This window comes from Nocardiopsis sinuspersici (assembly GCF_001998325.1).
GTDB lineage: Bacteria > Actinomycetota > Actinomycetes > Streptosporangiales > Streptosporangiaceae > Nocardiopsis > Nocardiopsis sinuspersici.
The window spans coordinates 2,685,288-2,739,021 of the sequence record NZ_MCOK01000001.1 but is presented as its reverse complement, the minus strand read 5'-3'; the positions used below and the strand labels follow the sequence as shown (position 1 = coordinate 2,739,021).

The window sequence follows — 53,734 nt, the reverse complement described above, 5'->3', positions numbered from 1 at the left end:
GATCATCCTGCCGATGCTCTTCGAGCGCTTCCCCGACCTGCGGCTGGCCGTCCCCGACGAGGAGCTCCAGATCCAGGCCGCGCTCTCGGTCACCAGCCTCAAGGAGTTCCCGGTCGTGCTGCGGCCCCGGCCGTAGCGGTCACGGCGGCCGCGGCGGTTCCGGCCGTGGCCGCCGCCCGGACCGGTCGGCACGGGCTCCGCGGTCGCCGAGGGGTCCGGGCCAGGCGATCCCGAAGGTGCTTCGTGCCTGTCTTCCGTGATCACGGGGGACGGAGCGGAAGGCTCTCCGAGGCACGGCCGAGGAGGCGTTCAACGGCTCGCCGGGGAATGTCGGCGCGTGCGATGATACGGCGGTCCCAGGCCGCCCTTCCCGTGCTCTCCGCGGCTGGCCGGCCTCGTGGCGGGGCGGGTGCGCCCCTCCGTCTCCCTCTTCGGTACCGGTGCGGTCGCACGAATCGACCTACCCCCAACCGAGACCCGCTGAGAGAAAGGCTGGTGTACAGGATGCCCACCCCCGCCGCCGAAGAAGTGGCGCGCCCCGGAAGGAGCGGTCCGACGGCCCTGCTCAGGGCGCGAAGGGAATGGGTCTTCTTCGCCACCCTGTGGAAGTCCCACCCGGGGCTGACCGCGGTGTGGTGGGCGCTGATCCTGTTCCAGGGGATCCTCCCCGCCGTTTTCGTCGTGGCGGTCGGAGCGCTCGTCGGCGCCGTCGCCGGCGGAGACCCGCTGCCGGCACCGCTGCTCCTGCTCGGCGTGGTCTTCGTCCTCATGCAGGTCATGACGCCCCTGCACAACCAGGTCGGCTCCCTTCTCGGCGAGCACGTCTCCGACCGTCTGCACGACCGCCTGCTGGTCGCCGCGGGCACCCCCGAGGGCGTCGCGCACCTGGAGGACCGCGCGCACATGGACGAGCTCACCGTCGCCCGGGACTTCGACCTGGGGATGACCGGCCCGCCCCTGCACCTGTCCATGGGCATCATCGCGGGCGGTCTGGTGGAGGCGGTCTCGGGTCTGGCGCAGGCGGTGGTCCTGGCCGCCTACGCGTGGTGGGCGCCTCTCCTGGTGGGAGGCGCCTGGCTCTCCACCCACTGGCTGCTCCGGGAGAGCTCCCAGTGGGACCGCAACACGGGTGAGGTCCTGGACGCCCAGCGCCGCGCCGAGTACTCCTACAGGCTGGCGGTGGACTCCCCCGCCGCCAAGGAGATCCGGCTCTTCGGCCTCGCGAGCTGGCTGACGGACCGCTTCGCCTCGGAACGCCGGACCCTGGTCGAGCTGCGGTGGCACGCCACCCGGCTACGGCAGAAGCCGATGCGCTGGACGGTGGTGGTGCTGACGGTGTCGGGAGGGCTGTTCTTCTGGTCCCTGGGACGGGACGCCGCCTCGGGCGCCATCGGCCTGGGCCAGGTGAGCACCTTCGCCTACGCGGCCGTGGGCGCGAGCGCCCTGGCCTTCGGCGGCCTGAACTGGGCCCTGTCCCTGGCCGCCGACGGGGTCGCGTCGGTGCTGCGCGTGGAGCAGGCGATGTCCTCCAGCGCCGAGGCCCGCGCCGTGGTCTCCGGACGGACCCCGGCGGAGGGGATGCCCGCGGCGCAGATCAGGTTCCGCGACGTGACCTTCACCTACCCGGGCATGTCCGCGCCGGTCCTGGACGGTCTCGACCTCACCGTTGCGGCCGGGAGCTCGCTGGCCGTGGTCGGGGTCAACGGCGCCGGGAAGTCGACCCTGGTCAAGCTCCTGTGCCGCCTCTACGACCCGGTCTCCGGAACGATCGAGGTCGACGGCACGGACCTGAGGGACCTGGACCTGGAATCGTGGCGCCGCCGGACCAGCGCGATCTTCCAGGACTTCATCCGCTACGAACTCTCTCTCAAGGACAACGTGGCCTCCCCGGGAGCCACCCCCGAAGAGGTCCGCCGAGCCCTGACGACCGCGGGCGCCGCCGACCTGCGCGACCTCGACCGGATCCTCTCCCCGGGGTACTCGAATGGCACCGACCTGTCCGGCGGGCAGTGGCAGCGCGTCGCCCTGGCCCGGGTCCTGTGCGCGGTGGACCAGGGCGCGGGCGTGGTCGTCCTGGACGAGCCCACGGCCCAGTTGGACGTGCGCGGGGAGGCCGAGGTCTTCGACCGCGTGCTGGAGGCCACCCGGGGCTGCACGACCGTGCTCATCTCCCACCGCTTCTCCACGGTCCGCCGCGCCGACCGGATCTGCGTCGTGGACCGGGGCAGGGTCGTGGAACTCGGCGGCCACGACGAGCTCATGGCCCTCGGGGGCACCTACGCGCGGCTCTTCGACCTCCAGGCAGCGCGGTTCAACGAAGAACAGGACGGAGCCGACAGTGCCCGCTGAAGACCACCCCCTGCCCTCGTCCTGGCGGGGCCTGGGCCGCACGCTGCGCCTGGGCTGGACGGCCTCCCCCGGGCTCATCGCCGTCGCGTTCGCCACGACGGTCGGCGCCGCCCTGCCCGACGTCCTGATCGCCGCCGCCCTGGCACTGCTCGCGGACGCGGTGCTCTCCGGAAACCAGGCCGGCGTGATCGCCGCCGCCGTGCTCCTGGGGGCGCTGGCGGTCATGAGCTGGCTGCTGCGCGTGCTGAGCGAGCGGGCCAACCGCCGCTTCGCCGACCGCACCGCGGTGTTCATGGAGGCGCACGTGGTCCGGCTCCAGAGCGGCATCCCCTCCCTGGAGCACCACGAACGCCCCTCCTACGTCAACCGCGTCCAGCTCGTCCGCGACCACGCCGACACCTTGAGCGAGGTCTACCAGTACCTGTTCCAGGCGGTGGGCGCCGTTCTGCGCCTGGTCCTGACCATCGCCCTGGTGATGACCGTCCACCCCCTGCTGGGCCTGCTGGGGCTGTTCGCCGTGCCCATCGCCCTGGTCTCCCACTGGCGCGGAGGGGCCGAACACGCGCTGGAGGAGAGGCTCGGACACCACGAGCGCCTGGCGCGGCACTTCTTCCTGCTGGGCACCAAGGCCTCACCCGGACGGGAGCTGCGCGTCGCCCGCACCCGAGAACGGGTCCGCCAGGGACGCCACCAGGCCTGGGCCGCGCGCCACCATGCCATGTCCCGGGCCCGCTGGACGACCACCGCGTGGCAGTCGATCGCACTCACCGTCTTCAGCGGTGCGTTCGTCGGCGCCGTCGCCGGGGTGGCGCTGAACGGCGGCTCGGCGGCCGAGGTCGTCCTCCTGCTCACCGTCGGCAGCCGCCTGGCCCAGTACATCGGTGAGACGCTCAGCCAGGTCCACTTCCTGCGGATGATCTGGTTGGAGGGCGGGCGCCGCCTGCTGTGGCTGGAGGAGCTGTCCTCCATGGCGGCCGGACGGAACCCGACCCCTCCGCCGGAGCGGATGCGCTCGGGCATCACCCTGGACGGGGTCTCGTTCACCTACCCGGGGACGGACCGGCGGGTCCTGGACGAGGTCTCGCTCCACCTTCCGGCGGGGTCGGTGGTGGCCGTCGTCGGCGAGAACGGGGCGGGCAAGTCCACGCTGGTCAAGCTCCTGGCGAAGATGTACGAGCCCGACTCCGGGAGGATCCTGGTCGACGGCGTCGCCCTGGCCGACATGCCGGCCGACGTGTGGCGTGAACGGCTCTCGGGCGCCTTCCAGGACTTCGCGCGCTTCGAGTACCCGCTGCGCCTGTCCATCGGCCTCGGCGACCTGCCCCGGGCCCAGGACGAGGAGGCCGTGGACCGGGCGGTCGAGCGCGCCGACGCCCGCGCCCTGGTCGACCGGCTCGACCGGGGGCTGGACACCCAGCTCGGCAACACCTGGGCCCAGGGGGCCGAACTGTCCGAGGGGCAGTGGCAGAAGGTCGCGCTCGCCCGCGGCTACATGCGCGACCACCCGCTGCTCCTGCTCCTGGACGAGCCCGCCTCCGCCCTGGACGCCGAGACCGAGCACCTGCTGTTCGAGCAGTACGCGGAGCGTGCCCGGGCCCTCAGGAACCGGGACCGCGTCACGCTCCTGGTCTCCCACCGCTTCTCCACCGTGCGCATGGCCGACCACATCATCGTCATGGACGGGGCCCGGGTGTGCGAGCAGGGCGGTCACGAGGAACTCATCGCGCTCGGCGGGCGCTACGCCGAGCTGTACGGGATCCAGGCCCGCGCCTACCGCGTCGAGAGGTGACCACCGCGCCCCGGACGTTCCCGGAGCTCCGCGGCGGCCGCCGCGGCCTGACCGGGGAGCCGCCCGTCCAGAGCCGTCGCAGTGTGCCCCCGGCCGGGCCGCCCGCACCACGACGGAACGTGAAAGAGCTCCGTACCGACCGCCACACCAAGAACTCCTTACCTCGTGCAACCCCCGTGTTGACGGTTCCCGGTCGTAGGCTCGCCTGGTCGCGGTTTCTCACGAGGGGAGAAAACGGACATGACGCCGATCCGGCCGACCGTCGCCGCAGCCCTGGCCCTCCTCGTCGCCACCGGCTACGGACTCGCACAGGAGACGGCGCCGACCAGCGTCGGCAAGCGGTCCGAGCGGGCGCTCGCGCCCACCGACCACGCCGGTCCGCCGCCCTGGGACCCCGGCTCCGGCGATGAGCTCCGCCCCGCGTTCCCGGGGCCCGGCGCTCCGGTGCCGGAGCCCTCCGGCGGGCTCCTCGCGGGGTCCGCCCACCGGAGAGCGGGGGAGGGGAGCGCGCCCGAGGAGACCGTGGCGGCGTACGTGGCGGCCCTCGCCCGTACCGGGGAGCCCGAGCGGATGCGCGAGGGGCTGGAGCTGACCGCCGAGGACTCCACCGCGCACACCTACCTCACCCACCGGGCGGCGGTCGCCCGGGCCCGTGCCGACGGGGAGGCCCGCGCACGGAAGACCGAGGTGGAGCGCACCGGGGACGGCTACGAACTGTGCCCCGCCCCCGGTCTGGACTCCGCGCCGGCCTGCGTCACCTACAGCGGCTTCACCGCGCGGGACGGGCTGCTCACCGGCCTGCTCGTGAACGGCCGCGACCCCGGGCACGGCCTGCTGGACCCCGAGGGGGTGGAGGCCGAGTCCGAGGGGGTGCGCGCCACCCTGCTGACCGCCTACCAGTCCGTCACCGACAAGTCCCTGGTGGTGACGGCCGAGTTCACCACCGACGACAGCGTCAGCCTGGACCTTCCCCACGCCACCTACACGCATGGGCGCGACCGCGGGGAGCGGGCCGAGGAGGCGGTGGGACGCTACGCACTCGACGCCGGTGAGAGCACCCACGCCGCATTCTCCTTCCCCGGAGCCACCCCCGGCGGCACGCTCGAGGTGGGCGGCTGCCTGCAGGAGTGCTCGGCCCTGGTCGACATCGCCCTGCCCGTCGGGTAGCCGCCCGTCGAGCAGCCGTACGGCCCCGCCGGGAGGGCGGGGCCGCGCGCCCGCGGGCCGCTCACTCCGGAACGGGGTCCTTCCGCTCCCCACCCGGGGGCCTCGTGTGCGAGGACTCCCCGTCCGGAGCCTCCTCGCCCGGCGGGTGCTCTCCCGAGGGCTCCCCGTCCGAGGGCCCCTCCTCCGGGGCCCCGGACGCGGCGGGATCCCTCGAGGACCCCCACATGTTGAAGAACGCGTTCAGCAGCAGGGCCGACACCGCCGCCGCCACGATCCCCGAGTGCAGGATCATCGCGGCCCAGGACGGGAAGCCGTCGTAGAAGGCCGGGGCGGCCACCGGAACCAGCCCGAAGGCCATCGACACGGCCACCACGACGTGGTTGTGGTTGCCCTCGTACTCCACCCGGGACAGGCTGCGGATGCCCGCGGCCGCCACCGATCCGAACAGCACCAGTCCGGCGCCGCCCAGGACCGGCGAGGGGACCACCGCCACCAGGCGGCCCAGGACCGGGAACAGGCCCATGGCGACCAGCATCAGGGCGCCGACCGCCACCACGTAGCGGCTCCGGACCCTGCTGAGGGCGATCAGGCCGACGTTCTGGCTGAAGGTGCTGCCGGGGAAGGAGTTCAGCAGCGGTCCCATGACCGAGCTGAGCGCGTCGGCGCGCAGGGCGTCGCCTAGCCGCCTGCCGTCCATCCGGGTGCCGACCACCTCGCCCACCGCGAGCGTGTCCGCCACGCCCTCGGTGAGGATGACCAGCATCACCAGGCACATCGTGACGACGGCCGCGATCTGGAACTCCGGGGGGCCAAAGCGCAGCGGCTGCCCCAGGGAGAACATCGCCCCCTCGGAGACGGAGGAGAAGTCCACCCGGCCCAACGCCGCGGCCAGCAGGGTGCCCAGCACCAGGCCCAGCAGGATCGACATCCTGTTCCACACGCCCGGCAGGACCTTGGACAGCACCAGGATCACGGCGAGGGTGGCCGCGGCCAGCCCGAGCCCGGTCGGTGCGGGCACGCCGGACTCGGCGTTCTCGGTGATCCAGCCCACCGCCACCGGGATGAGGCTGAGGCCGATCACCGCGATCACGCTCCCGGTCACCACCGGGGGAAAGAAGCGGATGAGCGAGGCGAAGAACGGCGCGATCAGCAGGCCGAACAGGCCCGCCGCGAGGGAGGCGCCGAACACCGCGGGCAGGCCGCCCTCGCCCGCGATGCCCACCATGGCGGTGACGGGGACGAACGAGGTGCCGACGACCAGGGGCAGGCGGGCACCGAACCGCCACACGCCCAGGGTCTGCACCAGCGTCGCCAGGCCGCTGACCAGCAGGGCCGCGCTGATGAGCACGCCCATCTCCGTCGCGGACAGGCCGACCGCGCCACCCACGATCAGGGGAGGGGTGACCACGCCCGCGTACATCGCGAGGATGTGCTGGAGGCCGTAGAGGACCATCAGCCGCACGGGCGGGCGCTCGTCCTCGGGTCTGGGCGGGGCGTCCAGAGCGCCGGACGCGGGTCCGGGTGCTCCGGAGTTCCGGGAGGGCTTCATGCGGATCCTTGGGTTCGACTGCGCGGCATTCCGGAGCCGGTACGGGCCGTCGCGCCGTAGCGGACCGCACTGTTCCTCCGCCATCGTCGGTGCTGGTGCGGTCCGCGGACAACCGCGGCCGTGTTACATCCGCCCACCGGATGTGTTGCCGCCAGGTCACAGCGCCGGGCGGTCGGCCGTTCACGGCCCGCACGTGGTCCGACGGGCGGTATCGAGGCGAGGGCGAAGAGCCCTGCCGCGTGGGATCGCCACCGGACGACGGTGAAACGGTTGCCGAACCGGTAGCGAAGGAGTGTTCCGTACCTTGCGTCGACGCTCCGGTGACCTTCTGTCGCGATGTCCTCTTGTGGCCATGCCCGGGGATGTATTCGACCTTTTATCCGTCCGTTCGTGTGCTAGGAATGTGAAGCCGTTCTTTTTTCTCGCGAGTCGGCGATTATTCCCCCGTGTTCCCCCGAAGAAAGCGCCCTGGTATGTCCCTCGCCAGATTCCGTTGGGCCGTCGTCGCTTTGGCCCTGTCCCTGTCCGCATGCTCCTTCGGAGCCGTGCCGGACACCGCGGGAGAGGCGGCGTCGCCACAGGAGGCCGCACAGGAGGAGCGACCCTCGCCCGAGGCATCCTCCCCCGAGGCGGGTCCCGCCGAGGACGCCCTGTCCTACATGGAAGCCGTGGGTGCCGGAATCAGCCGGGAAACGATGGAGGAGGGGCTGGTGTACGCCCATCCCGACCACCCGGCCCACGGTTATCTCCAGCAGCAAGCGGACGTCCTCCACGCCAACATCGTCAGCGGTTACCTGTCGGAGCCCGACTCGGTGGAGCTACGCGGTGAGGGTATCCAGATCTGTCGAAGCGAGGGCTGTACCACTTTCAGTGATTTCACCTACGTGGACGGGCTCCTCAGCGATTTCCAGGTGAACGGCAATCCCGTCAGCGAGAACTTCTATCCCGGATCGGCGAGCGACTCCCGGGACGGTGTGAGCGTGTCGGTCGCCAGTAGCTACTACTCCTTCCAGTCGAACGCCTTCATGGTGATCCTCGACGTGGAGACCGCCCCGGATACCGGGGCGAGCGTCACCGGTTCCCTGCACACCGGGGACAACGGAACCATCGCCGACCTCGACCCGTTCTCCGGGATCGTCGGCCAGGACTACTTCGCCCCGGGGGCGGCGGGCCAGGTCGTGTTCCAGTACCAGGACGCTCGGCCGCCCGGGGAGATCGAGGTGTTCCTGTCGTGCGCCGAGGGGTGCTCGGGCGAGGTCGGCTTCACCCTGCCGCTCGGCTGACCCCGCTCACGGGACGGGCGCCTCCCAGGCGTACTCGGCCCCGCGGCCGGGCACGTCTACCGGCGGTGGTCGCCGCGTACGACCCGCGCGGGCAGGTCCGGGGTCAGGGTGCCGTACCCGGTCGCCGCCCACACGCTGTGCTCGGGCGACACGGCGTAGTAGGGCAGCGGGCGGCCCCCGGTGGAGTCCGGGACCGCCGGCGGGGTTCGGTGCTGTCGGACGGCCTTGCGGCACTCGCGGCAGGCCATGACCCGGACCGAGTCGAACGAGGCGGGGGAGCGCCACCGGACCGGTGCCTTGCCGCCGTCGTGGCGCGGGTCGAAGAAGCAGTGCACCGGACTGATCTCGCCGTCCAGCGCCGCCTCGCACATGTCCAGCAGGACGTGCACGCCCACCAGGTCGGACTTGTCGGCGGCCGAGTCGAGCACCTTGGCCGCGGCGGTGTAGGCCTCCAGCGCCTGACGGACCTTGTCGGAGGAGTCCTGGCGCGCGGACACCCGCTGCCCGCACCCGGTGAGGCGTTCTTCTAGCCGGGTGCGGTACCCGTCACGTTGGGCCTGGCTGACGGTGGCGGACACCTCCTCGGACAGCGGTACCACGCGGATCGGGCGCCGCGACCACCAGCGCACCCCGAACCAGAGCGCCGCGGCGGCGGCACCGACGCCCAGAGCGAGCCATTCCCAGGGAGGAGCGGGACCGTCCCGCATGTCCCGGTAGGCGTCGACGGCCTTTCCGTCCTCCACCAGGTCCACGACCCGGTTCAGCCGCTCGGCCAGGGAGGCCTCCGCCAGTTCGGGGTCACCGTTGACCGCCGCCGCGGCCAACTGGGCCGTGTCCATCCCGTCGACCACGGTGCCGTCCATATCGGACTGGGCTCCGTGGATCGTCACTCCGTCCCGGCCCACGGCGAAGAAGTACCCGCGCGAACCCGCCGAATGCGCCAGCCTCTCCGGGTAGTTCTTCAGTCTGGTCCGCTGGGAGAGCAGCACGACGTAGACCGGTACCTCCGACTCCTCCAGCCGCTCTTGCAACGCCTCCTCGGCCGCCATGCCCAGAGCCGGCTGGTGCATGAGACCGACGTAGAGGGGGTCCTTCAGCGCGGCGGGCCCGCGGACCGTGGCGACCTCGTCATAGCTCCAGGTGGTGTCGGCGTGCGCGGAGGACAGTGGAGAGAGGGCGAAGAGCACGGTGAGGACGGACACGAAGGACAGTACGAGCGCTCGCACCGCTCACACCTCCAGTTCTCTGCGTATACGGGTGAAGACGTGTTCCGGCGCGGCGATCGCCTCGGCCCAGGGATCCTTGGCGTAGCGGTAGTGGTGGCGCCCTCCGTCGGCCAGGAGGGGCAGGGAAGGCGTGAGAGGGCCGAAACGCGGGTCGAATCGCTTCTTCGAGCAACGGCCGCAGACCTGCCATCGCGACAGGCGCTGCCGGTGGGCGTACTCACGGAGGCTGTGGCCGGCCGGGCCGTGCAGCGGATTGATCTGGCAGGGTGTCCGCAGCGGTAGGTCGGGGTGGGTGATCGCCTGGGCGCCGTCGCGGGCGACGACGACCGCGCAGACCATGGCCTGCGGAGGCAGTTCGGGGGACTGGGCGATCAGCCCGGCGGCGTCGTAGGACTGCACGGCCCGTTCGCGCCCGGGGTGGTCCTCGGACGCGGCTTCCACGAGCAGGCGCAGGCGGCGCAGTTCACGGCCGAGTGTCGGCCGCAGCCACCAGCGCCATGCCCGGTTGGGCGCCCTCCTCGGCCGGTACGGATCACCGGCGCGCTCGCGTAGCCGCACCCATGACCGGAGCAGCCACCTCGACCGCCATCCCAGGGGCCGCCATGTCGAGGGCCTGCTGAACACCACCCTTACGACCACGAGCGCCAGGCCGATGAGCGCGCCGGGGAGCAGCGCCGCGGACCAGAACCGCTCGGCGTCACCGCGCGGGTGCCGGACCGGGTCGCGGTCGCTGGGCGGGACGTCCGGGGTGAGTTCGCTGGAGGCCACGGAGCCGCGTGGAGCCTGTGCCACCAGGTCCAGGACCTGTTCCGTGCGTGCGCTGTGGGCCGGGTGGAGGCCGTCCGTGTCCACGTCCGGGAGGTGGACGGTGCTGTCGAAGGCGGCGAGGGCCACCCTGCGGTCGCCGGTCATCGCCACGTACACACCGTCGCGCCCGGATACCTCGTGCAGGGCCTGCAGGAACAGCGTGGGCCGGCCCGCGGTCTCGTCGTGGGGGACCGACGGATAGACCACCACGCGGACGTCCAGGTCCGCCAGGGGTTCGGAGAGCAGGCGCTCCTCCACCCTTTCCAGGGATTCGTCCGTCCACAGGTCGCGCAGGTCGTGGTGGACGTACAGGGGGCCGTCCTCCAGCTCCCCGGCGATCCGCTCCACCCGGGACAGGTCGGTGACCTCCGCGACGGAGTCGACCGCCCACGCGGGAGGGGACGGCGCGCACAGGGCGAGGGCGGCCAGGGCCGTGGACAGAAGGGCGCGCCGTACGCGCGCGGTGCTCACAGGCTGTCCTTCCGTCGCGCCGGTCGCCCGTGCCAGTACCAGCGCAGGGCAGCGACGGCCGCCGCGTAGACCAACAGAGCGCCCGTGGCCCCGCCGGCCCACGGCACCCATCCGTACTCGCGCCAGGTCAGGGCGGCCCGGGGCGGCTCCTCCTGCGAGGCCTGGTCGGCATCAGCGACCACCACGTCCGCCCGGGAGTAGAGCTCTCTCAGGGCCTGCTCCGCCAGCGCGTCCACGTCGGGATCGTCGGATATCCGCAGTACACGTTCGAGTTTGTCCTCGGGAGGCTCGTGCCAGCCGCCGGTGAGGCTGGCGTACCCCGCGGCGCTCTTCGGAAGCCCTGAGGCCCGAAGGTCCGCGTGGCCGATGTGGAGGTCGTCCACGGGCAGCACCAGGACGGGGTCGTAGGTGCGCTCGTGGACGGCCCAGGCCAGGTGGTGCGCGGCGGAGCGCTCGCCCCGGCCCGCGATGACCACCACGTCGAGGGTGACGTGGTACTCGTCGAGCAGGGCGCGTAGTTCGTCGGCGGTCGCCCGCCGGTCTAGGACGCCGGCGAGCTCCTCCTCCACGAACACGCCGTCGTGCTCTGCCAGCATGCGGGTGTAGAACTCCGCCGTCTGGGAGGAGAACGAGCCGTGCTCCGGCGAGGCGTGTGCCATGGCGGGGGCCGACAGCAGGAGGGCCAGGAGGCCGGCCAGGACCAACGGCCGAGTGAACGATGGGGGATGTTGCATTGGTGCCTTTCTGGGGCCTTTGTCGTCCTGGGAAGACGAACGCCCGTTCACCCCTACCTGACGCGGCGCACCCGCGTCCCGTTCCACACCGGCTCCGGCGACTTGTCTACCTGGCGCGGTGCACCCGGCCCTCGTCCCACACCGGCTCCGACGCCTCGTACACGCCACCGTCGGATCCGAAGATCGCGAACCGGTCGAACCCGCGCGCGAACCATCGGTCGTGCGTCACCGCCAGGATCGTGCCCTCATAGGCCTCCAGCGCCGATTCCAGCGCCTCCGCCGACACCACGTCCAGGTTGTCCGTGGGCTCGTCCAGCAGCAGCATCGTCGCCCCCGACAGCTCCAGCAGCAGGATCTGGAACCGTGCCTGCTGCCCGCCCGAGAGGGTGTCGAAGGTCTGCTCGGCGGACGGGGCCAGCTCGTAGCGGTCCAGCGCACGCCCCGCCTCGTCGCGGGGCACGCCCCCGCGGGTGCCCTCGCCCCGGTGCAGGATCTCCAGGAGCGTGCGGCCCGTGAACTCGGGGTGCTCGTGGGTCTGCGCGAACCAGCCGGGGAGCACCCGCGCGCCCAGCCTGGCCGTGCCGGTGTGCCCCACCGCGGGCACCTTCACCCGCTCCTCCTCCGGCAGCACCGAGGACTCCGGATCGCTGCCGCCCCCGGCCAGCAGCCGCAGGAAGTGCGACTTGCCCGAGCCGTTGGAGCCCAGCACCGCCACCCGCTCGCCGTACCAGACCTCCAGGTCGAAGGGCCGCATCAGCCCGGTCAGCTCCAGCCCCTCGCACACCAGGGCGCGCTTGCCCGTCCGCCCTCCCCGCAGCCGCATCCGCAGGTTCTGCTCCCGGGGCAGCTTCTCCGGCGGACCCGCGTCCTCGAACCTGCGCAGCCGGGTCCGCGCGGACTGGTAGCGCGAGGCCATGTCCGAGTTGTAGGCGGCCTTCTGCTTGTAGGTCGCCACCAGCGCCCGGAGCTTGGCGTGCTCCTCGTCCCAGCGCCGCCGCAGCTCGTCCAGCCGCGTGAACCGCTCCCGGCGGGCGTCGTGGTAGGTGTCGAACGCGCCGCCGTGCACCCAGGCCGTGTTGCCCGCCGCGCCCAGCTCGACCGTGACGATCCGGTCCGGGACCCGGCTGAGCAGCTCGCGGTCGTGGGAGACGAACAGGACCGTCTTCGGGGTGGCCAGCAGCGCCTCCTCCAGCCAGCGCTTGCCCGGCACGTCCAGGTAGTCGTCCGGCTCGTCCAACAGCAGCACCGGCGCCGGGCCCCGCAGGAGGGCCTCGATGACCAGGCGTTTTTGCTCCCCGCCGGACAGTGTGCGCACCTCACGCCACCGGCACCGCTCGTAGGGGGTGCCCAGGGCCTCCGTGCAGCACTGGTCCCACACGACCTCGGCGTCGTATCCTCCCGCGTCGCCGTAGCGGGCGATGGCCTCGGCGTAGCGCATCTGCGTCTTCTCGCCGTCGTCGACCATCATCGCGGCCTCGGCCGCCTCCAGGTCGGCGTGCGCCTCGCGCACCGCCGTGGGGGAGACCGACACCAGCAGTTCGTGGACGGTGGTCTCGTCACGCACGTGCCCGATGAACTGCGGCATCACGCCGAGGTCGCCCTCCAGGGTGACCGCGCCGCCCTGGGGGCGCTGCTCCCCGCGCACGATCCGCAGCAGGGTGCTCTTGCCCGCGCCGTTGGCGCCCACCAGCGCGGCCTTGGACCCCTCGCCCACGCGGAAGGACACCGAGTCCAGCAGGACCCGGCCGTCGGGCAGGGTGTGGCCGACCTGGTTGACGTCGATGTAGCCCAAGACCGCTCTCCCCGTGGAATCCGCCGCACGCGCCGACCCCCGGCCGGCGCCCCGGCAGGCTTCCACGGCGCGACGAGCAGCCGCAACAGGTTTTCCGGGGGTGCGGACGCCTGAGCGGGAACCGGTGATGCGAAGAGTCGGCCCGGGAGGCCGCGCGTGCGGGCGCGGACTGGCACGGCCCGGATCAGAGGGGCACGCGCTGCCCTCGGGGGAGCAGCCGGACGCGCTCCAGCCACCCGCGGGCGCGCATGTGGTCGTAGAAGTGCCGCAGCGGCGACTTGAAGACGCCGTAGTCGTCGTAGTGGATCGGCACGGCGACCTCGGGGTCCGCCAACTCGGCCATCCGGGCGCCCTGTCCGCCGTTCATGGTCACCATGATCCCGCCGGGCAGCTTCGTGCCGCCCAGGTGCAGCAGGGCCATGTCGATGTGCGGGTAGCGCCGCGGTATCAGCTCGATGTCCTCGTACACCAGGGTGTCGCCGGTGACGTAGACACGGAACTCGTCCTGTTCCCCGACCGTGCCGAACTCCAGGATGCTTCCCATGACGGGTGGCAGCAGCCGGTGCACGACCCGCGGGCCGTGCCGCCCGGGGACCGAGGTGACGCGCACCCGGGTACGGCCGCGCGTGATGGTCTCCTCCTGCCAGGTCCGCAGGCCCACCGTGGCGCCGAACCCCCACCGGTCCAGGCGGCGGGCCGCGTGGCCCGTGGTCACGATCGGTGTGTCCTTCGCCAGGCCGTGCCGCGCCACGCGGTCGAAGTGGTCGCCGTGCAGGTGCGACAGCACGATCCCGTCGACCCGGCCGACGTCGGAGACGTCCAGCGCGGGCCCGACCCGGCGCCTGGAGGCCAGGCCGTACCCCAGATAGGCCCACTGCCCCTCGTGCAGGAAGTTGGGATCGGTCATCACCGTGAGGCCGTCCCAGCCGATGAGCACCGTGGCGTTGCCGACGAACTGGACCCAGCGGCCGTGCTCCGTACCGTCCATGCACCCGCCACTACCCGTCCGGACCCCGCGCTACCGTCCTGATCCCCGCGCCACCGTCCGGCCCTCCACGGACGGGAGGACTTCCTCGCCGGAGTACGCCCGCCCGGCGTGTACGTTCGCTATCAATTAGTTACACAGGGTAGTTGTAGGGAGGTCTGATGCGGGCGGGCCGCGGCACGCGGAGCCCACGGGAGCGGACCGAACCACCGGGCGGGGAAGCGGATGCAGATCGGGTACAAGCTGGCGACCGAGGCCTTCGGGCCCGAGGAGCTCATCCGGCAGGCGGTGCTGGCCGAGCGCGCCGGATTCGACTTCGTGGAGATCAGCGACCACTTCCACCCCTGGCTGGACGACCAGGGCCACTCGCCCTTCACCTGGACCGTCCTCGGCGCCGTCGCGGCCAGGACCGAGCGGATCGGGCTGGCGACCGGGGTGACCTGCCCGACCGTGCGCTACCACCCGGCGATCATCGCCCAGGCCGCCGCGACCCTGGCCCTGGTCTCCAAGGGGCGCTTCGTCCTCGGGGTCGGCTCGGGGGAGCGGCTCAACGAGCACGTCGTGGGCCAGGAGTTCCCCGACTCGGTCCACGTGCGCCACGACATGCTGCGCGAGGCCCTGGTGATCATCCGGCTCCTGTGGAACGGCGGCTACCAGTCCTACGAGGGCGACCACCTGCGCCTGGAGGACGCCCGGGTGTTCGACCTGCCCGAGGAGGCGCCGCTGATCGCCGTCGCCGCCAGCGGCGGGGCCTCGGCCCGGATCGCCGCCGAACTCGGCGACGGGCTCTTCGCCACCGAGCCCAAGGCGCGGATCGTGAGCGACTACCGCGAGGCCGGAGGCGACGGACCCGGCTACGCCGAGGTGCCCGTGGCCTGGGCACCCGACGAGCGCACCGCCGCGCAGGCCGCGCTGAAGACCTCCCGGTGGGCCCTGACCGGCTGGAAGGTCATGAGCGAGCTGCCCAACCCGGTCAACTTCGCGGCCGCCACCACCACGGTCCGGGAGGAGGACGTCCTGGGCCACTTCGCCTGCGGCCCGGACCCGGAGCGCTACGTCGAGGCCGCCCGGAAGTACGCCGACGCGGGCTTCGACCGCCTGGTCATGCAGAACGCCGGCCCGGACCCCGACGGGTTCGTCGACTTCTACCAGCGGGAACTGGACGCACGCCTGCGCGCGCTGGCCTCCTGACCGCTCGGGGCGCGTACGGATCGGGAACTGTCACCGGAGACGCCTACGGTCGGGGCCATGGACCCCCAGAAGACACTGTCCGTGGAGTTGCCGCCCGGACACGTGGTGCACTCCGAGGAAGGCGTTCCCCTCCTGTGGCTGAGTGAGGACGCCGCGCCGTTCGGGCTGTGGTCCCGGCTGCTTGCCGAACATCCCCGCTCGGGGCTGTGGCCGCTGCTGCTGGACGGACTCCACGGCGAACCGGACCGACCCTGGGAGTCGCAGGAGCTCTACCCCGAACAGATCTCCTCGCCCGCCCACCACGACCCGGATGCGTTGCTCGCCCGGTGGTGGCAGGAGCACGCCGGAGGACAGGCGGATGATCCGGTTCCCGCCCCGATGCGGGTGACCGCGCCCTACGGGACATCCTGGCCGGGACGCGCGCCTGCCGCGCCGACGGAGGACGACCCCGGGGAGAGGGCCGCCGAGTGTGCCGAGATCATGGTCGAGAACGGGGTGGGATCGCGTCTGGGCCTGGTGCGCGCCACTTCGGGCGCCGAGGCGATGGCCGCGTCCGGATGGGCGGGGCCCCTCAACTACGACAACGACACCGCCGTGTTCGCGGCCGTCGTGGCCGACTGGGAGCACCGTTTCGGTGCGCGCGTGCTGGGCATGGGATTCGCGACCCTGACCCTGTCCGTCGGCGCCCCGCCCGCCGACCCCGCGTCGGCCCTGCGTGTGGCGGCCGAGCACTTCGCGTTCTGCCCGGACAACGTCTGGCAGAACTCCGCCCGGTCCGACCTCGAGTCCTACGCGGCCTCGCTCGTCGACCGTCCGATCTGGCACTTCTGGTGGGACTGAGCGGATCGCGCCGCTCACACCCGGGGCGGCTCGGGCACCTCGGTGCCGCCCATCCACCGGGCCAGCCCGTCCCGGTCCACCAGGGTCATGTGCCCCCCGCCCTCGCGGGCCGCGGCCTCGGTGAACCCGTTGGAGGCCACGAACATCCCCCGGTAGCCCCGGTAGCCGGTGTTCAGGACGCCGATGAGGGCACGGACCTCGTTCGGCGGCACGGGGTGGTTCCACCGCTTGCACTGCACCGCCACCGCCTGCCCGTCCGGAGCCCGGCCCAGCACGTCCACCCCTCCGTCCTCGGCCCCGCCGACCACGGTCACCGCGGTGTAGCCGTGCACCCGCATCAGCCGGGCGACGTGCTCCTCGAACTCCGTGCCGGGCATGCGGTCGACCTCGGACAGGTCGACCAGCGCGAGCGCCCGCTCCTCCCGGGCCAGGTGCGTTCGCCTCCGGACCCACCACACCAGGGTGGCCGCCACCAGCGCCGCCGCGACCCACGGCAGAGGCCGCGCCGGGCTCAGCGCCAACCAGGTGCCGACCATCAGCGCCACGACCAGGATCAGGACCAGGGCGTGCCGGTGGCGCCACACGAACCGCCACTCCCTGGGCTTCGCGTCCGTCCCGCTGTCGGAAGAGGTGTTCGTCATGGAGGGACACCTGCCCCATATGCGCGGATCGTCACATGGGCCTCACGGCCACGGCTGTGGGGATCACCACCGCGCCGCGCCGTTTCCCCGGGCGCTGGCGCCCCGGCTCCCCGCCGCCGCTGAGGGCGTCTACGGTGGACCACCATGGCCCCCCAGACGCGTTCCGTCCGACCCCGCCCGGGCGCCTGATGCCCTCCGAGACCGACAGGAGGTGGTTCGGGAAGGTGGGCACGATCCTCGTCGCGCTCGTCGTCGCCCTCCTCCCGGTGTTCGCCCTGACCCGCTCCTTCCCCCTCGTCCCGGCGAACCACATGTTCGTGTTCTACAACGGCGTCGCCGTCCAGTTGCTCAGCATCCGCACGGAGAACGTGGAGGGAGACGACCACGTCACCTGGACGGTCAGCGTGATGGACTCGACGGGCGCGGACCTCGAACTGGTTCCCTCCACCACCTGCCGTCACGTGTTCCCACCGCGTGACGTCGGAGTCCCGGGGTCCCCGGTCGACCACGCTGAGGACTTCGAGGCGCCGGCTCCCGAGTCCTTCTCCTGGTCGGACTCGTGTCCCTCACCGGGCTCCGGGAGGTGGTGGCTCTACGCGCTCTCGTTCGAGGACCGGACCGGGGAGCTTCGCTACCCGACCGTCACCTTCGCCGGCAAGGCGCACTGAACCCGTCACCGGGCCCTGCCCGGCCGGGCCTTCGCGCACAGGCGCAGCGGGACGCCGACCGCCGGCCGCCGCACGGTCCCGTTCCCACGCGAGAAGCCCCGACGGGAACCCGTGGCGGCTCCGAGGACTACCATGACCGCGCGGTGTCGACCCCTGGTGGCGGCAACCGTCCGGGGGCCGGTGTCCCGCCGCCCCGGATGACACACGGGAAGTAGTAGCCATGACCCTCATCAAGAACATCGCCGACCTCGTCGGCAGATGGTTCGCCCTCCTGGTCCTCGCCGGAGGGATCGCGGGCCTCCTCGCCCCCGAACAGGCCTCCCTCGTCACCCCCCATATCTCCCTGCTCCTGGGCGTCATCATGTTCGGCATGGGGCTGACGATGCGCCCGGTGGACTTCGCCGTCGTCGCACGACACCCCAAGGCCGTCATCCTCGGCGTCCTGGCCCAGTACACGGTCATGCCGCTCCTGGGATGGGCGATCGCCCAGGCACTCGGCCTGCCGCCGCTGCTGGTCGTGGGCATGGTCCTGGTGGGCGCCTCCCCCGGCGGCACCGCCTCCAACGTCATCGTCTACCTCGCCCGCGGCGACGTGGCCCTGTCGGTGGCGATGACCTCGGTCTCCACCCTGCTCGCACCCCTGGCGACCCCGCTCCTGGTCCTGGGCCTGGCCGGTTCGACCCTGCCCGTCCCGGCCGGGGACCTGTTCGTCTCGATCCTCAAGGTCGTCCTGTTCCCGGTCGTCGCGGGCCTGCTGCTGCGCATGGCGGCCCACCGGTTCGTGGAGAGGATCCTGCCGGCGATGCCGCTGGTGTCGGTCACCGGCATCGTCGTCGTGGTCGCCGGCGTGGTCGGCGCCAACGCCGACACCGTGCTCTCCACCGGCCTCACGGTGGCCCTGGCCGTGGTGCTGCACAACTGCCTGGGACTGGGACTCGGCTACCTGATCGGTAGGGGCGTCAAGCTGCCCGAGACCGCCCGGCGCGCGGTCAGCGTCGAGGTGGGCATGCAGAACTCCGGCCTCGCCGCGGCCCTGGCCACCGCCCACTTCGCGCCGCTCGCCGCACTGCCCGGCGCCCTGTTCTCCGTCTGGCACAACATGTCCGGCGCGCTCATCGCCACCTACTGGGCCCGCCGTGTTCCCGAGGGCGACCCCGTCGAGCCCGCCCCGGAGGACTCGCCACGCTCCTGACCCGTCCCGCCGCCCGGGCCCATCGACCGGACTCGTTCGCCCGGGCGGCGGGACCCCACGATCCGAACCGGTTACCCAGGCGAAACCGGGTTCACACGCGCCGTCCCTGGCCTGAACCGGACATCATCCTTTTCGTGATCAATGCACAACACACGGTGACACATGCCAGGCTGGTACCCATGCCAGAGCAACGCCGTCCGTTCTCCCGCTTCCGCTCCGGACTCCTCGCACTCACCCTCACCGCGGTCCTGGGCGACCCCCACGTCCTCCTCGCACCCCGCGCCCCCGTCCCGCACACCGCGTCCGCCACCACCTCCGCCGAGGAGAGGGAGGCCGCCCCGCGCCGGGGATCCCGCCGCGGCCGCGACCGTGCTCCCTGCCCGCGCACCCCCAGGCGGCCGCGGAGCATCATCCCCCACCCCCGCTGTCACTTCGACTGACATGTCCCACCACGTCACCCCACGCGCGGAACCCGGGTCTCCTCCGCCAGGACCTCGCGAAGGGTGGCGGCGAAGACGTCCGGCTCGCCCTCCACACCGAATTCGCCACCGAGGAAGCCGGCGTGGTGGCTGGGGAAGGTGACGACCTCCGTTGCGAGCCGCCGGGCCAGGGCCACGGCCGCCCGGTTGCACATCTCACCCTCGGACTCGGCTCCGGCGCCGACGACGATGCGCGTCGGCGCCGCACGCAGCCGGTCGAAGTCGTACTGGAAGTGGGAGCACGAGATGAGGTGCGGCCCGATCATCGGATCGTCGCGGGAACCGTCGTCCTCGGTCGGCAGTCCGAAGTCGGCGGGGTCCGGAGCGGGCCGGTCGGTGAAGTCGGCCGGAAGCGGCCCCCTGTGGCTGATGAGCACCATGAACTTCGCCATCGCGAGGCCCAGGCCGTCGCGCTCGTACGTTCGATGGATGTCCACGCTCGCGGCCAGCAACCGTTCCCGGTCCGGCAGTACCTGGACGGCGGGTGGTTCGTGCGCCACGAGAGTACGTACCTGCTCCGGATGCCGGGCCACCAGGGCCAGCCCGTTGACGGCGCCGCCGCTGCTGGCGAAGACGTCCACCGGCCCGGCTCCGAGGGCCGAGATCAGCCGGTGCAGGTCGTCCGCGTGTTCCTCGGGCGTGCCTCCCGACCCACCGTCGGCGCGTTCGCTGCGCCCGACCCCGCGGGGGTCGTAGGTCACGACCGTGCGGTCGGTGAAGTGCCGGGCGAGGGTGGCGAACCCGCTGGCGTCCATCGGGGACGCGATCATCAGCAGGACGGGAGCGGTGGCCGGCACGGTGCTTCGGACGTCGTAGCGCAGAACGGCGCCCGGCACGTCCAGGGTATGGGTCTTCGCCTCTGCCATCAGGGTCCCCTCCGAGAGCGTTCTCGTGTCCTGCCCATAGTGACCAGCCGGTGTGACAGAACCCATCGGCCCGCACTCGGAGAACGGCCGGATCCGGGGCGTATCCACCGGCCGGGGCGGCCGCGTTCGGGGCCGGGCAGGTGCGCGGACCTGCCCGGCCGACCCGTCGTACGTCCCTACCCCCTGGGGAACTCGTAGCCGAACTGCTCCAGGCGGCCTCGCGCCCGATCGAGCTCCTCGCCGGTGAACAGCGGAGAGAACTCCGGCCGCAGCACCAGCGCCTCCACCGTCAGGTCCAACCGGCCCAGGTCCCACAGGTTGGAGAACCCGTCCGAGACGGCCGGGCCGCTGAGCAGCCTGTGCGCGGCGCCCACCGGGTCCTGCTCCGCGAGCATCCCCTGGAAGGACGGGGCGGTGAAGCCGGACTCGTCCCTCGCGCGCTCGTAGGCCCTCACCATCGCTCGGCCGAAGTCCGCGGTCCGGGGTCCGGGAGTGGGTGCCTCCTCCGTTTCGGACCTCTCGTCGGCCTCCCCGGCGGCGTCCTGTCCGAGCCGGTTCACGAAGCCCAGCAGCGAGTCGACCGAGGTGAACACCTCATAGCCCAGCTCCTGCAGCCGGGGCAGGTTCGCCTGGTCCGGGTCCAGCTCCAGGACCACCGGTTTATGGACGCGCATCCGCCGCAGCCGATTCCGATTTTCGCGGCGAGCGGTAGACCTGGCTTCGGTTCCGGTGGCAGAGCGGGCTGGGGAACGGCCATGGAGACTCCGATGGCACCATCGCGCTCACCTTGCCGAGGTACTGGTGCTGTCAAAGCACCAGCGCTCGCAGTGGATGTGTGCATTCGTTACCCCCGACCATCCCCCTGCGGCTTCCGGCTCTCCTACCGGTACCGGTATCGAGACTTGGGATTCTCCGTATCCCTCTTATCGGCGGTGTGCTCTCGATACGCTCCGTGAGTACGGTGACACCGAGCGGCAGGGGGTTCTGATGCGGGAGATCGAGACGAAGTACCGGGTGGCGGATCTGGACACGCTTCTGGTCGCGCTCCAAGCCGCCGGTGTGGAGCTGGGCGACCCGGTCTTCCAGGACGACCAGGCCTACGCCCCCGCGGGTTGGCGGCCGGAGACGGGCAAGGTCGGCCACACCTTCGCCCGTCTGCGCAGCCTGGACGGCGGTATGCACGTGTTCACGACCAAGACCCCGCTGGCCAACCCCATGGAGTGCGCCGAGTACGAGACGACCGTCGCGGACCGGGAGCAGATGCACGGCGCCGTCCTGGCCATGGGATTCGAGCCGAACGTGCGTATCGTCAAGCACCGGCGCACGGGGAGGGCCGGACGGGTCGAGGTGTGCGTCGACCTGGTCGAGGGCGTGGGCGCGTTCCTCGAACTGGAACTGGTCGTCAGTGACGACCGCGACGGCCTGACCGCCCAGGCCGAACTGGACGCGTGGGCCCGTGGGCTCGGCGTGGAACTGGAGCGCACCACCGACACCTACGACATCCTGGTACGCGCCGCGGCGGTCTGAGGGCTCACCACCGGTGAGGGGCGGCCCCGTCCCGCCGAGCCGGGCACGGACGCCTTCGGCGGGGCAGGCGATGGTGTTCGGCGGCATAGGCTCGGGGGCGGCCCACACCGTCTTCCCGGCCCCGTCCGGTTCGGCGAGCTGCATGTGACCGTGGACGAATTCCCCCGCACCTCCCTTCGCGCCGGTGCGCCGGGGCCGGTGCGCGGGCAGCCGCCGTGCAGGTGGCGAGTCGCAGCACGCTCCTGTTTCGCCTGTTCAGTCCCGCCTGGCGGCGGCTATGGCGCTGCGCACTTCGTCGCCGACGATCTGGCGCACGGCGGTGCCGGGAAGGCACGGATACTCCGCCCAATGCGTGACCTGCTCCTCTGTGCCGCCGCCGTAGGGCTTGCGCAGCACGTCGTCCGCGTCGATGAAGACGTTCCTGATCTCCGCGCCCGTGCTCTCGTCCGGATGGATACGCCGGAAGTGCATCGGGAGAACCAACCAGACATCCTCCCCGTCCGGGTAGCGGCAGGTCACGGCACCCAGTACGGCGGCGCCTTCGTGCGGAAGGCGCTCCTCGACGCCGACCCAGTCCACCTCGACCGTTTTCATTGTGCGCGGCCTCTCCCTTTCGGTATCCGAGGAACGGCGAACGCTCCACACTACTCAGAGCCGGGTCGGCGCACCGGCTTTCACGGCGAAGAGGGATCCCACCCATGAGCGAGATCGAGTACGGGGCCAAGGTCCTGGACGCCGACGCCGGCCAGGTGGCCCGGCTGATCCTGGACAAAAGCGGTGCGGAGGTCGGCGAGGTGCTCCAGCGCCGCTACGTCTACGACATCGAACCCGGGGACGCCTCCCGGTGGGTGCGCCCACGCGACACCGGAAACCAGGTGCAAGGTGAGTTCCCGGCGCAGCCGACGTCGACCCCGCAGACAGACAGCACCGTGCCCTTCCCCGGGATCCCGGGGAAAGACGCGGTGCTGTTCGCTTGTCAGGAGCAGAGCGGGTCCGGAGGAGCCGTTCCGGTGACTCCCTGGCATACCAGGTAAGACGGCGTGAAGCAGGATCGCCTCTTCTGTTTCCCCGGTCGTCCCTACAACACCGAGCGAGACTCGGCTATAAGGGTTGTGCGTTGGTTCTCTGACCGGAATCGGCCACGGAAATACATAACGTGACCCTCTGTGCGCCGTGGGCTCCGTGTTCTTCCATGAACTGGCAAGTAAACCTGCGAGCCACAAAGGACTCCCATGACCCCCACCCATCGGTCAGGTCCGGACAGGCGCGGCATCCTGCGCGGAGCCGTCATCGCCTCGGGTACCGCCGCCCTCGGCGGAGCCCTCAGCGCGGTCGGCGCCACGAACGCCTCCGCCCGGACGACCGACACAAACGTCTCCACTCAGGCGGCCAAGCCGTACCTGTACTGGCGGGGCGCCTGGGGCGCCCGCCCGCCGAGCAGCCCCATCCAGGTTCTGGCCACCCCACCGCGCTACATCGTGGTCCACCACACCGCGACGCCCAACAGCACCGACTACTCGCTCGACCACGCCCTGCGCCTGTCCAGGTCGATCCAGAACCACCACATGGACACCAACGGGTGGAGCGACACCGGACAGCAGCTGACCATCAGCCGCGGCGGCCACGTCATGGAGGGCCGCGACCGCACTCCGGAATCCATCGCGGCGGGTCACCATGTCGTGGGCGCCCACGTGGCCAACAACAACAGCACCTGTATCGGTATCGAGAACGAGGGCCTGTACACGAGCGTGGGCCCGACCGGGGCCCTGACCGACTCGCTGGTGACGACCCTGGCGTGGCTGTGCTCGGCCTACGGGCTCAACCCGCACGGAGCGATCCTGGGCCACCGGGACTTCAACGCCACCGCCTGCCCCGGCAACGTGCTGTACTCGATGCTCCCCGAGTTGCGCGACAGGGTCGCCCGAACGATGCGGGCCCGGGGCATCGCCCCCGCCGCCCGCCAGGAGCCGGGCGAGGACGGCCCCACCTACCCGCCCGTGCCCGAGGACGAGCCGGACCACGAGTTCTACCACGGCCCCGCCAGGGGACCGGACGACTTCACCCGCTGAGAGGTCGCGCGGGTGGGCGCCGGCAGCGTCCCGGAAGCGGTGACGCGGGCGCGGGCCCCGGCGGTCACGGAGCCACCGTGCCTCGTGACCGCCGAGGGGCCTGTGCCCGTACTCCCGTCATGGTTCGTGTTCAGGCCCGGAACCGTACGCGGCCGCTCTGGAACACCCGGTCCGGCCACGGCGGCGTGGGGCCGTGGTCTCCGGGGCAAGGACCTGTCGGAGCGGATGGCCCACCTTGCGGACCCGGCGCCGCCACGGTTGGAGCATGTGCTTCCGGTGCGGTGCCGCGGCATCCTCACCACGCCGTTTCCCCCGCCGTGACGGGCCCGCCGTCCGCACCGTCAGGGCGGATCCCGCCCGCACCGCGCTCCTTCCTGCGGCGGAGGGGCGGCCGGTGACCCCGCTGAGGCTCGCCCGGGCTGAAGCGGACCCTGCCGGAACGGTCCGCGCCCGTGGCCGAGCGGTCCGCGGCGCGGTTCACCGCGGGCGGGTTCAGCGCTCCAGGAGCTCCTCGGTGCTGGTGCCGGGAAGGGCGACCGTCACCTGGGTACCCCACGGATCGCGGAGCACCACCGACCTGCCGGTGTCGGCGTGGTCCAGCCCGTGCGCCCGCAGGCGCGCGACGAGTGCGTCGAGGTCCCGCCGGTCCGGCACGGTGACCGCCACGTCGCCGAGCCCCAGGCTCGCGGCGCGCGGACCCGCGCCCGCACTCTGCCAGGTGTTCATCGCGACGTGGTGGTGGTAGCCGCCCGCCGCGGCGAACAGCGCACCCGGGTAGGTGTCGACCGTGGTCTCGAACCCGATCGCATCGACGTAGAAGGCCCTGGCGGTCTCGATGTCGCCGACCTGCAGGTGGACGTGTCCGACCTTGCCCGCCCGGCTCGGTCCCTGGGCGATGACGGACTCGTCGAGGTGTGTGCGCAGGTAGGTGTCGGGGTCGAGGTACAGCGTGCTCATCCGCAAACGCCCGTGGTCATACCTCCAGGCCGACCGGTCCCGGTCGGTGTAGAGCTCGATGCCGTTGCCCTCGGGGTCGGTGAAGTAGAAGGCCTCACTGACCAGGTGGTCGGAGGAGCCCACGAACCGGCTGCGCGGCTCACGCGCCGCGCGGTAGACGGTCGCGGCGAGCGAGGCCGGGTCCTCGAACAGGAACGCGGTGTGGAACAGCCCGGCCTGGCGCGGGTCGACGGCGGGCAGTCCCGGGGTGGAGACCAGCCGGACCATCGGGGTCCCGCCGCGGCCGAGCACACGGTGCACCCGGCGGCCGTGCGACCGCTCCTCGATGGGTTCCATAACGAGCGCGTTCGCGTAGTAGGAGGTCATCGACTCCAGGTCGCCCACGTGCAGGGTCACGGCGTCCATGCCCGTGTCCTCGTTCAGGTGGCGCTCGTCCACGGACGGGGCGTGCGGTGCCGACTTCGCGGAATCGGACATGGTGGTCTCCCAGGGTCGGTCCGAGGCTTCCGGTGCCTCGGAAGGTGAGCAGCCTCTGTCCGCACCAACAGTATGTTCAGGAAGTTTCTTCCTATTCAGTTAAATGAGACGGGTAGACGCGGACCGGCGGTGGCCCATCGGAGGGGAAGCCAAGCCTCAGTGCTCTCCGGCGTCGAGTGCGCGGCGCACCGCCGCCTCCGCGCCCCGGATCCAGGGCTCCCCGTGGCCGGGCGGCACCGTGGTGGCGCCGGTGTCGGCCACCGCGTTCGGGAGGCCGGGGGACTGGTGGGTGTCCTTGGTGGCCGCGGAGGCCACGATCCGCGGTTCCGCCCGGCCGGTGCGGAGGTCGAGGGCGACCAGTGCGTCACCGCTGATAACGGTGTCGCGGTCGGGCATGGCGGCCCCACCGCGCCGAACCCATGGGCGGACTCGACCCGGCCGCGCACCGGACGGCCCCGGCACCCGCCCGGCGGTACGCCTGAGCCGGTGGGACGTGCTGGATACTGGTGCCCATGGCGATCATCTACAGGGCCACCCTCACACCGAGCAAACCGGAACTGATCGGCGCCTGGCTGGACGGCCGGCCGTGGGCGGGCCAGGGACCCGACGAGGTGCTCGGCACGTACAGGTTCGACGACCCGGAGGGAGAGGTCGGAGTGGAGGTGTTCCTGCTCCGCCGCGGGGACCGCCTGCTCCACGTACCGCTGACCTATCGGGGCGCGCCCGTGCCCGGCCACGAGGACCACCTGGTCGGAACCCTGGAGCACTCCGTCCTGGGAACGCGCTGGGTCTACGACGGGACCGAGGACGAGGTGTCCCTCGCGTGCTTCCGGCGGGCGCTGACCGGTGAGCAGGAGCAGGCGGACCTGGAGATCTGGGAGGACGGACGCCTCCTGGAGCAGAGGCCGCAGCAGGTCCTGCTCTCCAGGGAGTCCGGCTCCGGTGGTGGCGAGACCGGGCCGGCCCGGGGCGGGCAGGTGCTGCTTCCGCACGTCCTGGACGGTGAGCCCGAGGGAGGGTCGCGGCTTGTCGCCCGGTGGGGCGGCGAACAGGCGGTGGTCGCGGCGCTGAGCTGAGGCCGCCCGCCACCCGCACACCCCACCTGTCGGTTCAGGGGATCAGGTCAGCGGCGGCTCCCTGCCCGTTGCCGCGGGGCCGCCTACGCACACCGCCGGGCACGGGTCCTCCCCGTGCCCGGGCGAATCCTCCGACGTGCCGCGTGTGCCTTCCGGAGTACCGGGAGCCCGCCCCGGACGGGTCGCGGGGCCCGTGCAGCCGGGTGGCCTCGGCCAGAGGCCCGTCCAGGTCCACGAGGGGCCAGCCCTCGGTCGGCCCTCGACCCCTGCGGTGGCCAGGACGTGTGCGGGTTCGGGCCTTGGCCGCGGTGATGTCCAGGGGCCCCACCCGGGTAGCGATGGGCCCGTGGCCGACGAGAGGCCCGCGTCGCGGGTCAGCACGGACAGTCGGGTACGTCGGACCTGACAGGATGCATGCGCACCACCTGCCGACGCCGGACCCTGGGAGAACCGTTGCCGTCCTTCCTGCTGATCGCGCAGCAGACCACGATCCTCATCGCCCTGCCCGTCGTGGTCCTGGCCGTCCTTGCCGCGTCGGTGCTGCGGGCCCGCCGGACGGCCTCGTCGTATCGGCCGTACTTCCTCCGGTACGCCGGATGGACCCTGCTCGTCCTCGGCGCGCTCCTGACCGTGCTGTACACGCTCAGGCCCGTGGCCGGGGCGGACGTACCGGACCGGTACATCGACCTGACCCCCGTCAGCGACCTCGCCACCCAGTTCGAGAACGCCCGCACCTCGGGGGCCGCACGGTTCCAGCTCGTGGGCAACCTGCTCCTGCTGTCCTGGCTCAGCCTCGGAACCATCCTGACGAGACCCATGACGAGCGTCCCGAAGATCACCGCCCTGGCCGCCGGAGCATCACTCCTCATCGAGTGCCTGCAGTACGCGCTGAACAACGGCCGCATCACCTCTCTCTCCGACTTCGTTCTCAACACCGCCGGAGCCGCCGTCGTGGCCTGGGCGGGCACCCGCCTGCGCCCTCGGCTGGAGCGATGGTCAACCAACCACACCGGCCGACGGCACGCGAGAACCGGGCCGTAGCCGGCACCTCAAGGATGAACGGCCTCCCGTCTCGGCATGGGCGGAGCCGTCGCCCCTCTTCCACCGCGGCCTGCCCCGGATCCCGAAGGGACGACACCACCTCGCCCGGGGCTGTGAACGAAACGGTGCGGCTCCACGGGGTAGGAGTGCACCATGAGCGAGGAGAAGCAGGCCGCTGAGCCGATGGCCGAGGCCGAAGCCGGGGGCGTGGACACGGCCGACCTCGAGAACGCCGCCGAACTGGCCTTGACGGCTTTTTGCTGGTGGCGCGCCGACATCCCGCAGGAGGTATGCGAGACCTACTGGCGCGACGTGCACGGGATCATGTTCGCCCGCGCTCCGGGCCTGTGGCAGTGCCGACAGTTGCGCCTCGCGGCCAACCGTCCCGATCTCTGGCCGAAGGTCCAGGGCGTCTCGTTCGACGCGCCGGACGCGGCTCAGCCTCAGGGCATGGGACACGGGCTCTTCCTGTCCGAGGCCGACCTGGCCGCGTTCGCCGGCGGTCCGCTGGCGAGGGAGACCATTCCAGGCGACGCGCACAACTTCATCGGCCGCATCGGTGCCCAGCTGTCGCCTCCCGGCGGCGGCCGCACGCTCGTCGACCGCGTTGACGACCCCGCCATGCAGGGTCCTCCCCCCGTGCCGACCTTCGTGCTCTGCTTTGTTCCGGGCTCCGGAGCCGCGTCGGCCGAGGCGTTCCACCGCTACCTGACCGAGCACGTCGCACACCCGTGGAGCGGGCATCCGGACGTCATGCGTCTGCGCGTCGAGCCGCTTCCTCCCTACGAGCGGTCGGCGATGGGCTCGCCTGGTGTGGCGTACCAGTGGCCGGGCGAGGAGACCTACCTCGGCTGGATGGAGCTGGCCGTACGTAGCGAGGGCGTGGTCGGCGACCTCCTTGAGGGCGTGGCCGCCGGCGGACTCGCCGAGCAGGTCGGGGCCGTCCACGCCTATCCGGTCCGCGAGGTCTACACGATCGTCTCCGCGGGACGACCGACCGAGGTCGGTCTGCGCGGCTATCCGGCGGTGCGGACGATCATCGCCGCGGGTGTGGAGGACCAGCGCGATGAGGCCGTCCTGGAACTCCTCTTCGGCGATGCCGTGTACGGGCTGGACCGGCTCGGTCGGCGATCCTGAACCGCGTCGCCCGGTGGCGGTGCCTCGGGACCGATGCACGACCATGGCGGGGCGCCGATGAGATCCCCGTCGGAGCCGTGCCGATCACCCCGGAAGGGCGGGTGACCGAGGGCGGGGTCGGCCCGGGAGCGAGGCCTGCCACGGCCGGACCGGTGGCGACGTCGAAAGCCCGGACGACCACGTGTGGCCGATCCGTCTTCCCGTGCGCCTTCGGGCGGAACCCGCCGTTACACGAGTGTCGGCGGGGTGTGGTTACCTCCTTCCATGGGTGTTGAGATCGAGCGGTTCCTGCGGTTGGTGAGAGCGCTGCCGGAGTGCGAGCACAAGGAGTCGGAGCGGTACACGACGTTCCGTGTGCGCGGCAGGGCCTTCGGGTACCTGTGGCCGGACACCGCCACCGTGGGGCTGAAGCAGACCCTGTGGGAACAGGCCGCCCTCGTGGCCGAGCGGCCCGAGGTGTTCGAGGTGCAGTTCACCGCGGGCGGGTTCGGCTGGGTGGTCGTCCACCTCGAGGGGATCGACCTGGACGAGCTCAGCGAGCTCACCCTGGAGGCCTGGCGCCTGACGGCGCCCGAGGACCTGCTGGCCGCCCCGCCGACCCCGGTGTCCCTGGTCCGGGCCTGACTCGTCCGGGGAACTCGTGCGTCTCCCCGGTGTACCCGGCGGCGGCGCTTCGCAGAGGTGGCGAGAGGTCAGTCCCGGATCAGGTGGCCGTCGAATCCGGAGGCGACGAGCGACTCGTAGGCGGTGACGACCCGCCGGGGCACGTCCTGCCCGACGGCGAATCCGCGCGCGGGGTACTCCATCACCCGCTGGAGGTCGCCGACGAGCATGTCGACGACGAGTTCTGCGTCGCCGATGCCCTTGACGTAGTCGCCGAGCCCCAGCGGTTGCGAGGCGCACGTCACCTCGACCTCGGGCCACAGCTTCCGGGCGGTGGCGAAGGAGCGCCGCTCCATGTAGGGCTTGGAGACCAGCAGCACGGTGGCGGGGGCGATACCGGCGTCGGCCAGGGTCTGGCGGGAGAGGGCGATGTTCTCGCCGGTGTTCGAGGCCTCCGGCTCCAGCAGGATCGCGGAGTCGGGGACGCCGAGTTCCAGGGCGCGCTCGCGAAAGTGCACCGCCTCTCCACGCGGGAACACCGGCACGGTCGGGGGACTGTTGCCGCCGGTGAACACCAGCGTCGGGGAGAGGCCGGCGTGGTACAGCTCGGCGGAGCGGTCCGCGACGCCGAGGTCGTGGCTGCCGAGGCCGATCGCCACGTCACACGGCCGTAGCCGATGGCGCATGTGGTGGAAATCCCAGACCAGTTCGGCCTGCCGCCACTGCTCCCGGGTGATGGTGCGCTGACCGTCCGCCATGTGCTCCCTCCCTGGACGCCGGGCCGGGCGCCCCCGTGGTCCTGGTGCTGTCGATACCCACGGCGGGGATCGCCCCCCGGCCACCGTTCACCGCCTTCGATGGTGGCCCACGGTCGGGATCAGATCCGCCGACACGGCCGAGGCTGCCGTCTCGCGATCCCGGTCCGGCCGCGTCGGAGAACCAGACCTTGACCCGAAGATTGCAGGTCGCAGATTGATGGGCAAGTACGTGCTTGCCTATGGTGTGGCCGTGGCCGACGAGATATTCAAAGCCCTGGCCGACCCCACCCGACGGAGGATCCTCGACGAACTCGCCGAGCGGCCGGAGCAGACCCTGTTCGAGATCTGCTCGCGGCTGAGCATGAAGCACCAGTTCGGTATGACGCGCCAGGCGGTCTCCCAGCACCTCGCCGTGCTGGAGGCCGCCGGGCTGGTCGAGACCCGACGTGAGGGGCGTTACAAGTTCCACGGCCTTAACACGGCACCGTTGAAGCACATCGCCGAGCGGTGGACCAGGCCCGACGACCAAGAGAGCACACCATGAGGATTCACCTGACCAGCGTCTTCGTCGACGACCAGGACAAGGCTCTGAGCTTCTACACGGACGTGCTGGGCTTCGTGAAGAAGACCGAGGTCCCCCTGGGCGAGGACCGGTGGCTGACCGTGGTCTCGCCGGAGGAGCCCGAGGGGACCGAACTGTTGCTGGAGCCCTCCGGCCACCCCGCGGTGAAGCCGTACAAGGAGGCGCTGGTCGACGACGGGATCCCGGCCACCTCCTTCGCCGTGGACGACGTGCGCGCGGAGTTCGACCGGCTGCGCGAGCGCGGGGTGCGCTTCACCCAGGAGCCGCTGGAGATGGGCCCGGTCACCACCGCGGTGCTGGACGACACCTGCGGCAACCTGATCCAGATCGCGCAGTCGGCGTAGGACGACGCCGGGGACGCGGGTGGAGCGGACCGGCTCCGCTCCACCGTGCGTTCCGGGGAGGCCGTCCTCGCCCGGCCCTCGCCGAACGCCGACGTGTCCGCCGCTATCCGACCGCCTGCGGTCTCGTGGCGGCCGAGGCCGCCACAGCCGTGTCCAGCGGGTCGGAGGCCGGGCGCCCGAGGATGTCGGCCAGGTCGGGGCCGGTGCCGTCCAGGAAGCCGTGCCGGATGCCCGTCGCGATCGAGACGAGCATGGGCGGCTGGAACGGCAGCATCCCCGGCGTCTCGTCGAGGAGCCTGCGCCGGTACTCGCCCAGGCCGATGGTGCGGTGCGGGACTCCGAGCCGGTCGGCCACGTGCGCCGCCGTGATCGGCGTGCCGGTCAGGTCGTAGGTGCGCCCGCCGTGCCGTGCCGGATCCGCCGCGACGACCGCCGCGGCCTCGGCGAGGTCCGCACGGGTGACCGCGGCCAGGGCGCCGTCGCCGAACGCGGACTCCATCCCGTCGTCGGTCCACATCAGCAGACCGCCGAAGAGCTCGGCGTAGAGGCCGTTGCGCAGGATCGTCCACGGCAGCCCGCAGGCGCGCACGAACCGTTCGGTCGCGCGGTGCGCCAGTGCGAAACCGAGGTGGTCGCCGGCGCCGATCAGGCTCGTGTAGACCACATGCCGGACGCCGTCCCGGACGGCGGCGTCCAGGACGGCCGCTTGCCGCCCGATGACCTGGTCGTCCTCGGCGTAGCCGGTGGAGACCAGCACCAGGGTCGAGACGCCGGCGAGGTCGATGGCGGAGCGGTCGTCGAAGTCGAGCCGGCGCATCCCGTCCTTCGGGGTGCGGCTGCCGCCCGTCGCGGCCGCGCCGCGGGCCCGCAGCGCCGCGAGTGTGGCCGAGCCGAGGTTCCCGCTCGCTCCGGTCACCAGGATCATGTCAGTCATAGTCTTCCTTCGTGGTTCTCTTTGGTAACTACGTCTGATCCTGATCCGCTCGTGTACCGGCCACAAGGAGGCAGTTTGATGTCACCCACGCACACCGGGGTAACCGCCGCACCCGCCGCCCTCGATCCCTGCGGGCGTGAGGAGCACCCGGACTGCGCGATCCGCGACGTCCTGGACCGCGTCGGGGACAAGTGGTCGGTGCTCGTGGTCGTCGAACTCGCCGGCGGGCCGCGCCGCTTCCGGGAGTTGCAGCGCGCGATCGACGGCATCTCCCAGCGCATGCTCACCCTCACCGTGCGCAGGCTGGAACGCGACGGACTCGTCCTGCGCACCGTGTACCCGACCGTTCCGGCCCAGGTCGACTACCGCCTGACCGAGACCGGGGCCAGCCTGACCCACCTGGTCAGGGCACTCGCCGACTGGTCCCTCACCCACCGCGACGCCATCGCCGAGGCGCGGCACCGGTACGACCGGGCCCATCCCGACCACGGCATCCGGTAACGGGGCCGCCGAGGTCCCACACCGTTCGCGGTACCTCCGCTCCCCGGCGCGGTGTCCGGGGAGCGCACAAGAACGCTCCGGCCCGCGACGGCAGGTGGGGACGGGCCCCGGGGAGGGCGCCGGCGGGGGCGTGCAAAGGCGGGACCCTCCCGAAACCCCTCCTCAAGGATCTGCGCGTGTACACGAGGCCCGCGCGAGTACGCGTCCGCTCCGGCCGTGTTCGCGCGGAACCGGGTTCACGTCCCGGGGGTCCCGGCACGGCTCACGCGCCGCCTCCACCGATCCGCCGCGCGTCCCGTACGTCCTCGAACAGCGAGAGGTCCAGCTCGCCCGGTCCGTGCAGCACGCTGATGTCACCGGTCGTCTCCAGAACGACGGCGCGGACCGAGTCCAGGTTCCTGACGTTGGCGCTGCGGAGCTTCGACTTGACGTCGTCCTCGGTGACCCGCGACCTCCTCATGTTGTCCCTGAGCATCGTGCCGTCGGCCATGAGCAGCAGGGGCTTGTTGTCGACCGCCTGCTTGAACGGGGAGAAGCGGCGCAGCAGGGCGATGGCGACCTGCAACAGGTAGAGCGCGGCCAGGGCCGTCATGCCTTCGAGCAGCGACGACCGGGACACCGCGACCGTCGCCACGAGTGATCCGACGGCGACCGTCATGACGAAGTCGAAGCTCGACATCTTGGAGAAGCTGCGCAGCCCCGCGATACGCGTGTAGGTGATGACGGTGGCGAAGACTCCGACCGTGGAGACGAGTATCAGCAGCAGCCCGTCGAACGGGACCCCGAAGAGACTTTCCAGCATGCCGGGCCCACTACCCGCCCCGGACCAGGGGAACCGCTCGCACCGTCCGCCCGACAGGGCCTCGCCCACCGTTCACGGCGCCCCGGCCCGTCCCGGAATCCGAACGGTTCGGACCGCCTCCAACGGCTTGTTCGTCGATTACCGGATTGCGACCACACGCCCGTCGGCCGGAATCGGTGACACCACCAGTGTTGCTCCGGGTGGATTCACGAAGTGCCAGTTGGAATGCGGTCCGCGGAACCCGGGCCCGTTCGGGTCTCTCGCACCCCGTTGACACAGGCGATTCCAGAACCCACTCTCGTCCATAGGACACACTGAGTACACAGTAGTGGACCGGGAGTATTCCGCGCGGCCCACCGGCCGCGGGCGGAATTCCGTGAGAGGTCGACGCAGACGCCGACCGCCTGTCCGATTTCCATCCGTGTTCGCCGCGGTACCTCCTGACCGGGTTTATCCGCGTGAGCGGACATTCGGCGCCGAAGGCGGATCCTTTTCCCCTACCCGGGAATTCACCCGTGCCGCGGGGCACCGGAACTCCGCCCTCGCGCGCGACCGGAGCCGGGACGCCGTCCCCTCCGTCGTCCCTCCGTCGCGGAGCGGACCGCCCGTCGCGGTGCGCTCCCGATCCGACCTGCCCCGACCCGTATCCGACATGAAGGAGACCACCGTGTACCTGCGAGGACTCGCACTCTTCTCGGCCGCCGCGGCACTGGCGGCGGGGATCGTGCTGACCCCCGAAAGCCCCGACCCCGCCACCGCCGCGCCCGTCGCCGCCGAGCAGGCCGAGGCCCGGTCCGCCGCCGAGACCACGACCGTGCGATACGGCCCCTTCGCCATTCCCGCGGCGACCTCGGAGGACCACGGCCACGAGGGCGGCTTCCTCCTGGACGTGGAAAAGCCGTGCGAGGACTGCCATATCACCGGGTTCAAACCCGATCTGGTCTATACCGACGGATCGAACGCCAATATCGACACCGGGCCCATGCTGCACCACGCCGTGCTGTTCAATTCCCGGGAGCGCGACACCGTGTGCAGAGGCCCCCAGCGTGTGTTCGCCACCGGAAACGAACGCGTGGAAAGCGTTCTGCCGTCCGGATACGGGGCGGGAATCGGTTCCGACGACCAGTGGATGCTGAACTACGACCTGATGAACCACGGTCACGAGGAGAAGACGGTCTACGTCGAATTCACCTTCACCCACGAGCCCGTGGCCGGATCCGGCATCACGCCGGTCACCCCGCTCTGGCTGGACGTGGGCGGCTGCTCGGGAAGTGAGTACGAGGCGCCCGAGGGCGTCAGCGAGGAGTCGCGGCTGTGGCGGTCGACGGTCTCCGGCGACCTGGTGCACGTGCGCGGCCACCTCCACCACGGCGGCACCGCCCTGTGGCTGGAGAACCTCAGCAGGAGGTCGACGCTGTGCCACATCGACGCGGAGGAGGGCGGCAGCCCCGAGTTCGTCGACCACCACGGCCGCACCGAGATCTCGGACATGCCTCCCTGCGGCGGTGACCCGATCGCCACGGTCCGCCGGGGCGACTACCTGAGGATCACGAGCCGGTACGAGCTCACCGGGCACTCGCACGACGGAGTGATGGGGATCATGGTCGGCTGGATCGCCGAGCGGTGACCCGCCCGCCCACCACCGGGGCGGGCCGGCGGCCCGCCCCGGTCCCGCCCACCGACCCCGCGAGGTGATCTCCATGGCCTTCGACCGACTCCGCGGACCGGTGCTGTCCCTCTTCCGCATGGTCACCGGCCTCCTCTTCCTCCTGCACGGCACCGCCTCCCTGTTCGGTGTACTCGGCGGCAACCGCGGTACCGGACTCGCCGTCGAACTCGGCACCTGGCCCTCCTGGTGGGCCGCGCTCATCCAACTGGTCTGCGGCACCCTGGTCCTGGCGGGGCTGGCCACACGTGTCAGCGCCGTGGTCGCCTCGGGCTCGATGGCCTACGCCTACTTCGTGGTCCACCAGCCCGAGGGACTGCTGCCGCTCAACAACGGCGGTGAGCTCTCGGCCATGTACTGCTGGGCCTTCCTGCTCATCGCCGCGCTGGGCCCGGGCACCTGGGCCCTGGACACCCTTCTCGACCGTCTGCGCGGCAGCGGCGCCCACGGCTCCGGGGCCTTCCCCGAGCACGGCACCGCATGAGCCGCACCCGTCGCCGGGTCCCTTCCGCACTCGTGGGAGGGGCCCGGCGCTCCCGTACCGTTTCTCCACCCCCTGTCTCCTGCCCCTTGACGCGCACCTCCCTGCGGGAAATAATAGACCGACAGTCGGTCTATTAATTGGAGCGCCATGGCGAGGACGGTGGACGAGGTGGCGCACGCGCGCCGCCGTGAGGAGTTCCTCGACGCCGCCCAGCGGCTGATCGGAACCAAGGGCTACGAGGAGATGAGCGTCCGGGACGTGCTGGACGAGGCGAGTGCGTCGAGGGGGGCGTTCTACCACTACTTCGGTTCGAAGCAGGACCTGTTGTGGGCGCTCATCGACCGCACGGGGGAGACCCTGCTGGAAATGCTGCGTTCGGCCGTCGAGGAGTCCGGAACGGACGCGCTCGCCCGGTTGCGCGGGTACTTCAAGGCCCTGGCCGAGGTGAAGCTGTCCCAGCGGGCGCTGCGGAACCCCACGCTGCGGACCTGGCAGTCCGACGGCAACGTGCTCACCCGGCAGAAGGTGCGCACGGACATCATCGAACGCCACACGCCGCTGCTCGCCGCGATCGTGCGGGACGGCGTCGCGCAGGGCCTCTTCACCGCTCCGCATCCCGAGCACACGGGCCGACTGCTGATCACGCTGATACAGGACCTGAACGAGGAGCTGACCCGGCTGTTCCTCGCCTTCGAGGCGGGGGAGGCGCGCGCCGACGACGTCAGGCACACGGTCGAGGCGTACTCGTCCGCGGTGCAGAGCGTCCTCGGCCTCCCCGAGGGCTCGGTGGTCATCGTCGAGCCGTCCGCGCTGCTGGCGTGGTTCGACGCGGCGTCGAAGCGAAACGGAGCCTGAGATGGAACTCGCCCTGGTCGCACTGCTGTTGTCGGTCTTCGTGCAGAGCGTGGCGAAGTTCGTGGTCTGGACGGTCGTGCCCTACGAGACCAGGATCGGCCGCGTCGCCTCCTACTACGCGGGTGGACCGCGCAGGATCGCGATCGCCGACGGGGTCCTGCTCGCCCTCTCGGTCGTGCTCGTGGTGCTGCTGTTCGCCACCGACATGCGCTACCTCAGCTTCGTCACGGGCCTCGCCGTCGGAATGACGCTGATCCAGGTGTTCTTCCACCGGTTCAACCGGCCGCTGCCCCGGGAGAGGAGCCCGGAGAGCCCCGCGTCCCCGATCGAACTCATGTCGTACGCCATCCAGGCGCAGCCGGGCCTGGCCTGGCGGGAGGCGGCGCTGATCACCGCGCTCTCGGTGTGGGCGGTCTACATGCTGGTCACCAGGGGACTGTTCGGCTGAGACGGGTTCGGGCGGGCGGTGGCGGCGGGCTCGCCTCAACCCGTCGGTACGTCGCAGGTTCCTTTCCGTGCGGAGCATCCGCTTGGCGTGGTGGCCGACCGACCCTCGGTGCGGCCTGACCGATGATTTCTGCGCGCCGTGCTGGTCTATACGTCGAACACCGACTCACGGAAGGCCGACGCCATGCGGAAACTGACCTACGGCATGAACCTGAGCCTGGACGGCTACGTCGCCGCGCCCGGCGACGACCTCGGCTGGAGCGTGCCGAGCGACGAGCTGTTCCAGTGGTGGTCCGACCGGGTGGACGCGACGGGCCTGGCGCTGTACGGGCGCAGACTGTGGGAGACGATGAGCTCCCACTGGCCGACCGCCGACAAGCAGCCGGGCGCCACACCGGCGGCGATCGAGTTCGCCGGCCGCTGGCGGGACATGCCGAAGGTGGTGTTCTCCTCGACGACCAGCACGGTCGACTGGAACACCCGTCTGGTCACCGGCGACGCGGTCACCGAGATCACCAGGCTCAAGGCCGACGGCGGCGGCCCCATGGACATCGGCGGTCCCACGCTCGCCGCGGCGGCCATGCGGGCCGGGCTGATCGACGAGTACGCGATCGTGACCCATCCGGTCCTGGTGGGCGGCGGCACGCCGTTCTTCGCAGCCCTGGACAACCGGATGAACCTGAACCTGGTGGAGACCCGGACGTTTCCCGACGGCGTGGTGCTGACCAGGTACGAGGCCAGGAGCTGAGTGCCCGACGGCGGATCAGCGCGGGCTTTTGGCCGCCCTGTGGTCTCGTGGCGCTGTGTTCCGAGGCGATCGTGACGTCCCTGCCGGATCCTGTTCCTCACCGCGGACGATCCTTCCGGACAGGGATCCCCTGACGGACGACCGGACCGGTGGCCACCGGCTCTCCCGGCTGGTGGGGTAGGCCTGTCGCGGCGTCGTGTCGCTCTCAGGGCCTCGAGGTCGGCGAATCACGGGCCTGTGGCGAAAGTATGTACGAAGGCGTGTGCGCCACAGTCCTTCGGGGAGACTCCGAAGACACGCCCTCTCTCACTTGGAGTCGTCGATGGCCGTCCACCGTGTCATGCCCATCATCCAGTCGGATGCCGCGCAGGAGAACCGGGAGTTCTACGGGCTGCTGGGCTTCGAGGAGGTCATGAACCACGGCTGGATCATGACCCTCGCCTCCCCGTCCAGCCCGACGGCACAGGTCAGCGTCATGACCGGCGACAGGACCGCGCCGGTCACCCCCGACATGAGCGTCGAGGTGGACGACGTGGACGCGGCCTACGCGGCCGTGCGGGAGGGCGGTGCGGAGATCGTCCATCCCCTGCAGGACGAGGAGTGGGGAGTGCGGCGGTTCTTCGTCCGCGATCCCAACGGCAGGGTGGTCAACGTGCTGAGCCACCGCTGACGCTGCCCCCCGTGCCGCCCGGCCGTGGTCAGAGGGACGGACGCCCTTCGGCGGCCACGGCTCCGGCCGGGCCCGCCGGCCCTTCGCCGGATCGCCGTGCCCACGGAACGTGGCCGTCCACGGCCGGGATCGGCCTTCGCGGCGGAGCCTAGTGCTCCGACGCGCGCTCGGAGTGCCCCAGACGGCGGTCGGGGGCGATCCGGTCCCGGACGAGGCGCTTGAGCTCGGCGGCGTCGGTGAAGGCGGCGTCGCTCTGGCGCGACCACAGGCTCTCCCCGTCCAGTCGCACCTCGAACACGCCGCCGGTGCCCGGGACGAGGGCGACCTCGCCGAGTTCGGCCTCGAACGTCGTCAGCAGCTCCTGCGCCATCCATGTGGCCCGGGGGAGCCACCGGCACCGGGTGCAGTACTCGATTTCCAGCCGCGGCTGTTTGGCCTCCATGGCGCCAAGCATGGCACGGGACCGGAAACCGCGGTGCGTCAGTCCGACGCCGGTCCGGCACGCCGCTCATAGCGCGAGCGCGCGAGGTGATGGGCCCTGCGCAGCAGCTCCCTGACGACCGTGTCGGTCCGCGAACCCGGGTTCACCACCGCGAGCCAGCCGAGGGAGCCGTAGACGGGGTGCGCGAACACGGTGTCGGTGGCGCCGGGGTCGGCGTCGGAGGCCGCTTCGCGCGGTTCGCGTCCGGTCCAGTGGACGAAGGCCTCCTTCCCGGCGGCGACGTTGACGCGAAGCGCGCCCGGCCGGTCCAGGCGGGACCCCTCGTCATCGGGGTAGTCCTTGGTCACGATCGTGGCGAAGGGCTGGGTCGCCTTCGGCATGACGCCGTCCGGGGCGTAGAAGAAGAAAGTGTCGCCCCAACTGATCTCCGGTGTGCCGTCGCCGGGACCCGGCCTGAAGGCCAGGACGCCGTCGAGTCCGTCCACGAAGCTGATGATCTCGTCTTCGGTCATGTGCTCCAGCGTTTCATTAAGGTGCTTGTGGAGGCTTTGAGCCAGGGAATGAGGGGTGGAAGGGTGCGAACCCTCAAATCACCGGTCATGCGCACCGTCGACGTCGCACGGGGCGCCGGGTACTCCGTCCAACAGGTGCGCAATCTGGAGTGCGACGGTGTGCTGCCCCCGGCGAGGCGCACGGCCGCGGGCTACCGGGTCTACGGGGAGGTGCACCTGCGCTCCGCGCTGGCCTACCGGGCCCTCGCGGTCGGCGCGGGACCGGTCGAGGCCAAGCGGATCGTCCGTGCCGTGCACGAGTGCCCGGTCGCGGAGGCCCTCGCCCTCCTCGACGCGGTGCACGCCCGGCTCGACTCGGAGCGCGGGGAGCTCGGCCGCGCCAAGGAGGCGGTCGAGGCGATCTCGACCGAGCCGATCGAGGACGTGCGCGCGTCGGACTCGATGGGCGTCTCCGAGCTCGCCGCCGCGCTCGGGGTACGCCCCTCGACACTGCGGCACTGGGACGCCGAGGGCCTGGCCGTCCCCGACCGCGTCTCCACGCGGGGAACGCGGAGGTACTCCCCGGCCCAGGTCCGGGACGCCCGGATCGTCCACCAGCTGCGCAGCGCCGGATACCGCGTCGACGCCCTCCGCACCCTGATGCCGGACCTGCGCGGTGGGCACCGGCTGACGGATGTCAGGGCCGCGTTGGCGGACCGGGACGCGAGCATCGTGGCGCGCTCCCGGGCCCTCCTCGACGCCGCCGCCATGCTCAGCGCTGTGATCTCGCTCGCCGAGGCCCCGTCCGGCGGCCTCGCCGCCGCGACGCGGACGTGAGAGGGCCGCGTTCCCCCGGTGGGATCCGGTGGGGTCGCCGCGGCGCCGCGAGCCTCACGTGCCGTGGAAGACCGTGAGGTCGACCGCGGGTGCGTCCGTGTACACGACACCCCGCTCGGGCGGGATGGGCTCACCCGAGGCGGCGTCGGTGCAGTGGGCGTCGAACATCTGCGCCTCGTCGAGGGGCACCAGGTCCCGGTCGGCGACCCTCCAGCCGCGGACCAGCTTGACGGGGACACCGGCCCCGTCGGGAAGGGTGTGGGAGACCTGGTCGGTGAAGCTGCGCAGCACCACCGCCGCGGCGCCGCCGTCGGTGAGGGCGTCGCACAACCGCTCCACCACTGGCGGGTGCTCGACGGCGAAGTCCTCCCCGCGACGTTCGACGGCCGTGCTCATCGCGTGCCGGGTGTGCAGGGTGAGGACGTGGTGCTCGCCGGGCAGGTCGTTCAGGAGGGCGGACAGCAGGGCGTGGGCGTGTGAGGAGGGCATTCTCCGAGTATGGGCGCGCGGACGCGGCCGGATCGGGTTGTCCACAGGCCTGGTCGGGGATGACGCGGCTCTTTCGTGAGGAGCGCGCCAGGAGGCGTCCGGGGCCCTCCTGGGGCGGCCGGGCGGGAGGGGTGCGAAGAGACGGCGCCTTCCGGTACCGTCTCCAGCCCGGAACCGGGACAGCGGTGGGGAGGGCGTGTCCATGGAGGAAGCGGTCGGACTCCTCACCCTGGCCTTCGGGCTCGTCGTCGCCGCGGGAGCGGTGCACCACGTCAGGAACTCCGCCGTGGGCGGTGCCCTGGACAGGAACGTCCTCATCGGCCTGAGGACGGGGGCCACCCTCTCGTCGGACCGTGCGTGGAGGGAGGGGCACCTGGCAGCGGTGCCCTGGCTCACGGCCACCGTGCGCGCCGGATACGTCGCCGGGGCGGCCACGGTCGTGTCCGTCCTCGTGTCCATGGCGGTCGACGCCCTCCTCCCCGTCGTCTGGGCCGTCGCGGCCGCGGAGTACACCGCCCTGATGGCATGTCTGGTCACCGGAACGGTGAAGGCCGACAGGGCGGCCAGGGCGGTTCTGGAGGAGACCCGCTAGAGCGCCGCGGCGGTCGGGCGACGGGCCGCCTCGCCCGAGGGCGCCGCGTGTTCGCACTGTGGGCGTGTGCGTTCGGCCCGGCGCGCAAGCAGGTGTGCGCCGGTGCGTCCACAGCGAGGGCCGTGTCCGTGAGACCGTCCGCCGGAGGCCGGTGGCCGGGCACCGGGCGGACGGAAAGCCTCCTCAGACGGCACTCCGGGACAGGTCGGGGGTGCGTACCCGTCTCAGGACGCCGAGGACGATGAGCGCCTGTGCCGCGAGGTAGGTGGCCATCACCCAGAACCCGCCCTGCGGAACGTCCAGGCCCGGGACGAAGGACCGCAGGGCGATGAGGGAGTCGGAGGCCAGGAACAGGGCTCCGCCGACCGCCGTCCAGGTGTTGACCCCGGTGGACACGACCGCCATCAGCCCCAGCACCAGCCCGTACAGCAGGACGGGAACCAGCAGGACGCCGGTGTGCGGGACGCACACCCACATCAGGGCGGCCACGGCACCGGCGTAGGGCACCAGCAGCCACCGGCGGCGGTGGAGCACGCTCTCGGCCCGGTACGGCCAGAAGGCGCACACGTACACCACCTGCGCGACCAGGAAACCCGCCACCATCAGGAGGAAGGCGGTGTCGCCCTCCGCCAGCGCGGGGAGGGCGTCGCCGAGCCAGGAGAAGACCAGGGCCGCCAGCACCAGCACCACCAGCCGGGACCGGGGCCGTTCCGTGGCGGCGAGCACCATCAGGGCCAGGGCCGGCATGAGGAGGACCTGGGTCGGTCGCGACCAGGCCTCGGGGCCCAGCAGCTGGACAGCCAGGTGGACGGCGGCCAGAACGAGGAAGGAGGCCAGAAGAGCGCGGGCGGGCAGAGGCCGGGGGATCATCCGGACATCATACGGTCGCGTCCCGGCGGCACCCGGAGGGCCGGCTCCGGAGGCGGTTCCGCGAGGGCAGTGGTGCCGGGCCTGCGCCGTTCCCATCGCACCCGAGCGGTCCCACGGAGAGAACGGGCGCCGGTGCCCACCGACGGTGTTCGGTGGAGGCGGATCTCGGGGGAGGGGAGCGTCCGGGGCGTCGCGGCGAAGACGTGGACGAACCCGCCAACGGCGCATACCGACCAGTCGGTTACCATGGCGGCCGTGGTACGCCCACGCTTCTCGCACCCCTCGACCACCCAAGGAGTCAGCGATGGCTGTCGACCCCACAGGATCCGCGCTCGCGGACATGTTGAAGGAGGACCCGGGCGGTCCCTTCGTCATGCTCAACCTGTTGCGATTCGCTCCGGACGGCCGCTCCTCGTACGAGGAGTACTCGCGGCGGACCGCCCGCTTCCTGAAGAAGTACGGCGCCGAGCTGGTCTACGCCGGTGACGGCGCGACGCCCCTGGTCGCCGAGGACGGGCAGGACTGGGACGCGGTACTGCTCGTCCGCTACCCCGACCGGGAGACGTTCAGCCGTATGGTCGCCGATCCCGAATACCAGGAGATCACCCACCTGCGCTCCCAGGCCCTGACCGAGGCCGTGCTCCAGCCGACCGTTCCCTGGGGCTCCGGCCGCAACTCCTGAACGGACCCCTCCGAACACGTTCGACGGCCGTGCGCGGCCGGCGGGGCGGGCCGTGGAAACCCGCCGTGGACGACCACGGCAGGGCGCCGCGGTCCGCCCCTTGCCATGCCCTCGCGCGAGATGGTGGGACCCTGGGTCAGGAGGGGAGGGGGCGGGGTACTACCCTCGTCGGGCCAGTCGAACTCCACCCCGTGGAGCAGGGAACCCGGTGGGAATCCGGGACTGACGCGCAGCGGTGAGGGTGACGGGCGGGGCACGCCCCGGGAACGCTTTCCCGGGACAGCCACTGGAGCATCGCTCCGGGAAGGCGCTCCGCACCGGTCGAGCCCGAGTCCGAAGACCTGCTGGCGCTGGCGGTGACGGGCCGCCAGGTCGTCCGCGGCCCCGCGAACGGGCCCTGACCCGAAGGACGCGCATGTCCCCGACGGAACCCCCATCCTCCGCCCTCCGCGCCCGGCGCGACCGCTGCCCCGGAGCCCTGCGGCCCTGGCCCGCCGACGACGGGCTGCTGGTCCGGCTCCGGCTCGTCGGCGGTCGGATCCCGGCCCGCTCGCTGCGTGCCCTGGCCGCCGTGGCCGACGAGTACGGCGCCGGACGGATCCATGTCACCGGCCGGGCCAACGTGCAGCTGCGCGCCCTGCCCGGGCGTGACGGGCGGCTGGCCCCCGAAGCGCTCCGGGCCCTTGAGCGGACCGGTCTGCTGCCCTCGCCCACCCACGAGCTGGTCCGCAACGTGATGGTCTCCCCGTGCACGGGCCTGGCGGACGGGTGGGCCGGGGGCGAGGGCTCCCGAGACGAGGGGGGCGCCGCGTCCGGAGACCGTCCGTCGGGGATGAGGGGCGGGAGGGCGGATCTGCGTCCCGTCGCCGCCGCGTTGGACGGGCTGCTGTGCGCCGCACCGCACCGCGCCGCCCTTCCAGGACGCTTCCTGTTCGTCCTGGACGACGGACGCGGTGACCTGGTCGAGCGCTCCTGCGACCTGGGCCTCGTCGCCCTCGACGCACACGTCGCCCAACTGCGGGTCGGGGAGGGCTGGGGCCCGCCGACGCCGCTCGGCGAGGCAGCCGAGGCGCTCGTACGGCTGGCCGACGAGTTCCTGGAGCGGCGCGGTGACGGCCCCACCGCGCCGTGGCACGTCACCGAGCTCACGCCGCCGCTGACCGACCCGGTGCCACCGGACCCGCGGCTGCCGGACCCCGCTCCGCCGCTGCCGTACGGCCCGCTGCCCGAAGGCGCACGGCACGTTCCCGTACCCGACGACGGCCTGGACCGGTCCGCCGCCGAGGCGCTCGCCGACGAGGCGGTCGCCGCGGGCCCCGGCGAACTCGTCGTCACGCCGTGGCGCGGCGTTCTCGTCCCCGGAGGCGCACGGTGACCACCCCGCGCCGGCCGAACCGGCACTACGAGTACGTCGACGACGGGCCCGCCATCTACACCGACTCCTTCGCCGTCATCCGGCGCGAGGCCCGGCTCGGCCACCTGCCCGCCAACGCGGAACGGCTCGCCGTGCGGATGATCCACGGCACCGGCCAGGTCGACCTCGCCGACGACCTGTTCGTCCACCCCGACCTGGTCCCCGCGGCGCGCTCGGCCCTCCAGGCCGGTGCGCCGATCCTGTGCGATGCCACCATGGTGGCCGCCGGCGTGACCAGGAACCGCCTGCCGAGCGGCAACGAGGTGCTCTGCCTCCTCGGCGACGAGCGGGTCCCCGGCCTCGCCCGGGAGTGGGGCACCACCCGCACCGCGGCCGCGGTGTCCCTGTGGGAGCCGCTGCTCGACGGCGCCGTGGTCGCGGTCGGCAACGCGCCCACCGCCCTCTTCCACCTGCTGGAGATGCTGGCCGACGGCGCCCCGCGCCCGGCCGCGATCGTCGGCTGCCCGGTCGGCTTCGTCGGCGCAGCCGAGTCCAAGCAGGCGCTGGCGCAGTTCGCCGACCGGCACGGCGCCGACATCCCCTACGTGACCACCCATGGTCGCCGCGGAGGCTCCGCGATGACCTCCTCGGCCCTCAACGCACTCGCCAAGGAGGAGGAGTGACCGGTCGTTTCCACGGTGTCGGCGTCGGACCCGGTGATCCCGAGCTGGTCACCCTCAAGGCGGCCAGGCTCATCGCCGGAGCCGACGTCGTCGCCTACCACGCCGGAGCCGGCAAGCAGTCCAACGCCCGCCGCATCGCCGACGCCCTGATCCCGGACTCGGCCGTCGAGGAACAGCTCACCTACCCGGTGACCACCGGGACGACCGACCACCCGGGCGGTTACGCGGGTGCGCTGGCCGACTTCTACGAGGAGTCCGCCGCGCGGCTGGCCGCCCACCTCGACGCCGGCCTCGACGTCGTCCTGCTCTCCGAGGGCGACCCCCTGTTCTACGGGTCGTACATGTACATGCACGACCGGCTGTCCGAGCGGTACGAGACCGAGATCGTGCCCGGGGTCCCGGCGTTCACCGCCGCCGCGGCGGCCCCGCTGGCCCGGCAGACCGACGTGCTCACCGTGCTGCCCGGCACCCTGCCCGAACCGGAACTGGCCCGCCGCCTGGCGGACACCGACGCGGCCGTGATCATGAAGCTGGGCCGGACCTTCCCGGCCGTCCGCAGCGCCCTGGAGGCGGCCGGGCGGCTGGAGCACGCGGTGTACGTGGAACGCGCCTCGATGGAGGGGGAGCGGCGGCTGCCGGTCGCGGAGGTCGACCCGGAGACGGTGCCCTACTTCTCCCTGGTGCTGGTCACCGGTGACAGCCGCAACGGCAAGCGGTCCCGGCGGAGCGACGCGGCGACGCCGACGGCCCCCGAGCCCGTCGAACCGGCGGCCGAACTGCTGGTCGTCGGCCTGGGCCCCGGTCCCGGGCACTGGCTCACCCCCGAGGCCTCCGAGGCGCTCGCCGAGGTGGACCACGTGGTGGGCTACGCCCCCTACGTCGACCGGGTCCCGCAGCGCTCCGGACTCACCCGGCACGCCTCCGGCAACACCGTCGAGCTCCAGCGCGCCCGGTTCGCCCTCGACTTGGCCAGGGACGGCGAACGCGTCGCCGTGGTCTCCGGCGGGGACGCCGGCGTCTTCGGCATGGCCACCGCCGTGTTCGAGGCGGCCGAGGACCCCGGCTACCGGGACGTGCCCGTCCGGGTGCTGCCGGGGATCAGCGCCGTCCAGGCGGTCGCGGCCCGGGCGGGCGCTCCGGTCGGCGGCGACTTCGCGGTGATGAGCCTCTCGGACCGCCTCAAACCGTGGGAGGTGGTCGAGCGGCGGCTGCGCGCCGTCGCCGGGGCCGACCTGGCGCTGGCCGTCTACAACCCGGCGTCCCGGTCCCGGACCGAGCAGATCGTCACCGCCCGCCGGATCCTGCTGGAGCACCGCGAGCCCGACACCGTGGTCGTCGTCGGCCGGGACGTCGGACGGGACGGCGAGTCCCTGACGGTGACCACCCTCGGGGAACTCGACCCGGCCGCCATCGACATGCGCTGCCTGCTGATCGTCGGCGCGTCCGGCACCCGGGTCTCCGGGACGGGGCGTGTCTGGACCCCCAGGTGGGTGAAGCCGTGACCGTGCACTTCGTGGGGGCGGGGCCCGGAGCCGCCGACCTGCTGACGGTCCGCGCCACGCGGATGCTCGCCGAGGCCGACGTGGTGCTGTACCCCGGCACGTACCTGGACCCGGAGGTCCTCACCCACTGCGCGCCCGGCGCCGAACCGGTGGACACCCAGGGCCTGGACCTCGACCGCATCACCGAGCACCTGGTCGCCGCGCACGCCGCGGGCCGGGACGTCGTCCGGCTCACCTCCGGTGATCCGTCGCTCTACTCGGCGCTCGCCGAGCAGACCCGCCGGCTCGACGCGCACGGTGTCCCGTGGGACGTCACGCCCGGGGTGCCCGCGTACGCGGCCGCCTCGGCGCTGGCGGGGCGGGAGCTGACCGTGCCGCTGGTGGCCCAGTCGGTGGTGCTGACCCGGACCCAGGCCCGTTCGACCGCCATGCCGGACACGGAGTCACTGGCGGCGTTCGCGGCGACCCGGGCCACGCTGGTGCTGCACCTGGCGATCAGGCGGGTGCGGGAGCTGATGGCGCAGATCGGGCCCGAGTACGGCGGCGACTGCCCGGTCGTCGTCGTCCACCGGGCCAGCCAGCCGGGTGAGGCGGTGCTGCGCGGCACGGTCTCCACCATCGCCGACGCGGTGGAGGAGGCCGGGTTCCGGCAGGCGGCGGTGATCCTCGTGGGGCGGGCGCTCGACCCCGCGACGGGCGGTGAGTCCCACCTCTACGATCCGGCCCGCCCCCGGTTCGGCGACTAGCGCGGTGCCCGGACAGGTTCACCGGCTCGCCCCGTGAGCCGTGGTCTTGTACTTACAGCCCGCTTCGGCGCCCGGACTCGCTGTAAGCACAAGATCATCCGGAGTGGGAGCGCTCCGGTCACACCGGCAACGTACCCGGCCGGCCACCGGGGTTCGTCCGGTGAACCCGGTCCCGCGCCGCTGGGGGTGGCGAGGGTGCCGACGGGTCCCCGTACCTGCGGCACCCGAGCACGAGCCAAGGCGAGCGGAGGTTCAGGACGGCACCGCCAGGAACCACTGGGTGACCGTGCGGGCGGGCGTCCAGCCGGTGAACGTGCCGACGGGCGCGGTGGTCTCGACGGCGACACGGGTCAGCTCCCCTCCGTGGCGCCGGTAGGCGTCCGCGAGCAGGTGCTCGGTCTCCAGCGTCACCCCGTGCACCACGAGCCGACCGCCCGGCCGTAGCGCGCGCAGGCAGGTGTCGAGTACGCCCGGACGGGTCGCGCCGCCGCCGAGGAACACCGCGTCGGGTTCGGGCAGGCCCTCCAACGCGTCCGGCGCGCGGCCGGTGACCACGCGCAGCCCGGGGACGCCGAGGCGGCCCGCGTTGCGGCTGATCCGCGCGGCACGCTCGGCGTCGGCCTCCACCGCAGTGGCGGCGCAGGTCGGGTGGGTCCGCATCCACTCGACGCCGACCGACCCGGCGCCCGCGCCCACGTCCCACAGGTGCCGCCCCGGTGAGGGCGCCAGCCGGGCCAGCGCCGAGGCGCGCAGGTCCCTCTTGGTCAGTTGCCCGTCGTGCTCGAACGCGTCGTCGGGCAGCCCCGGGACCAGGCCGTACCCGGACGGGCCGGCGAGCTCCAGGGCCAGCACGTGCAGCGCGGGCACCCTCCCGGGAGGAGCCGTCCCCAGCCAGCCGTCCGCCGTGGTCTCCAGGCGGGACTCCGAGTCCGAGCCCAGGTCGCCCAGCACGGTCATGCGGCTGGCGCCGTAGCCGGCGCCGGCCAACAGGGCGGCGACCGCCGCTGGAGTGTCCCCGTCCGAGGAGAGCACCAGGACGCGGTGACCGGGCGCCAGCTCCCGCAGGAGCAGGCGGGGATCGCGCCCGACCAGGCCCACCACCGCACACCGCTCCGCGGGCCAGCCCATCCGGGCGCGGGCCAGGGCGACGGAGGAGACGGACGGCTCCACCCGCACGGCGTCCGCGCCCAGCAGTTCGACCAGCGTGGTGCCGACACCGGACACGAGGGGGTCGCCGGAGGCGAGCGCGACCGCGGAGGCGCCGCCGAGGGAGGCGAGCAGGGACGGCAGGCCCTCCCGCAGGGGAGAGGGCCAGGCCTCCCGGCGCTGCCCGGGCCGGCCGGGCAGCATCGCCAGGTGCCTGCGGCCGCCCAGCACCACGTCCGCGTCCAGGACGGTCCGGCGCAGCCGCTCGGGCACGCCGGGCCAGCCGTCGGCGCCGATACCGACGACGGTGATCCCCGTCCCGGGTGCCGTGGGAGAGGGGCTCGTAGGAGGGGGCGCCGCGCCGCGGGTGTCCGTCGGTGGTGTCCCGTCTCGCGGCGGAGCGGCCTCCGGGAGGGGAGGGCGGGTGTCGTCCTTCATGGCCGTGACGTTATCGTGGCGGCCACAGGCACGAGGTGCCCCAACGGCCCAGCCATCGGAAACGGTGGGGACGGCGGGAGGGGAGAATCTGGGAAGCCCGGTGAGACTCCGGCACAGGCCCGCTGCGGTGAACCGAGCCTCCGTACAGGAGGACCCGGCAAGTCCGAAGACCGGCCTCGCGCCCGCCCCTTACGGATGGCGAAACGAGCGGGAGCCTCACATGCCATTGCGCACGTCGCACTACCCCTTCTCCGCGATCGTCGGCTGCGACGCCGAACAGCTCGACGACCTGGGCCTCTCCCTCGTCCTCACCAGCGTCTCGCCGGAGATCGGCGGCGTCCTGGTGCGCGGGGAGAAGGGCACGGCCAAGTCCACCGCCGTCCGGGCCCTCACCTCCCTCCTCCCGCCCGTGGACGTCTACCAGGGCGACCGGTTCTCCGTGGACCCCGCAGACCCGGCGCAGCGGTCGCCGGACGGACCCTTCGAACCCGGCACGGCCGTGGAGAGCCGCCCGGTGCGGCTCGTCGAACTGCCCGTCGGCGCCACCGAGGACCGGGTCCTCGGCTCCCTGCACCTGGAACAGGCGCTCACGCACGGCAGGGTCGCCTACGAGCCCGGCCTGCTGGCCCGGGCCCACCGCGGGCTCCTCTACGTCGACGAGGTCAACCTGCTCCACGACCACCTGGTCGACCTCCTCCTCGACGCCGCCGCGACCGGCCGGGTGACCGTGGAACGCGACGGGTTCTCCGTGGAGCACGCGGCCCGGTTCCTGCTCATCGGCACGATGAACCCCGAGGAGGGCGAACTGCGGCCGCAGCTCCTCGACCGGTTCGGGCTCACCGCGGAGGTCGCCGCGCCGCGCGAGCCGGAGGTCCGCGCCGAGGTGGTCCGCAGGCGCATGGCCCACGACGCCGACGCCGACGCCTTCGCCGGGCGCTACCGCGAGGCCGAGGAGGCCCTCGCCGAACGCATCGCCCTGGCCAGGAAGGCACTCGGGCGGGTGCGGCTGTCGGAGGCCGCGCTGCTGAAGATCGCCGAGGTGTGCGCGGCCTACGACGTGGACGGCCTGCGGGCCGACATCGTCACCGCGCGCACGGCGGTGGCGCACGCGGCCTGGGAGGGCCGGACCTCGGTCACCCGGGCCGACATCCGCCGCGCCGCCACGCTCGCCCTGCCGCACCGGTGCCGGCGCAACCCGTTCGACGCGCCGGGACTCGACGAGGACCTCCTCGACCGGATCCTGGGCGACGAGGAACCGCCGCCCGACCCCCCGGAGCCGCCGGGCCCCGGAGGGGCCGACGACCCCGCCGACTCCGGTGGCCCGTCCGAATCCGACGGTCCCTCCGACGCCGGCGGCCCGTCGGAGACCGAGGACCCCGCCGAGACCTCGGGCGGCGAGCCGGACGGCCGGGGAGAGCCTTCGTCACCCGCCGAGCGGGAACCCGCGTCCGCCGAGCGGGAACCGATCGGTTCCGACGGCGACGCCCAGGAGTCCCGCCCCCAACCCGCCGGCGGTTCCCCGGCCCGGGCCCCGGCCACGGCCGCCGCGCCCTACCGGACCCGGCTGCTCACCGCGCGGGGCTCCGGGGAGGGGGCCGACGGCAGACGCAGCCGCGCCGTCGGCGTTCGGGGCCGCCGGATCGGCTCCACCGCGCCCGGCCGGGGATCCGGCGGCTCGCTCCACCTGGGCGAGACCGTGCGGGCCGCCGCGTCCCGGCCCCGGGACGGCGGCCGGCTGCGACTCCACCCCCGCGACCTGCGCGTCGCGGTCCGTGAGGGCCAGGAGACCAACCTGATCCTGTTCTGCGTCGACGCTTCCGGCTCCATGGCCGCGCGCAGACGCATGACCGAGGTCAAGACCGCGGTCCTCTCCCTCCTCCTCGACGCCTACCGGCGCCGCGACAAGGTCGGCCTGGTCACCTTCCGGGGGAGCGGCGCCGAACTCGTGCTGCCGCCGACCCGCTCCGTGGACACCGCCGCGGCCCGCCTCGACGAGCTGCCCGCCGGAGGGCGCACCCCGCTCGCCGAGGGCTTGACGGAGGCGGCCCGCGTCCTTCGGCGCGAACGCCTGCGGGACCCGAGGCTGCGCCCGCTCCTCCTCGTCGTCACCGACGGCCGGGCCACCGGCGGGCCAGGTGCCGTCGGCCGTGCGATGGCCGCCGCCGACCACGTCGCCGGACTGGGCGTCACCACCGTCGTGGTGGACGGCGAGTCCGGCCCGCTGCGCCTCGGCCTCGCCGCCCGCCTGGCCGCCCGGCTGGGCGCCGACCACATGCCCGTCGGCGAGGTCAGCGCGGACGCGCTGGGCAGCGCCGTACGAGAGAGGGCCGCCTGATGCCTCAGGGACAACCGCTCGTCGTTCCCGACGACGGGCTCACCACGCGGCAGCGCCGCAACCAGCCGCTGCTCGCCGTCCACACCGGTGACGGCAAGGGCAAGTCGACCGCCGCGTTCGGCCTCGCGCTGCGCGGCTGGAACCAGGGCTGGCGGATCGGGGTGTTCCAGTTCGTCAAGTCGGCGAAGTGGCGCATCGGCGAGCAGACCGTGCTGGAGCGCCTGGGCCGGCTCCACGAGGAGACCGGCGAGGGCGGTCCGGTCGAGTGGCACAAGATGGGCTCCGGCTGGTCGTGGAGCCGCCGCAAGGGCAGTACCGAGGACCACGCCGCGGACGCGGTCGAGGGCTGGGAGGAGATCAAGCGGCGGCTCGCCGACCAGACGCACGACCTGCTCATCCTCGACGAGTTCACCTACCCGGTCAACTGGGGCTGGATCGACGTCGAGGACGTGGTGGCCGCACTCCGGGACCGTCCCGGCCGACAGCACGTGGTGATCACCGGCCGCCGGGCCGACCCGCGGCTGGTGGAAGCCGCCGACCTCGTCACGGAGATGACGAAGGTCAAACACCCCATGGACGCCGGGCGGAAGGGCCAGCGGGGGATCGAGTGGTGAGGTCCCCGGCGGCTTCCGGGGCAGGGGTCCTGCCCCGGCTGATGATCGCCGCCCCCATGACCGGGCAGGGCAAGACCACGGTCGCGACCGGGCTGATGGCCGCACTCCGTGACGCCGGGCACGCGGTGAGCGGCCACAAGGTGGGCCCCGACTACATCGACCCCGGCTACCACGCCCTCGCCACCGGACGCCCCGGCCGCAACCTCGACCCCCACCTGGTCGGGGAGGAGCGGGTGGCGCCGCTGCTCCTGCACGGGGCGCGCGGCACCGACGTCGCCGTCGTCGAGGGCGTGATGGGCCTGCACGACGGGCGGATCGGAACCGACGGGTTCGCCTCGTCCGCGCACGTCGCAGCCCTGACCCGGACGCCGGTGGTACTCGTCGTGGACGTGTCCCGGATGTCCCGTTCGGTGGGCGCGCTGGTGGCGGGAATGGCCGCGTACGACCCGGCGGTCGAGGTCGTCGGCGTGATCCTCAACCAGGCGGGCTCGGCACGGAACGTCGCCGAGATCACCCGGGCCACACGACTGCCCGTCCTCGGCGTGGTCCACCGCGACGAGCGGCTCGCCAGCCCGGCCCGGCACCTCGGGCTCGTCCCCGCGTCCGAGAGGGCGGAGTCGGCACACGTGGTCGAACGGCTCGGAGAGCACGTCGCGCGCCAGGTGGACCTGGACGCACTGCTCTCCCTGGCCCGCTCCGCGCCCGCCCTGGACGCCCGGCCCTGGAATCCGGCACACGCGTTGAACGCACCAGCCCCACCACCCGCACCAGCCGCGACGGACCGGCGGCCGGTGGTCGCGGTGGCGGGCGGCCGGGCCTTCACCTTCCGCTATGCGGAGACCGAGGAGCTGCTCACCGCCGCCGGATGCGAGGTCGTCGGCTTCGACCCGCTCAACGACACCGAACTGCCCGCCGGCACCCGGGGCGTCTACCTCGGCGGAGGCTTCCCCGAGGTGTACGCCGGCCGGCTCGCCGCCAACCGGAGCCTGATGGCCGAGTTGCGCGACGCGGTACGGGGCGGGGTGCCGACCGTCGCCGAGTGCGCGGGCCTGCTCTACCTCGCCGAGTCGCTCGACGGCGCGCCCATGGCCGGGGCCGTCCCCGCCCACGCCCGGATGACGGAGCGGCTCACCCTGCGCTACCCCGAGGCGACCTCGCCCGGGGACACCCTGCTGACCCGGGCCGGGGAGAGGGTCACCGGCCACGAGTTCCACCGCACCGGCACCACCCCCGGCGCCTCCGGTGCCTGCCCGGCGTGGGACATCGACGGGGTGCCGGAGGGCTTCGCCTCACCGACGCTGCACGCCTCCTACCTCCACGTCCACTGGGCCGGACACCCGAAGCTCGCCGCACGCTTCGCCGATGCCGTGCGTGCCGCCCCCGGTCCTGGCACTGAGGGCGCCGACCCCGGTTCCGGGCCGGTCCGCCACCGCCCCACGGGGTGCTTCGCGCGGGCCGGGGAGCCCTCCCGCCCGTCGCCCTCCACCTCCCTCAACGGACGGCCTGCGGCCGCGGGGTCCCCCTCTTCGTCACCCTCCACCGCCCTCGACGGGCGGCCTCCGGCCGCGGCGCCTCCCTCGTACGGTGAGCCTCCGGCCCCAGCCCGCCCGGGAGCCGTCGCCGACGGGGCGGCCGATCCGCTGCGGCACCACGGCGACGCCGAGGCGCGCGACGGACTGCTGGACCTCGCCGTCAACGTCTACGCCGGCGAACGTCCCGCCTGGCTCGACCGGGCCCTGCACGAGAGCCTGGCCCACGCCGCCGTCTACCCCGACCCGGAGCCGGCCCGCGCCGCGATCGCCCGCCGCCACGCCCGTCGGCCCGCCGAGGCATTGCCGACGGCGGGCGCGGCGGAGGCGTTCACCCTGCTCGCGCGGCTGCGGCCGTGGCGGAACCCGGTGGTGGTGCACCCCCAGTTCACCGAGCCGCACGCCGCCCTGGAACAGGCCGGACACACCGTCACGGCCGTGCTCTGCACGGCCGAGGACGGCTTCGCGTTCGACCCGGCGGCCGTTCCCGACGACGCGGACCTGGTGGTGGTCGGCAATCCCACCAACCCCACCGGTGTCCTGCACCCGGCCACGGCACTGCGCCGGCTGTGCCGGCCCGGACGGCTGGTCGTCGTCGACGAGGCGTTCATGGACGCCGTGCCGGGCGAGCCGGAGTCCCTGGCCGGCGAGCGGATCGAGGGGCTGGTGGTACTGCGCAGCCTCACCAAGCACTGGACGATCCCGGGCATCCGGGCCGGATACGCCGTGGGGGACGAGGCCGCGGTGGGCGAGCTGGGCCGGGCGCAGACGCCGTGGTCGGTGTCCGCGCCCGCCATCGCCGCCACCGTCGCCTGCACGGGTGAGGGGGCGGCTCCCGAGGCGCTGGAGCGGGCCCGGACGCTGGACGGCTGGCGCGGGCTCCTCGAATCCGGGCTACGGGAGGCGGGCCTGGAGTTCGTGCCGTCCCGTGCGCCCTTCGTCCTGGTGAGGGCGGGGGAGGGAGTCCACGCGCGCCTGCGCGATCAGGGCGTCGCGGTGCGGCGGGCCGACACCTTCCCCGGACTCGACACCTCCTGGGTGCGTGTGGCCGTACGCCCGCCGGACACCACCCGGCGCCTGCTCGCCGCCCTGGCCGGGGCGTAGCGGGACGACCGGCCGAGCGGCTCCGCCCCGGACCGTGTCCGACCGGCCCGGTGGCCCCGGGGCCACCGGGCGGAGTCAGCTCATGCGGCTCGGAGGCCGGTTCCCGGCCCGGCGGCTCGGTGGGACCGCTTACTCCGCGAAGAAGTCGATGAGGGCACGGGCCGTCCGCGCG

The 53,734-nt window shown here is 72.5% G+C and carries 55 protein-coding genes, 2 pseudogenes and 2 riboswitches (2 of these 59 only partly in view); of the genes and pseudogenes, 36 read left to right on the top strand and 21 right to left on the bottom strand.

The window, feature by feature from the left end; genetic code table 11:
- The 4 genes from NOSIN_RS11785 to NOSIN_RS11770 all read left to right on the top strand — a co-directional run.
- A protein-coding gene (locus NOSIN_RS11785; RefSeq protein ID WP_077690781.1) for a cytochrome P450 family protein crosses the window boundary here: on the top strand, positions 1 to 136 show its 3' end. 1,121 nt of this gene lie to the left of the window's left edge; only the last 136 of its 1,257 coding nucleotides appear in the window; its start codon lies off the left edge, out of view; it ends in the stop codon at positions 134 to 136.
- A 368-nt stretch (positions 137 to 504) separates the two neighbouring features.
- Positions 505 to 2,349: an ABC transporter ATP-binding protein gene (locus tag NOSIN_RS11780; protein WP_171986583.1), complete on the top strand. Its 1,845-nt coding sequence runs from the start codon at positions 505 to 507 to the stop codon at positions 2,347 to 2,349.
- Positions 2,339 to 4,138: an ABC transporter ATP-binding protein gene (locus NOSIN_RS11775; protein ID WP_077690780.1), complete on the top strand. Its 1,800-nt coding sequence runs from the start codon at positions 2,339 to 2,341 to the stop codon at positions 4,136 to 4,138. Before NOSIN_RS11780 ends, NOSIN_RS11775 begins: the two co-directional genes overlap by 11 nt.
- A gap of 240 nt (positions 4,139 to 4,378) precedes the next feature.
- Positions 4,379 to 5,305 (top strand): hypothetical protein, encoded by a 927-nt coding sequence (locus tag NOSIN_RS11770; protein WP_077690779.1) that lies wholly within the window; start codon positions 4,379 to 4,381, stop codon positions 5,303 to 5,305.
- Between the two features lie 61 nt (positions 5,306 to 5,366).
- On the opposite strand, the gene NOSIN_RS11765 is transcribed toward NOSIN_RS11770, so the two are convergent.
- Entirely contained in the window at positions 5,367 to 6,854 is a 1,488-nt protein-coding gene (locus NOSIN_RS11765; RefSeq protein WP_077690778.1) for a nucleobase:cation symporter-2 family protein, read from the bottom strand.
- A gap of 473 nt (positions 6,855 to 7,327) precedes the next feature.
- Here NOSIN_RS11765 and NOSIN_RS11760 point away from each other — a divergent pair, with 473 nt between their 5' ends.
- Complete coding sequence (locus NOSIN_RS11760) at positions 7,328 to 8,137, top strand: hypothetical protein (RefSeq protein ID WP_077690777.1); 810 nt, start codon at positions 7,328 to 7,330, stop codon at positions 8,135 to 8,137.
- Positions 8,138 to 8,193: 56 nt separating this feature from the next.
- Here NOSIN_RS11760 and NOSIN_RS11755 read toward each other — a convergent pair whose 3' ends face one another.
- The 5 genes from NOSIN_RS11755 to NOSIN_RS11735 all read right to left on the bottom strand — a co-directional run bounded on the left by NOSIN_RS11755 (position 8,194) and on the right by NOSIN_RS11735 (position 14,155).
- The gene (locus NOSIN_RS11755) at positions 8,194 to 9,363 is read right to left on the bottom strand and encodes a hypothetical protein (protein WP_077690776.1); all 1,170 of its coding nucleotides are present in this window, start codon (positions 9,361 to 9,363) and stop codon (positions 8,194 to 8,196) included.
- Between the two features lie 3 nt (positions 9,364 to 9,366).
- Positions 9,367 to 10,641: a hypothetical protein gene (locus NOSIN_RS11750; protein WP_077690775.1), complete on the bottom strand. Its 1,275-nt coding sequence runs from the start codon at positions 10,639 to 10,641 to the stop codon at positions 9,367 to 9,369.
- Positions 10,638 to 11,375 carry a hypothetical protein gene (locus NOSIN_RS11745; protein ID WP_143832925.1) on the bottom strand — a complete coding sequence of 246 codons (738 nt, stop codon included), beginning with the start codon at positions 11,373 to 11,375 and terminating at the stop codon, positions 10,638 to 10,640. The genes NOSIN_RS11750 and NOSIN_RS11745 overlap by 4 nt, the downstream gene beginning before the upstream one ends.
- 106 nt (positions 11,376 to 11,481) lie before the next feature.
- Positions 11,482 to 13,167, bottom strand: a complete 1,686-nt coding sequence (locus tag NOSIN_RS11740; protein WP_077690773.1) for an ABC-F family ATP-binding cassette domain-containing protein — start codon at positions 13,165 to 13,167, stop codon at positions 11,482 to 11,484.
- 184 nt (positions 13,168 to 13,351) lie between these two features.
- Positions 13,352 to 14,155 carry an MBL fold metallo-hydrolase gene (locus NOSIN_RS11735; protein ID WP_077690772.1) on the bottom strand — a complete coding sequence of 268 codons (804 nt, stop codon included), beginning with the start codon at positions 14,153 to 14,155 and terminating at the stop codon, positions 13,352 to 13,354.
- A 222-nt stretch (positions 14,156 to 14,377) separates the two neighbouring features.
- On the opposite strand from NOSIN_RS11735, the gene NOSIN_RS11730 reads away from it, so the two are divergent.
- Positions 14,378 to 15,343, top strand: a complete 966-nt coding sequence (locus NOSIN_RS11730) for a TIGR03557 family F420-dependent LLM class oxidoreductase (RefSeq protein WP_077690771.1) — start codon at positions 14,378 to 14,380, stop codon at positions 15,341 to 15,343.
- Positions 15,344 to 15,400: 57 nt separating this feature from the next.
- Complete coding sequence (locus NOSIN_RS11725) at positions 15,401 to 16,183, top strand: DUF4253 domain-containing protein (RefSeq protein ID WP_077690770.1); 783 nt, start codon at positions 15,401 to 15,403, stop codon at positions 16,181 to 16,183.
- A gap of 14 nt (positions 16,184 to 16,197) precedes the next feature.
- On the opposite strand, the gene NOSIN_RS11720 is transcribed toward NOSIN_RS11725, so the two are convergent.
- Positions 16,198 to 16,824: a restriction endonuclease gene (locus tag NOSIN_RS11720; RefSeq protein WP_077690769.1), complete on the bottom strand. Its 627-nt coding sequence runs from the start codon at positions 16,822 to 16,824 to the stop codon at positions 16,198 to 16,200.
- 188 nt (positions 16,825 to 17,012) lie between these two features.
- On the opposite strand from NOSIN_RS11720, the gene NOSIN_RS11715 reads away from it, so the two are divergent.
- The 3 genes from NOSIN_RS11715 (at position 17,013) to NOSIN_RS26760 (ending at position 19,124) form a co-directional block, all read left to right on the top strand.
- A complete protein-coding gene (locus NOSIN_RS11715) occupies positions 17,013 to 17,492 on the top strand; it encodes a hypothetical protein (protein ID WP_077690768.1) in 480 nt (159 codons plus the stop codon).
- A gap of 220 nt (positions 17,493 to 17,712) precedes the next feature.
- Positions 17,713 to 18,684, top strand: coding sequence for a bile acid:sodium symporter family protein (locus NOSIN_RS11710; RefSeq protein ID WP_077690767.1), 972 nt, complete (start codon positions 17,713 to 17,715; stop codon positions 18,682 to 18,684).
- Between the two features lie 179 nt (positions 18,685 to 18,863).
- A complete protein-coding gene (locus NOSIN_RS26760) occupies positions 18,864 to 19,124 on the top strand; it encodes a hypothetical protein (RefSeq protein WP_143832924.1) in 261 nt (86 codons plus the stop codon).
- A gap of 14 nt (positions 19,125 to 19,138) precedes the next feature.
- Here NOSIN_RS26760 and NOSIN_RS11705 read toward each other — a convergent pair whose 3' ends face one another.
- Both NOSIN_RS11705 and NOSIN_RS11700 read right to left on the bottom strand, forming a co-directional pair.
- Positions 19,139 to 20,029, bottom strand: coding sequence for an alpha/beta fold hydrolase (locus NOSIN_RS11705; protein WP_077690766.1), 891 nt, complete (start codon positions 20,027 to 20,029; stop codon positions 19,139 to 19,141).
- A 176-nt stretch (positions 20,030 to 20,205) separates the two neighbouring features.
- Positions 20,206 to 20,691 (bottom strand): annotated as a pseudogene (locus NOSIN_RS11700) (hypothetical protein); the annotation flags it as partial.
- Positions 20,692 to 21,016: 325 nt separating this feature from the next.
- Here NOSIN_RS11700 and NOSIN_RS11695 point away from each other — a divergent pair.
- A complete protein-coding gene (locus tag NOSIN_RS11695; protein ID WP_077690765.1) occupies positions 21,017 to 21,556 on the top strand; it encodes a class IV adenylate cyclase in 540 nt (179 codons plus the stop codon).
- A gap of 255 nt (positions 21,557 to 21,811) precedes the next feature.
- Here NOSIN_RS11695 and NOSIN_RS11690 read toward each other — a convergent pair whose 3' ends face one another.
- Positions 21,812 to 22,150, bottom strand: a complete 339-nt coding sequence (locus tag NOSIN_RS11690) for an AQJ64_40280 family protein (RefSeq protein ID WP_077690764.1) — start codon at positions 22,148 to 22,150, stop codon at positions 21,812 to 21,814.
- 104 nt (positions 22,151 to 22,254) lie between these two features.
- On the opposite strand from NOSIN_RS11690, the pseudogene NOSIN_RS11685 reads away from it, so the two are divergent.
- Together NOSIN_RS11685 and NOSIN_RS11680 are read left to right on the top strand one after the other, a co-directional pair.
- Positions 22,255 to 22,434, top strand: a pseudogene (locus NOSIN_RS11685) (adenylate cyclase); the annotation flags it as partial.
- Positions 22,435 to 22,788: 354 nt separating this feature from the next.
- Entirely contained in the window at positions 22,789 to 23,625 is an 837-nt protein-coding gene (locus tag NOSIN_RS11680) for a peptidoglycan recognition protein family protein (RefSeq protein ID WP_077690763.1), read from the top strand.
- A 492-nt stretch (positions 23,626 to 24,117) separates the two neighbouring features.
- Here NOSIN_RS11680 and NOSIN_RS11675 read toward each other — a convergent pair whose 3' ends face one another.
- Together NOSIN_RS11675 and NOSIN_RS11670 are read right to left on the bottom strand one after the other, a co-directional pair.
- Positions 24,118 to 25,059 carry a VOC family protein gene (locus NOSIN_RS11675; RefSeq protein ID WP_077690762.1) on the bottom strand — a complete coding sequence of 314 codons (942 nt, stop codon included), beginning with the start codon at positions 25,057 to 25,059 and terminating at the stop codon, positions 24,118 to 24,120.
- A gap of 156 nt (positions 25,060 to 25,215) precedes the next feature.
- Complete coding sequence (locus tag NOSIN_RS11670) at positions 25,216 to 25,455, bottom strand: hypothetical protein (RefSeq protein WP_077690761.1); 240 nt, start codon at positions 25,453 to 25,455, stop codon at positions 25,216 to 25,218.
- Positions 25,456 to 25,571: 116 nt separating this feature from the next.
- Between NOSIN_RS11670 and NOSIN_RS11665 the strand changes: the two genes are divergently transcribed.
- From NOSIN_RS11665 to NOSIN_RS11650, 4 genes are all read left to right on the top strand, one after another.
- Complete coding sequence (locus NOSIN_RS11665; RefSeq protein ID WP_077690760.1) at positions 25,572 to 26,135, top strand: CG0192-related protein; 564 nt, start codon at positions 25,572 to 25,574, stop codon at positions 26,133 to 26,135.
- 414 nt (positions 26,136 to 26,549) lie between these two features.
- Positions 26,550 to 27,176, top strand: coding sequence for a VanZ family protein (locus NOSIN_RS11660; RefSeq protein WP_077690759.1), 627 nt, complete (start codon positions 26,550 to 26,552; stop codon positions 27,174 to 27,176).
- A 153-nt stretch (positions 27,177 to 27,329) separates the two neighbouring features.
- Positions 27,330 to 28,313 (top strand): ethyl tert-butyl ether degradation protein EthD, encoded by a 984-nt coding sequence (locus NOSIN_RS11655; RefSeq protein ID WP_077690758.1) that lies wholly within the window; start codon positions 27,330 to 27,332, stop codon positions 28,311 to 28,313.
- Positions 28,314 to 28,577: 264 nt separating this feature from the next.
- Positions 28,578 to 28,937, top strand: a complete 360-nt coding sequence (locus tag NOSIN_RS11650; RefSeq protein ID WP_077690757.1) for an MmcQ/YjbR family DNA-binding protein — start codon at positions 28,578 to 28,580, stop codon at positions 28,935 to 28,937.
- A 68-nt stretch (positions 28,938 to 29,005) separates the two neighbouring features.
- On the opposite strand, the gene NOSIN_RS11645 is transcribed toward NOSIN_RS11650, so the two are convergent.
- Entirely contained in the window at positions 29,006 to 29,674 is a 669-nt protein-coding gene (locus NOSIN_RS11645; RefSeq protein WP_077690756.1) for a YdcF family protein, read from the bottom strand.
- Between the two features lie 250 nt (positions 29,675 to 29,924).
- On the opposite strand from NOSIN_RS11645, the gene NOSIN_RS11640 reads away from it, so the two are divergent.
- Positions 29,925 to 30,218, top strand: a complete 294-nt coding sequence (locus tag NOSIN_RS11640) for an ArsR/SmtB family transcription factor (RefSeq protein ID WP_171986582.1) — start codon at positions 29,925 to 29,927, stop codon at positions 30,216 to 30,218.
- Positions 30,215 to 30,601, top strand: a complete 387-nt coding sequence (locus NOSIN_RS11635) for a VOC family protein (RefSeq protein ID WP_077690754.1) — start codon at positions 30,215 to 30,217, stop codon at positions 30,599 to 30,601. The genes NOSIN_RS11640 and NOSIN_RS11635 overlap by 4 nt, the downstream gene beginning before the upstream one ends.
- A gap of 103 nt (positions 30,602 to 30,704) precedes the next feature.
- Here NOSIN_RS11635 and NOSIN_RS11630 read toward each other — a convergent pair whose 3' ends face one another.
- Complete coding sequence (locus NOSIN_RS11630; protein ID WP_227014379.1) at positions 30,705 to 31,535, bottom strand: NAD(P)H-binding protein; 831 nt, start codon at positions 31,533 to 31,535, stop codon at positions 30,705 to 30,707.
- Between the two features lie 78 nt (positions 31,536 to 31,613).
- Here NOSIN_RS11630 and NOSIN_RS11625 point away from each other — a divergent pair, with 78 nt between their 5' ends.
- Entirely contained in the window at positions 31,614 to 32,036 is a 423-nt protein-coding gene (locus tag NOSIN_RS11625) for a winged helix-turn-helix transcriptional regulator (protein ID WP_077690752.1), read from the top strand.
- A 262-nt stretch (positions 32,037 to 32,298) separates the two neighbouring features.
- Here the strand turns inward: NOSIN_RS11625 and NOSIN_RS11620 are convergent, their stop codons facing one another.
- Positions 32,299 to 32,838, bottom strand: a complete 540-nt coding sequence (locus tag NOSIN_RS11620) for a DUF421 domain-containing protein (RefSeq protein ID WP_077690751.1) — start codon at positions 32,836 to 32,838, stop codon at positions 32,299 to 32,301.
- A 652-nt stretch (positions 32,839 to 33,490) separates the two neighbouring features.
- Between NOSIN_RS11620 and NOSIN_RS11615 the strand changes: the two genes are divergently transcribed.
- From NOSIN_RS11615 to NOSIN_RS11590, 6 genes are all read left to right on the top strand, one after another.
- Positions 33,491 to 34,465, top strand: coding sequence for a hypothetical protein (locus NOSIN_RS11615; RefSeq protein ID WP_077690750.1), 975 nt, complete (start codon positions 33,491 to 33,493; stop codon positions 34,463 to 34,465).
- Positions 34,466 to 34,538: 73 nt separating this feature from the next.
- On the top strand, positions 34,539 to 34,988 hold the full coding sequence (locus tag NOSIN_RS11610) for a DoxX family protein (protein WP_077690749.1): 450 nt from the start codon (positions 34,539 to 34,541) through the stop codon (positions 34,986 to 34,988).
- A 147-nt stretch (positions 34,989 to 35,135) separates the two neighbouring features.
- Positions 35,136 to 35,843 (top strand): TetR/AcrR family transcriptional regulator, encoded by a 708-nt coding sequence (locus NOSIN_RS11605; protein ID WP_077690748.1) that lies wholly within the window; start codon positions 35,136 to 35,138, stop codon positions 35,841 to 35,843.
- A gap of 1 nt (position 35,844) precedes the next feature.
- Positions 35,845 to 36,291: a hypothetical protein gene (locus NOSIN_RS11600; protein ID WP_077690747.1), complete on the top strand. Its 447-nt coding sequence runs from the start codon at positions 35,845 to 35,847 to the stop codon at positions 36,289 to 36,291.
- A gap of 183 nt (positions 36,292 to 36,474) precedes the next feature.
- On the top strand, positions 36,475 to 37,038 hold the full coding sequence (locus NOSIN_RS11595) for a dihydrofolate reductase family protein (protein WP_077693547.1): 564 nt from the start codon (positions 36,475 to 36,477) through the stop codon (positions 37,036 to 37,038).
- A gap of 322 nt (positions 37,039 to 37,360) precedes the next feature.
- Positions 37,361 to 37,708: a VOC family protein gene (locus tag NOSIN_RS11590; RefSeq protein ID WP_077690746.1), complete on the top strand. Its 348-nt coding sequence runs from the start codon at positions 37,361 to 37,363 to the stop codon at positions 37,706 to 37,708.
- Between the two features lie 148 nt (positions 37,709 to 37,856).
- On the opposite strand, the gene NOSIN_RS11585 is transcribed toward NOSIN_RS11590, so the two are convergent.
- Both NOSIN_RS11585 and NOSIN_RS11580 read right to left on the bottom strand, forming a co-directional pair.
- Complete coding sequence (locus NOSIN_RS11585; protein ID WP_143832923.1) at positions 37,857 to 38,150, bottom strand: SelT/SelW/SelH family protein; 294 nt, start codon at positions 38,148 to 38,150, stop codon at positions 37,857 to 37,859.
- A 38-nt stretch (positions 38,151 to 38,188) separates the two neighbouring features.
- Positions 38,189 to 38,662 (bottom strand): DUF6194 family protein, encoded by a 474-nt coding sequence (locus NOSIN_RS11580; protein WP_077690744.1) that lies wholly within the window; start codon positions 38,660 to 38,662, stop codon positions 38,189 to 38,191.
- Between the two features lie 87 nt (positions 38,663 to 38,749).
- On the opposite strand from NOSIN_RS11580, the gene NOSIN_RS11575 reads away from it, so the two are divergent.
- Positions 38,750 to 39,478, top strand: coding sequence for a MerR family transcriptional regulator (locus NOSIN_RS11575; protein ID WP_206057601.1), 729 nt, complete (start codon positions 38,750 to 38,752; stop codon positions 39,476 to 39,478).
- A gap of 54 nt (positions 39,479 to 39,532) precedes the next feature.
- On the opposite strand, the gene NOSIN_RS11570 is transcribed toward NOSIN_RS11575, so the two are convergent.
- Positions 39,533 to 39,967 carry a hypothetical protein gene (locus NOSIN_RS11570; RefSeq protein WP_077690742.1) on the bottom strand — a complete coding sequence of 145 codons (435 nt, stop codon included), beginning with the start codon at positions 39,965 to 39,967 and terminating at the stop codon, positions 39,533 to 39,535.
- Positions 39,968 to 40,169: 202 nt separating this feature from the next.
- On the opposite strand from NOSIN_RS11570, the gene NOSIN_RS11565 reads away from it, so the two are divergent.
- On the top strand, positions 40,170 to 40,559 hold the full coding sequence (locus NOSIN_RS11565; protein ID WP_077690741.1) for an SdpI family protein: 390 nt from the start codon (positions 40,170 to 40,172) through the stop codon (positions 40,557 to 40,559).
- A gap of 183 nt (positions 40,560 to 40,742) precedes the next feature.
- Here NOSIN_RS11565 and NOSIN_RS11560 read toward each other — a convergent pair whose 3' ends face one another.
- Positions 40,743 to 41,429 (bottom strand): lysoplasmalogenase, encoded by a 687-nt coding sequence (locus NOSIN_RS11560; protein WP_077690740.1) that lies wholly within the window; start codon positions 41,427 to 41,429, stop codon positions 40,743 to 40,745.
- Positions 41,430 to 41,733: 304 nt separating this feature from the next.
- Here NOSIN_RS11560 and NOSIN_RS11555 point away from each other — a divergent pair, with 304 nt between their 5' ends.
- The 5 genes from NOSIN_RS11555 to cobM all read left to right on the top strand — a co-directional run bounded on the left by NOSIN_RS11555 (position 41,734) and on the right by cobM (position 46,396).
- Positions 41,734 to 42,111 carry a DUF1330 domain-containing protein gene (locus NOSIN_RS11555; RefSeq protein ID WP_077690739.1) on the top strand — a complete coding sequence of 126 codons (378 nt, stop codon included), beginning with the start codon at positions 41,734 to 41,736 and terminating at the stop codon, positions 42,109 to 42,111.
- A gap of 157 nt (positions 42,112 to 42,268) precedes the next feature.
- Positions 42,269 to 42,474, top strand: a riboswitch (cobalamin riboswitch).
- A 52-nt stretch (positions 42,475 to 42,526) separates the two neighbouring features.
- The gene (locus NOSIN_RS11550; protein WP_077690738.1) at positions 42,527 to 43,486 is read left to right on the top strand and encodes a nitrite reductase; all 960 of its coding nucleotides are present in this window, start codon (positions 42,527 to 42,529) and stop codon (positions 43,484 to 43,486) included.
- Positions 43,483 to 44,148: a precorrin-8X methylmutase gene (locus NOSIN_RS11545; protein WP_077690737.1), complete on the top strand. Its 666-nt coding sequence runs from the start codon at positions 43,483 to 43,485 to the stop codon at positions 44,146 to 44,148. The genes NOSIN_RS11550 and NOSIN_RS11545 overlap by 4 nt, the downstream gene beginning before the upstream one ends.
- Positions 44,145 to 45,650 (top strand): precorrin-2 C(20)-methyltransferase, encoded by a 1,506-nt coding sequence (locus NOSIN_RS11540; RefSeq protein ID WP_077690736.1) that lies wholly within the window; start codon positions 44,145 to 44,147, stop codon positions 45,648 to 45,650. The genes NOSIN_RS11545 and NOSIN_RS11540 overlap by 4 nt, the downstream gene beginning before the upstream one ends.
- Complete coding sequence (gene cobM / locus NOSIN_RS11535) at positions 45,635 to 46,396, top strand: precorrin-4 C(11)-methyltransferase (RefSeq protein ID WP_077690735.1); 762 nt, start codon at positions 45,635 to 45,637, stop codon at positions 46,394 to 46,396. Before NOSIN_RS11540 ends, cobM begins: the two co-directional genes overlap by 16 nt.
- Before the next feature lie 252 nt (positions 46,397 to 46,648).
- Here cobM and cbiE read toward each other — a convergent pair whose 3' ends face one another.
- On the bottom strand, positions 46,649 to 47,980 hold the full coding sequence (gene cbiE / locus NOSIN_RS11530; RefSeq protein WP_077690734.1) for a precorrin-6y C5,15-methyltransferase (decarboxylating) subunit CbiE: 1,332 nt from the start codon (positions 47,978 to 47,980) through the stop codon (positions 46,649 to 46,651).
- 54 nt (positions 47,981 to 48,034) lie between these two features.
- A riboswitch (cobalamin riboswitch) is annotated at positions 48,035 to 48,172 on the top strand.
- A 28-nt stretch (positions 48,173 to 48,200) separates the two neighbouring features.
- Between cbiE and NOSIN_RS11525 the strand changes: the two genes are divergently transcribed.
- The 3 genes from NOSIN_RS11525 to NOSIN_RS27735 are packed head-to-tail and all read left to right on the top strand — an operon-like array spanning position 48,201 to position 53,562.
- Positions 48,201 to 50,315, top strand: a complete 2,115-nt coding sequence (locus NOSIN_RS11525) for a VWA domain-containing protein (protein ID WP_375539644.1) — start codon at positions 48,201 to 48,203, stop codon at positions 50,313 to 50,315.
- Positions 50,315 to 50,929 (top strand): cob(I)yrinic acid a,c-diamide adenosyltransferase, encoded by a 615-nt coding sequence (gene cobO, locus NOSIN_RS11520; RefSeq protein ID WP_077690732.1) that lies wholly within the window; start codon positions 50,315 to 50,317, stop codon positions 50,927 to 50,929. Before NOSIN_RS11525 ends, cobO begins: the two co-directional genes overlap by 1 nt.
- 41 nt (positions 50,930 to 50,970) lie before the next feature.
- Positions 50,971 to 53,562, top strand: coding sequence for a cobyrinate a,c-diamide synthase (locus NOSIN_RS27735; RefSeq protein WP_227014406.1), 2,592 nt, complete (start codon positions 50,971 to 50,973; stop codon positions 53,560 to 53,562).
- A 129-nt stretch (positions 53,563 to 53,691) separates the two neighbouring features.
- Here the strand turns inward: NOSIN_RS27735 and NOSIN_RS11510 are convergent, their stop codons facing one another.
- Positions 53,692 to 53,734, bottom strand: the final stretch of a protein-coding gene (locus NOSIN_RS11510) for an alpha/beta fold hydrolase (protein WP_171986581.1). Its footprint extends 797 nt past the window's final position; only the last 43 of its 840 coding nucleotides appear in the window; the start codon falls outside the window, past its right edge; it ends in the stop codon at positions 53,692 to 53,694.

What these genes read in the sequence shown, in the direction of transcription:
- NOSIN_RS11585 (WP_143832923.1), bottom strand. Translation starts at nt 38,150, where the DNA reads ATGGAGGCCAAACAGCCGCGGCTGGAAATCGAGTACTGCACCCGGTGC.
- NOSIN_RS11675 (WP_077690762.1), bottom strand. Translation starts at nt 25,059, where the DNA reads ATGTCCGATTCCGCGAAGTCGGCACCGCACGCCCCGTCCGTGGACGAG.
- NOSIN_RS11625 (WP_077690752.1), top strand. Translation starts at nt 31,614, where the DNA reads ATGTCACCCACGCACACCGGGGTAACCGCCGCACCCGCCGCCCTCGAT.
- NOSIN_RS11665 (WP_077690760.1), top strand. Translation starts at nt 25,572, where the DNA reads ATGGCGATCATCTACAGGGCCACCCTCACACCGAGCAAACCGGAACTG.
- NOSIN_RS11695 (WP_077690765.1), top strand. Translation starts at nt 21,017, where the DNA reads ATGCGGGAGATCGAGACGAAGTACCGGGTGGCGGATCTGGACACGCTT.
- NOSIN_RS11600 (WP_077690747.1), top strand. Translation starts at nt 35,845, where the DNA reads ATGGAACTCGCCCTGGTCGCACTGCTGTTGTCGGTCTTCGTGCAGAGC.
- NOSIN_RS11705 (WP_077690766.1), bottom strand. Translation starts at nt 20,029, where the DNA reads ATGGCAGAGGCGAAGACCCATACCCTGGACGTGCCGGGCGCCGTTCTG.
- cbiE (WP_077690734.1), bottom strand. Translation starts at nt 47,980, where the DNA reads ATGAAGGACGACACCCGCCCTCCCCTCCCGGAGGCCGCTCCGCCGCGA.
- NOSIN_RS11765 (WP_077690778.1), bottom strand. Translation starts at nt 6,854, where the DNA reads ATGAAGCCCTCCCGGAACTCCGGAGCACCCGGACCCGCGTCCGGCGCT.
- NOSIN_RS11715 (WP_077690768.1), top strand. Translation starts at nt 17,013, where the DNA reads ATGCCCTCCGAGACCGACAGGAGGTGGTTCGGGAAGGTGGGCACGATC.
- NOSIN_RS11670 (WP_077690761.1), bottom strand. Translation starts at nt 25,455, where the DNA reads ATGCCCGACCGCGACACCGTTATCAGCGGTGACGCACTGGTCGCCCTC.
- NOSIN_RS11580 (WP_077690744.1), bottom strand. Translation starts at nt 38,662, where the DNA reads ATGACCGAAGACGAGATCATCAGCTTCGTGGACGGACTCGACGGCGTC.
- NOSIN_RS11720 (WP_077690769.1), bottom strand. Translation starts at nt 16,824, where the DNA reads ATGACGAACACCTCTTCCGACAGCGGGACGGACGCGAAGCCCAGGGAG.
- NOSIN_RS11570 (WP_077690742.1), bottom strand. Translation starts at nt 39,967, where the DNA reads ATGCCCTCCTCACACGCCCACGCCCTGCTGTCCGCCCTCCTGAACGAC.
- NOSIN_RS11560 (WP_077690740.1), bottom strand. Translation starts at nt 41,429, where the DNA reads ATGATCCCCCGGCCTCTGCCCGCCCGCGCTCTTCTGGCCTCCTTCCTC.
- NOSIN_RS11655 (WP_077690758.1), top strand. Translation starts at nt 27,330, where the DNA reads ATGAGCGAGGAGAAGCAGGCCGCTGAGCCGATGGCCGAGGCCGAAGCC.
- NOSIN_RS11645 (WP_077690756.1), bottom strand. Translation starts at nt 29,674, where the DNA reads ATGGCGGACGGTCAGCGCACCATCACCCGGGAGCAGTGGCGGCAGGCC.
- NOSIN_RS11660 (WP_077690759.1), top strand. Translation starts at nt 26,550, where the DNA reads ATGCGCACCACCTGCCGACGCCGGACCCTGGGAGAACCGTTGCCGTCC.
- NOSIN_RS11550 (WP_077690738.1), top strand. Translation starts at nt 42,527, where the DNA reads ATGTCCCCGACGGAACCCCCATCCTCCGCCCTCCGCGCCCGGCGCGAC.
- NOSIN_RS11630 (WP_227014379.1), bottom strand. Translation starts at nt 31,535, where the DNA reads ATGACTGACATGATCCTGGTGACCGGAGCGAGCGGGAACCTCGGCTCG.
- NOSIN_RS11745 (WP_143832925.1), bottom strand. Translation starts at nt 11,375, where the DNA reads ATGCAACATCCCCCATCGTTCACTCGGCCGTTGGTCCTGGCCGGCCTC.
- NOSIN_RS11615 (WP_077690750.1), top strand. Translation starts at nt 33,491, where the DNA reads ATGAAGGAGACCACCGTGTACCTGCGAGGACTCGCACTCTTCTCGGCC.
- NOSIN_RS11605 (WP_077690748.1), top strand. Translation starts at nt 35,136, where the DNA reads ATGGCGAGGACGGTGGACGAGGTGGCGCACGCGCGCCGCCGTGAGGAG.
- NOSIN_RS11725 (WP_077690770.1), top strand. Translation starts at nt 15,401, where the DNA reads ATGGACCCCCAGAAGACACTGTCCGTGGAGTTGCCGCCCGGACACGTG.
- cobO (WP_077690732.1), top strand. Translation starts at nt 50,315, where the DNA reads ATGCCTCAGGGACAACCGCTCGTCGTTCCCGACGACGGGCTCACCACG.
- NOSIN_RS11525 (WP_375539644.1), top strand. Translation starts at nt 48,201, where the DNA reads ATGCCATTGCGCACGTCGCACTACCCCTTCTCCGCGATCGTCGGCTGC.
- NOSIN_RS11730 (WP_077690771.1), top strand. Translation starts at nt 14,378, where the DNA reads ATGCAGATCGGGTACAAGCTGGCGACCGAGGCCTTCGGGCCCGAGGAG.
- NOSIN_RS11635 (WP_077690754.1), top strand. Translation starts at nt 30,215, where the DNA reads ATGAGGATTCACCTGACCAGCGTCTTCGTCGACGACCAGGACAAGGCT.
- NOSIN_RS11590 (WP_077690746.1), top strand. Translation starts at nt 37,361, where the DNA reads ATGGCCGTCCACCGTGTCATGCCCATCATCCAGTCGGATGCCGCGCAG.
- NOSIN_RS11620 (WP_077690751.1), bottom strand. Translation starts at nt 32,838, where the DNA reads ATGCTGGAAAGTCTCTTCGGGGTCCCGTTCGACGGGCTGCTGCTGATA.
- NOSIN_RS11595 (WP_077693547.1), top strand. Translation starts at nt 36,475, where the DNA reads ATGCGGAAACTGACCTACGGCATGAACCTGAGCCTGGACGGCTACGTC.
- NOSIN_RS11690 (WP_077690764.1), bottom strand. Translation starts at nt 22,150, where the DNA reads ATGAAAACGGTCGAGGTGGACTGGGTCGGCGTCGAGGAGCGCCTTCCG.
- NOSIN_RS11555 (WP_077690739.1), top strand. Translation starts at nt 41,734, where the DNA reads ATGGCTGTCGACCCCACAGGATCCGCGCTCGCGGACATGTTGAAGGAG.
- NOSIN_RS11780 (WP_171986583.1), top strand. Translation starts at nt 505, where the DNA reads ATGCCCACCCCCGCCGCCGAAGAAGTGGCGCGCCCCGGAAGGAGCGGT.
- NOSIN_RS11770 (WP_077690779.1), top strand. Translation starts at nt 4,379, where the DNA reads ATGACGCCGATCCGGCCGACCGTCGCCGCAGCCCTGGCCCTCCTCGTC.
- NOSIN_RS11575 (WP_206057601.1), top strand. Translation starts at nt 38,750, where the DNA reads ATGCGCACCGTCGACGTCGCACGGGGCGCCGGGTACTCCGTCCAACAG.
- NOSIN_RS11565 (WP_077690741.1), top strand. Translation starts at nt 40,170, where the DNA reads ATGGAGGAAGCGGTCGGACTCCTCACCCTGGCCTTCGGGCTCGTCGTC.
- NOSIN_RS11735 (WP_077690772.1), bottom strand. Translation starts at nt 14,155, where the DNA reads ATGGACGGTACGGAGCACGGCCGCTGGGTCCAGTTCGTCGGCAACGCC.
- NOSIN_RS11650 (WP_077690757.1), top strand. Translation starts at nt 28,578, where the DNA reads ATGGGTGTTGAGATCGAGCGGTTCCTGCGGTTGGTGAGAGCGCTGCCG.
- NOSIN_RS11680 (WP_077690763.1), top strand. Translation starts at nt 22,789, where the DNA reads ATGACCCCCACCCATCGGTCAGGTCCGGACAGGCGCGGCATCCTGCGC.
- NOSIN_RS11710 (WP_077690767.1), top strand. Translation starts at nt 17,713, where the DNA reads ATGACCCTCATCAAGAACATCGCCGACCTCGTCGGCAGATGGTTCGCC.
- NOSIN_RS11610 (WP_077690749.1), top strand. Translation starts at nt 34,539, where the DNA reads ATGGCCTTCGACCGACTCCGCGGACCGGTGCTGTCCCTCTTCCGCATG.
- NOSIN_RS11760 (WP_077690777.1), top strand. Translation starts at nt 7,328, where the DNA reads ATGTCCCTCGCCAGATTCCGTTGGGCCGTCGTCGCTTTGGCCCTGTCC.
- NOSIN_RS27735 (WP_227014406.1), top strand. Translation starts at nt 50,971, where the DNA reads ATGATCGCCGCCCCCATGACCGGGCAGGGCAAGACCACGGTCGCGACC.
- NOSIN_RS26760 (WP_143832924.1), top strand. Translation starts at nt 18,864, where the DNA reads ATGCCAGAGCAACGCCGTCCGTTCTCCCGCTTCCGCTCCGGACTCCTC.